43 protein-coding genes, 1 tRNA gene and 4 pseudogenes (2 of these 48 cut by a window edge) are annotated in these 57,671 nt (G+C 60.1%); 13 read left to right on the forward strand and 35 right to left on the reverse strand.

From position 1 onward, the window contains the following. A protein-coding gene (locus tag NKH06_RS16310) for an AraC family transcriptional regulator (RefSeq protein ID WP_352676227.1) crosses the window boundary here: on the forward strand, positions 1 to 270 show its 3' portion. The gene continues 606 nt to the left of window position 1, outside the view; only the last 270 of its 876 coding nucleotides appear in the window; its start codon lies off the left edge, out of view; it ends in the stop codon at positions 268 to 270. Between the two features lie 27 nt (positions 271 to 297). Here the strand turns inward: NKH06_RS16310 and NKH06_RS16315 are convergent, their stop codons facing one another. From NKH06_RS16315 to NKH06_RS16335, 5 genes are all read right to left on the reverse strand, one after another. Further along, a complete protein-coding gene (locus NKH06_RS16315; protein WP_352676224.1) occupies positions 298 to 2,325 on the reverse strand; it encodes an aldo/keto reductase in 2,028 nt (675 codons plus the stop codon). A gap of 35 nt (positions 2,326 to 2,360) precedes the next feature. Beyond that, positions 2,361 to 3,455 (reverse strand): ABC transporter ATP-binding protein, encoded by a 1,095-nt coding sequence (locus tag NKH06_RS16320; protein WP_023809270.1) that lies wholly within the window; start codon positions 3,453 to 3,455, stop codon positions 2,361 to 2,363. A gap of 8 nt (positions 3,456 to 3,463) precedes the next feature. Continuing rightward, entirely contained in the window at positions 3,464 to 4,300 is an 837-nt protein-coding gene (locus tag NKH06_RS16325; protein WP_352553766.1) for a carbohydrate ABC transporter permease, read from the reverse strand. Next, entirely contained in the window at positions 4,297 to 5,157 is an 861-nt protein-coding gene (locus tag NKH06_RS16330) for a carbohydrate ABC transporter permease (RefSeq protein ID WP_352441091.1), read from the reverse strand. Before NKH06_RS16330 ends, NKH06_RS16325 begins: the two co-directional genes overlap by 4 nt. Before the next feature lie 150 nt (positions 5,158 to 5,307). Continuing rightward, positions 5,308 to 6,579 carry an extracellular solute-binding protein gene (locus NKH06_RS16335; RefSeq protein ID WP_023809274.1) on the reverse strand — a complete coding sequence of 424 codons (1,272 nt, stop codon included), beginning with the start codon at positions 6,577 to 6,579 and terminating at the stop codon, positions 5,308 to 5,310. A gap of 105 nt (positions 6,580 to 6,684) precedes the next feature. Here NKH06_RS16335 and NKH06_RS16340 point away from each other — a divergent pair. The 3 genes and pseudogenes from NKH06_RS16340 (at position 6,685) to NKH06_RS16350 (ending at position 9,478) form a co-directional block, all read left to right on the forward strand. Continuing rightward, positions 6,685 to 7,558: pseudogene (locus NKH06_RS16340) on the forward strand (helix-turn-helix domain-containing protein). A gap of 321 nt (positions 7,559 to 7,879) precedes the next feature. Beyond that, positions 7,880 to 7,955: transfer RNA gene (locus tag NKH06_RS16345), tRNA-Phe, on the forward strand. Between the two features lie 212 nt (positions 7,956 to 8,167). Further along, positions 8,168 to 9,478 carry a tyrosine-type recombinase/integrase gene (locus tag NKH06_RS16350; protein WP_352809070.1) on the forward strand — a complete coding sequence of 437 codons (1,311 nt, stop codon included), beginning with the start codon at positions 8,168 to 8,170 and terminating at the stop codon, positions 9,476 to 9,478. Between the two features lie 263 nt (positions 9,479 to 9,741). Here the strand turns inward: NKH06_RS16350 and NKH06_RS16355 are convergent, their stop codons facing one another. The 7 genes and pseudogenes from NKH06_RS16355 to NKH06_RS16390 form a co-directional block, all read right to left on the reverse strand. Then, on the reverse strand, positions 9,742 to 11,052 hold the full coding sequence (locus NKH06_RS16355) for a type II toxin-antitoxin system HipA family toxin (RefSeq protein WP_352794735.1): 1,311 nt from the start codon (positions 11,050 to 11,052) through the stop codon (positions 9,742 to 9,744). 12 nt (positions 11,053 to 11,064) lie between these two features. Continuing rightward, positions 11,065 to 11,361 (reverse strand): helix-turn-helix domain-containing protein, encoded by a 297-nt coding sequence (locus NKH06_RS16360; RefSeq protein ID WP_352576291.1) that lies wholly within the window; start codon positions 11,359 to 11,361, stop codon positions 11,065 to 11,067. A gap of 306 nt (positions 11,362 to 11,667) precedes the next feature. After that, positions 11,668 to 12,129: a very short patch repair endonuclease gene (locus NKH06_RS16365; protein WP_352794734.1), complete on the reverse strand. Its 462-nt coding sequence runs from the start codon at positions 12,127 to 12,129 to the stop codon at positions 11,668 to 11,670. Positions 12,130 to 12,356: 227 nt separating this feature from the next. Beyond that, complete coding sequence (locus NKH06_RS16370; protein WP_352809066.1) at positions 12,357 to 14,021, reverse strand: response regulator receiver domain; 1,665 nt, start codon at positions 14,019 to 14,021, stop codon at positions 12,357 to 12,359. Continuing rightward, positions 14,018 to 16,978 (reverse strand): ATP-binding protein, encoded by a 2,961-nt coding sequence (locus NKH06_RS16375; protein ID WP_352794732.1) that lies wholly within the window; start codon positions 16,976 to 16,978, stop codon positions 14,018 to 14,020. Before NKH06_RS16375 ends, NKH06_RS16370 begins: the two co-directional genes overlap by 4 nt. A 59-nt stretch (positions 16,979 to 17,037) precedes the next feature. Then, positions 17,038 to 17,568: pseudogene (locus tag NKH06_RS32035) on the reverse strand (tyrosine-type recombinase/integrase); the annotation flags it as partial. A gap of 248 nt (positions 17,569 to 17,816) precedes the next feature. Next, positions 17,817 to 18,614 carry an ATP-binding protein gene (locus NKH06_RS16390; RefSeq protein ID WP_352893425.1) on the reverse strand — a complete coding sequence of 266 codons (798 nt, stop codon included), beginning with the start codon at positions 18,612 to 18,614 and terminating at the stop codon, positions 17,817 to 17,819. A 218-nt stretch (positions 18,615 to 18,832) separates the two neighbouring features. Between NKH06_RS16390 and NKH06_RS16395 the strand changes: the two are divergent. After that, positions 18,833 to 18,943: pseudogene (locus tag NKH06_RS16395) on the forward strand (MucR family transcriptional regulator); the annotation flags it as partial. 105 nt (positions 18,944 to 19,048) lie between these two features. Here NKH06_RS16395 and NKH06_RS16400 read toward each other — a convergent pair. The 16 genes from NKH06_RS16400 to NKH06_RS16475 all read right to left on the reverse strand — a co-directional run bounded on the left by NKH06_RS16400 (position 19,049) and on the right by NKH06_RS16475 (position 34,119). Beyond that, entirely contained in the window at positions 19,049 to 19,327 is a 279-nt protein-coding gene (locus NKH06_RS16400; protein WP_352794729.1) for a DUF2274 domain-containing protein, read from the reverse strand. A gap of 13 nt (positions 19,328 to 19,340) precedes the next feature. Further along, positions 19,341 to 20,558 (reverse strand): TraB/TrbI/VirB10 family type IV secretion system protein, encoded by a 1,218-nt coding sequence (locus NKH06_RS16405; RefSeq protein WP_352794728.1) that lies wholly within the window; start codon positions 20,556 to 20,558, stop codon positions 19,341 to 19,343. A 10-nt stretch (positions 20,559 to 20,568) separates the two neighbouring features. Next, positions 20,569 to 21,597 carry a P-type conjugative transfer protein TrbG gene (gene trbG / locus NKH06_RS16410; protein ID WP_352893426.1) on the reverse strand — a complete coding sequence of 343 codons (1,029 nt, stop codon included), beginning with the start codon at positions 21,595 to 21,597 and terminating at the stop codon, positions 20,569 to 20,571. After that, positions 21,587 to 22,318 carry a conjugal transfer protein TrbF gene (gene trbF / locus NKH06_RS16415; protein WP_023772758.1) on the reverse strand — a complete coding sequence of 244 codons (732 nt, stop codon included), beginning with the start codon at positions 22,316 to 22,318 and terminating at the stop codon, positions 21,587 to 21,589. The genes trbG and trbF overlap by 11 nt, the downstream gene beginning before the upstream one ends. Next, positions 22,319 to 23,641 carry a P-type conjugative transfer protein TrbL gene (gene trbL / locus NKH06_RS16420; RefSeq protein ID WP_352794726.1) on the reverse strand — a complete coding sequence of 441 codons (1,323 nt, stop codon included), beginning with the start codon at positions 23,639 to 23,641 and terminating at the stop codon, positions 22,319 to 22,321. Positions 23,642 to 23,677: 36 nt separating this feature from the next. Continuing rightward, a complete protein-coding gene (trbJ, locus tag NKH06_RS16425; RefSeq protein WP_023669263.1) occupies positions 23,678 to 24,403 on the reverse strand; it encodes a P-type conjugative transfer protein TrbJ in 726 nt (241 codons plus the stop codon). After that, positions 24,400 to 26,850, reverse strand: coding sequence for a conjugal transfer protein TrbE (trbE, locus tag NKH06_RS16430; RefSeq protein WP_352809057.1), 2,451 nt, complete (start codon positions 26,848 to 26,850; stop codon positions 24,400 to 24,402). The genes trbJ and trbE overlap by 4 nt, the downstream gene beginning before the upstream one ends. Next, on the reverse strand, positions 26,844 to 27,116 hold the full coding sequence (locus tag NKH06_RS16435; protein WP_023735761.1) for a VirB3 family type IV secretion system protein: 273 nt from the start codon (positions 27,114 to 27,116) through the stop codon (positions 26,844 to 26,846). Before NKH06_RS16435 ends, trbE begins: the two co-directional genes overlap by 7 nt. Beyond that, the gene (locus tag NKH06_RS16440; protein WP_352809054.1) at positions 27,116 to 27,424 is read right to left on the reverse strand and encodes a TrbC/VirB2 family type IV secretion system protein; all 309 of its coding nucleotides are present in this window, start codon (positions 27,422 to 27,424) and stop codon (positions 27,116 to 27,118) included. The genes NKH06_RS16435 and NKH06_RS16440 overlap by 1 nt, the downstream gene beginning before the upstream one ends. An 11-nt stretch (positions 27,425 to 27,435) precedes the next feature. After that, entirely contained in the window at positions 27,436 to 28,404 is a 969-nt protein-coding gene (trbB, locus tag NKH06_RS16445; protein WP_352609757.1) for a P-type conjugative transfer ATPase TrbB, read from the reverse strand. Further along, positions 28,401 to 28,814: a hypothetical protein gene (locus tag NKH06_RS16450; protein ID WP_023711820.1), complete on the reverse strand. Its 414-nt coding sequence runs from the start codon at positions 28,812 to 28,814 to the stop codon at positions 28,401 to 28,403. The genes trbB and NKH06_RS16450 overlap by 4 nt, the downstream gene beginning before the upstream one ends. A 119-nt stretch (positions 28,815 to 28,933) precedes the next feature. After that, positions 28,934 to 30,964, reverse strand: a complete 2,031-nt coding sequence (locus tag NKH06_RS16455; RefSeq protein WP_352794724.1) for a conjugal transfer protein TraG — start codon at positions 30,962 to 30,964, stop codon at positions 28,934 to 28,936. Between the two features lie 223 nt (positions 30,965 to 31,187). Beyond that, positions 31,188 to 31,838 (reverse strand): Thoeris type III anti-phage system protein ThcA, encoded by a 651-nt coding sequence (thcA, locus tag NKH06_RS16460; RefSeq protein WP_352809048.1) that lies wholly within the window; start codon positions 31,836 to 31,838, stop codon positions 31,188 to 31,190. Further along, the gene (gene thcB4, locus NKH06_RS16465) at positions 31,838 to 32,998 is read right to left on the reverse strand and encodes a Thoeris type III anti-phage system protein ThcB4 (RefSeq protein ID WP_352809046.1); all 1,161 of its coding nucleotides are present in this window, start codon (positions 32,996 to 32,998) and stop codon (positions 31,838 to 31,840) included. The genes thcA and thcB4 overlap by 1 nt, the downstream gene beginning before the upstream one ends. Continuing rightward, positions 32,995 to 33,594, reverse strand: a complete 600-nt coding sequence (locus NKH06_RS16470) for a TIR domain-containing protein (RefSeq protein ID WP_352893428.1) — start codon at positions 33,592 to 33,594, stop codon at positions 32,995 to 32,997. Before NKH06_RS16470 ends, thcB4 begins: the two co-directional genes overlap by 4 nt. Before the next feature lie 15 nt (positions 33,595 to 33,609). Next, positions 33,610 to 34,119, reverse strand: a complete 510-nt coding sequence (locus tag NKH06_RS16475) for a toll/interleukin-1 receptor domain-containing protein (protein WP_352809040.1) — start codon at positions 34,117 to 34,119, stop codon at positions 33,610 to 33,612. A gap of 431 nt (positions 34,120 to 34,550) precedes the next feature. Between NKH06_RS16475 and NKH06_RS16480 the strand changes: the two are divergent. Continuing rightward, a pseudogene (locus NKH06_RS16480) lies at positions 34,551 to 35,497 on the forward strand (IS630 family transposase). Positions 35,498 to 36,145: 648 nt separating this feature from the next. Here the strand turns inward: NKH06_RS16480 and NKH06_RS16485 are convergent. Further along, positions 36,146 to 36,523, reverse strand: coding sequence for a TIR domain-containing protein (locus NKH06_RS16485; RefSeq protein ID WP_352893430.1), 378 nt, complete (start codon positions 36,521 to 36,523; stop codon positions 36,146 to 36,148). A gap of 262 nt (positions 36,524 to 36,785) precedes the next feature. On the opposite strand from NKH06_RS16485, the gene NKH06_RS16490 reads away from it, so the two are divergent. From NKH06_RS16490 to NKH06_RS16500, 3 genes are all read left to right on the forward strand, one after another. Continuing rightward, positions 36,786 to 37,466: a TIR domain-containing protein gene (locus NKH06_RS16490; protein ID WP_352893431.1), complete on the forward strand. Its 681-nt coding sequence runs from the start codon at positions 36,786 to 36,788 to the stop codon at positions 37,464 to 37,466. 2 nt (positions 37,467 to 37,468) lie between these two features. Next, a complete protein-coding gene (locus tag NKH06_RS16495) occupies positions 37,469 to 39,358 on the forward strand; it encodes a KGGVGR-motif variant AAA ATPase (RefSeq protein WP_352809031.1) in 1,890 nt (629 codons plus the stop codon). Between the two features lie 874 nt (positions 39,359 to 40,232). Further along, positions 40,233 to 44,717: an NACHT domain-containing protein gene (locus tag NKH06_RS16500; protein ID WP_352893433.1), complete on the forward strand. Its 4,485-nt coding sequence runs from the start codon at positions 40,233 to 40,235 to the stop codon at positions 44,715 to 44,717. A gap of 110 nt (positions 44,718 to 44,827) precedes the next feature. Here the strand turns inward: NKH06_RS16500 and NKH06_RS16505 are convergent, their stop codons facing one another. Continuing rightward, positions 44,828 to 45,553: a hypothetical protein gene (locus tag NKH06_RS16505; RefSeq protein WP_352553803.1), complete on the reverse strand. Its 726-nt coding sequence runs from the start codon at positions 45,551 to 45,553 to the stop codon at positions 44,828 to 44,830. A 462-nt stretch (positions 45,554 to 46,015) separates the two neighbouring features. Between NKH06_RS16505 and NKH06_RS16510 the strand changes: the two genes are divergently transcribed. Continuing rightward, a complete protein-coding gene (locus NKH06_RS16510) occupies positions 46,016 to 46,333 on the forward strand; it encodes a hypothetical protein (RefSeq protein ID WP_352809022.1) in 318 nt (105 codons plus the stop codon). A 349-nt stretch (positions 46,334 to 46,682) separates the two neighbouring features. Here NKH06_RS16510 and NKH06_RS16515 read toward each other — a convergent pair whose 3' ends face one another. Then, the gene (locus NKH06_RS16515; protein ID WP_352809083.1) at positions 46,683 to 48,098 is read right to left on the reverse strand and encodes a mannose-1-phosphate guanylyltransferase/mannose-6-phosphate isomerase; all 1,416 of its coding nucleotides are present in this window, start codon (positions 48,096 to 48,098) and stop codon (positions 46,683 to 46,685) included. Positions 48,099 to 48,337: 239 nt separating this feature from the next. Next, positions 48,338 to 49,324, reverse strand: coding sequence for a nodulation protein NodZ (locus tag NKH06_RS16520; protein ID WP_352809019.1), 987 nt, complete (start codon positions 49,322 to 49,324; stop codon positions 48,338 to 48,340). 974 nt (positions 49,325 to 50,298) lie between these two features. On the opposite strand from NKH06_RS16520, the gene gmd reads away from it, so the two are divergent. The 3 genes from gmd to NKH06_RS16535 all read left to right on the forward strand — a co-directional run bounded on the left by gmd (position 50,299) and on the right by NKH06_RS16535 (position 54,087). After that, positions 50,299 to 51,369 (forward strand): GDP-mannose 4,6-dehydratase, encoded by a 1,071-nt coding sequence (gmd, locus tag NKH06_RS16525; RefSeq protein WP_352809016.1) that lies wholly within the window; start codon positions 50,299 to 50,301, stop codon positions 51,367 to 51,369. Next, positions 51,369 to 52,313: a GDP-L-fucose synthase gene (fcl, locus tag NKH06_RS16530; protein ID WP_023689384.1), complete on the forward strand. Its 945-nt coding sequence runs from the start codon at positions 51,369 to 51,371 to the stop codon at positions 52,311 to 52,313. The genes gmd and fcl overlap by 1 nt, the downstream gene beginning before the upstream one ends. Positions 52,314 to 52,665: 352 nt before the next feature. Then, entirely contained in the window at positions 52,666 to 54,087 is a 1,422-nt protein-coding gene (locus NKH06_RS16535; protein ID WP_023766633.1) for a phosphomannomutase, read from the forward strand. 169 nt (positions 54,088 to 54,256) lie between these two features. Here the strand turns inward: NKH06_RS16535 and NKH06_RS16540 are convergent, their stop codons facing one another. The 3 genes in view from NKH06_RS16540 to NKH06_RS16550 are tightly spaced (at most 51 nt apart) and all read right to left on the reverse strand, a layout consistent with a single transcriptional unit that may run on beyond the window. Next, positions 54,257 to 56,653, reverse strand: coding sequence for a transketolase (locus NKH06_RS16540; protein ID WP_352893435.1), 2,397 nt, complete (start codon positions 56,651 to 56,653; stop codon positions 54,257 to 54,259). Between the two features lie 51 nt (positions 56,654 to 56,704). Then, positions 56,705 to 57,655, reverse strand: coding sequence for a PDR/VanB family oxidoreductase (locus NKH06_RS16545; protein ID WP_352809013.1), 951 nt, complete (start codon positions 57,653 to 57,655; stop codon positions 56,705 to 56,707). 6 nt (positions 57,656 to 57,661) lie between these two features. Then, positions 57,662 to 57,671 carry the end of an MOSC domain-containing protein gene (locus NKH06_RS16550; RefSeq protein WP_023758446.1) on the reverse strand. Its footprint extends 482 nt past the window's final position, so the window shows 10 of its 492 coding nt (coding positions 483-492); its start codon lies beyond the right edge, outside the window — the gene reads right to left on this strand; its stop codon occupies positions 57,662 to 57,664.

Genomic DNA, 57,671 nt, shown 5'->3' on the forward strand with positions numbered 1-57,671 from the left:
CGCTGTTTTGCTGAAAGCGAAGGCTTGCCGCCTGCCGAGTTCGTGCTGCAGCAGCGTCTGCAACGCGCGGCGAAGCTGCTGACCAAGGCGGATTTTCTGCCGGTGAAGGAGGTCGCCATCCTGTGCGGCTTCGAGGACGCGAACTATTTTTCGAAGGTCTTCCGCCGCTGCTACGGCATCACGCCGAGCCAATTCCGCACCACAGGCATGTACGCCAATTTGCGGACTCCGGCCAGGCGTGGCGTCAGGGCGCCTGATGACGAGACCTGACGCCGCGACCGTTAAGCCGGCAGCCAGCTAGGCAGCGCGCAGACTGCCGCCATCCAGCCATTCGAGATCGGCTTGCGAAAGCGTGATGTCGAGAGCGCGCAGGCTGTCGTCCAACTCATCCAGCGTGCGTGGCCCGATCAGCGGGATGGATGGGAAGGGCTGAGCGAGCACATAGGCCAGCGCAATATGGATCGGGCTCTTGCCCAGTCTCGCGGCAAGTTCGATCGCCCGGTCGCGGCGGCCGAAATTCCGCTCGGAGTACCAGACCCGCACCAGCTCCTCATTGTCTTGCTTGTCCCGACCTGCGCGATCGGTGAAGAAGCCGCGCCCCTGGCTCGACCAGGCGAAATTCGGCATCTGCCTGGATGTCAGCCAGGCCTTCCATGCATCCGTGGAGGACGTGACGCAGCCTGCCCAGATCGGCTCCAGCATTTCAGCCAGCGAGAAATTGTTGGACAGCGCGCCGGGCTTTTGCTTGCCGGTGCGTTCGGCATAGGCAATCGCCTCATCCATGCGTTCCATCGTCCAGTTCGAGCCGCCGAACGGGCCGCGGATGCGGCTTGCCTTCACCTCACGATCCATCGCATCGACGAATTCGCCGACCGGCACATCCGGATTGTCGCGGTGCATGAAGTAGACATCGACATGGTCGGTCTGCAGGCGTTCGAGCGACTGGTCGAGCTGCTTGCCGATCACATCGGGATAGCACAGCGGCGAGTGCGCGCCCTTGGCGATGACCACCGATTGCGCGCGTACGCCACGGTTTTTCAACCACTCGCCAAGCAGCTTCTCGGTATAGCCGCCGCCATAGACATAGCCGGTATCGAAAAGATTGCCGCCGGCCTCGAAAAAGGCATCGAGCAGGATCGAGCCTGAGGAAAAGGTACGGAAATCCTCGAAGCCGAGCGCCACCACCGATGCCGGCTTCGACAGGCCAGGAATGGTGCGCTTGGCGATCGCCGTGCCGCCGGACCGCAAAGGCCGGCCGGAGATGGTATTGATGCGTTGCTGGGCCTTCTCGATCCCGTATTCGAGGCCGGCGGCCGCCCGCCATTTGTCCAGTACACGCAAGGTGCCGAGGCTTTCCGCCCATGCCATGCCGGGCCAGGCGAATTCTTGGCCGCCGGCGCGGATGGCCTCACCGGCTGCGTCGACCTCGAAGGAATAGACATGACGCTTCTCGTTGACGCTGATGGTCTCGCGCGTGCCATCGGATGCGATGACGTCGATCCGGCCGAGACCAACGTCGCGGTTGCCGCCGGCGAACCAGAAGTCCGGCACCTCGATGCGGCCTTTGGTGCCGAGGATGCGCAGAACATTGTCCTGGTTAAGCGAGATGCTGCAGGAGACTTCGGCGACAATGCCACCCGGGAAATGCAGCAGCGCCGAGGCCCATTCGTCGACGCCGGACTGGCCAAGATGGGCAGTACCGACCACCTTGTCAGGCTCGGCGAAGGGTTTTCCGGCCGCGGCGCCGGCAATCAACCGCACCATCGAGACGGGATAGCCGCCGACGTCAAGAATGCCGCCGCCGGCGAGATCGTTGGCGTAGAGCCGGTGCTCCGGCATGAAGCGCGGCATCGCAAAACCAAAGCTCGACTTGATCATTCTGATCTCGCCGATGACGCCCGATCTGATCAGTTCCACCAGCTTCAGCGTCTGCGGATGCAGCCGGTACATGAAGGCTTCGCCGAGAAACGTGCCGGCCTTGCGCGCGGCATGCATCATGGCGTCGGCCTCGAAGGCGGTCAGCGCCAGCGGCTTTTCGCACAGCACATGCTTTCCTGCCTCGGCCGCCTTGATCGCCCATTGCGCATGGCCGGGATGCGGTATCGAAATGTAGACGGCATCGATTTCGGGATCAGCAAGCAGCGCATCGTAGCCATCGACGATGCGGGCGCCGGGGAAACTCTCGGCGAGGCCGGGCTTGGCGGGATTGCGGGCACCGATGGCGACCAGCTTTCCGGTGCGCGAATCGGCCACGCCACCGGCAAAGGACTGGGCGATGCTGCCCGGTCCGAGGATGCCCCAGCGAATGGGCGTGGTTGCGGTCATTGTCATTCTCCTTGAAGGCTGGAAACGGCGGCCGGTCAGCGCAGCCGCAGTCCTTTTTCGTCGAACAGGTAGGATTTGCGGATGGAAACGGTGATCTCTGATGTGTCGGGGACCTTTGTCGCGTCGCGCTGGATCACCACGTCGTCACCATTGGCCGTTCTTGCGTAGAGGAAACTTGTGCCGCCCAGGTGCTCGACCACGTCGATGGCAACCACAAGGTCGGCGTCGCCCTCTCCGGCATTGCCGAAATGTTCGGGCCGCACGCCGACAATGACCTTGCTGCCGATTTTTGGGCTGCCCATTTCGGGTGCAGCGCCGGTCAGCGGTTGCGTGATGCGGGTCTTCTCCTGACCCGCCAGATCGACCACCACGCCACCCGCATCGTGCCCGACAACCCGGCCCTTGATGAAGTTCATCTTCGGCGACCCGACAAAGCCCGCAACGAACTGATTGTCGGGGTTGTCATAGAGATCGAGCGGCCGGCCGATCTGCTCGATATGGCCGGCGCGCATCACGACGATCCTGTCGGCGAGCGTCATCGCCTCGGTCTGGTCGTGCGTGACATAGATCATTGTCGTGCCGAGTTCCTTGTGCAGCCGGGAGATCTCGACGCGCATCTGGACGCGCAATTCGGCGTCGAGGTTGGAGAGCGGCTCGTCGAACAGGAACACCTGCGGTTCGCGCACGATGGCGCGGCCGATGGCGACGCGCTGGCGCTGTCCGCCGGAGAGTTTTTTCGGGCGCCTGTCCATCAATTCGCTGATGCGCAGGATCTCGGCCGCCCGCTTCACCCGCCGTTCGGTGTCGGCCTTTGGATTGCCGGTCATGCGCAAGCCGAAAGAGAGGTTCTGTTCGACGCTCATATGCGGATAGAGCGCGTAGGACTGGAAGACCATGGCGATGCCGCGGTCGGCCGGCTCGACATCGTTGACCACCTTGCCGCCGATGGCGATCTCGCCGCCGCTAATGTCCTCGAGCCCGGCGATCATCCTGAGCAGCGTCGATTTTCCGCAGCCGGAGGGGCCGACGAAGACGACGAACTCGCCGTCCTTGATGTCGATGCTCGCGCCATGGACGACCTCGAAGACGCCGAAGCGCTTGACGACACTGTTAAGCGTGACCGTTGCCATGCTGCCCCTTACTTGACCGCGCCGGCGGCGATGCCGGCGATGAAATGGCGCTGCAGCAGCACGAAGACGACGAGCATCGGCACCGTCAGCATCACCGCACCCGCCATGATGCCGCCCCATGACACCTTGGTGAGGCCGATCAGCGTGCCGAGCGCTACGGGTGCTGTCATCGAACCCGGCTGGCTGTTGATCAAAAGCGGCCACAGATAATTGTTCCAGGAGGCGAGGAACAGGATGATGGCGAGTGCGGCCAGCATCGGCCGCGCCAAAGGCAGCGCGACGAAGAGGAAGATGCGCCATTCCTTGACGCCCTCGACGCGCGCCGCATCGAAGAGATCGTCCGGCATCATCGAAAAACTCTGCCGCATGAACAGCACGCCGAGCGAATTGAACAGCGGCGGGACGATCAGCGCCACCCAGGTGTTGGCGAGCTTGAAGTCGCGCGCCACCATGATGAATTGCGGGATCAGCACGACCGCATAGGGCAGCGTTATGGTGCCGAGGATGATGGCGACAACCACGCCCTTGCCGAAGAACTGGTAGCGGGCCAGCGCCCAGCCGGCCATCGACGTCAGCAGCACCGACAGGAATGTGTAGGTCACCGCCACCGAGACCGAAATGCCTATGGCGCCGACGAAGTTCGTGTCACGCTGCAGATTGTTGAAATTGTCGATGAAATTGCCGTGCGGCAAAAGCTCGATGCCGGGGCTGAAGATGCCGTTGTCCGGCATGGTCGAGAACACGACCATCATCCACAGCGGAAACAGCCAGATCAGCGCCAGCGGCGTCAGGAACAGATGCAGAGCGATGCTGCGTCCCAATCTGGCTGCGGAGCGCGAACTCATTTCGGTTCCCTCGTCAGCCACAGCTGCGCCAGCGTGATGGCGATCGCCAGCCCGGCCATGGTGTAGGCGACGGCCGAGGCGTAGCCGAAATTGAGCGACCGAAAGCCCTGGCGGTAAAGCAGCAGGCCAAGCGTCTCGGTGCCGCCGCCCGGCCCGCCGCGCTCGGTGATCAGGAAGGGCTCGGTGAACAGCTGCATGGTGCCGATGATCGACAGCACGAGGCAGAACACGATGACCGGCTTGAGCAACGGCAGGGTGATGTAGAAGAACTGCTTGAGCTTGCTGACGCGGTCGAGCGTCGCCGCCTCGTAGACATCTTCGGGAATGGACTGCATGCCGGCGAGCAGGATGATGGCGTTGTAACCGGCCCAGCGCCAGGTCACCGCGATCATGATCAGCGCCATCGCCGGAGTGACGTTGGAAAACCAGTCGACCTTGGGCAGGCCGATGCTGTTCAGGAGCTTGTTGATGATGCCGAAATCGAGGTTGAACATCAGCCGGAACACCGCCGAATAGGCAACTTCGCCGACCACCACGGGGGCGAAGAAGGCAAAGCGGTAGAGGCCGCGCGCCTTCAAGAGCGGCGAGTTCAAAAGCACCGCCATGACGAGCGCCAGCGAGATCATCACCGGCACCTGGATGACCAGGATGAGCAGCGTGTTCTTCAGGGCGTTGAAGAAGGCCGGATCGCCGATCAACCGGCCCCAGTTGAAGCCGGGCGCGAACCGCCACGGCACGGTACGCGTCGCCTGGAAGGAAATCATGAAGGAGCTGATGATCGGCCATACCCAGAAGATCGCGAAGATCAGCAGATAGGGCGTGAGGAAGCGATAGGCCGTGGCGTTGCGATTGCGCATCTTCCTCCTCCTTCATTTCGTTGCCGCTTCGGCCATGGCCCGCAGCAGCGGAGCCGGTTTGCCAGCAAATACAGGTCCCGTGGGAGAACCCCACAGGCCGCGACCAGGTCCGGGCGGCGCAAACGCCTGTCCCGGACCCGGCTTGGGAGGTTATGACTTGACGGGCAGTCCGGTTGCCGCCGCGATCTGGCTTGCGGCATCGTCGAGTGCCGTCTTGGCGTCGGGGTAGCCGCCGGCCAGATACTTGGTCTGCACGGCGCGGACGATGATTTCGGCGTCGCTCTGGAACTGCGTGCCGCGGCTCGGAACAACCTTCGGCAAGGTGCCGAGAATGTCCTTCCACACCGCCTGGCCGCCCCAATAAGGCAGGCCTTGCGCGACATAGGGATCGTCAAGCGCCGAGATCAGGGACGGCACCAGGCCGAACTCCTTCAGCATCGTGATCTGGCCTTCATTGGTTCCGAGCGTGTATTTCAGATAGGCGTAGGCGGCCTCCTTGTTCTTCGACGCCGAGGTGATAGCCAGTGAGGAACCGCCGAGATTGGCGGCGCGCGGCCCGTCGGCGGTGAGGCTCGGCATCAGATAGACGCCCCATTTGCCGTTTTCACCGGCAGATTCGGTGCGAATGGTGCCCTCATACCAGCCGCCATAGATCTGGGTGGCGACGGTGCCGGCGGTGTTGTTGGTGATCTTGGTGCCCCAGTCGGCCGACGAGATGATGCCGGCGTCCTTCATCTCCTTGACCTTGGTCATGGCATCGACGCATTTGGGCTGGTTGACCGTGATCGATTGTCCGTCCTCGGAGAAATAGGCGCAGCCCTGTTCGTTGGAGATCATGCGGAAGAATTCCGAGTCACCGTTGAAATCGGCATTGGTCATCGAGACGCCTGGGTTGGCGGCCTGGATTTTCTTGCCGGCGGCGATGAAATCATCCCAGGTCTTGATCGAAGTCGGATCGACGCCGGCCTTTTCGTAGAAGTCGCGGCGATAAAAGGCGGCCACCGGGCCGGAATCCCACGGCATTGCGTAGGCCTTGTCGCCCACTTCCAGCTCGGTGCGCTTGAAATCGGGGAACTTTTTCTGGTCGTCGGCTGTGTAGCCCAGCGTATGCAGGTCGACGAAGCAGTCGGGGAACTGGCTCCAGTAATTCTCGGCCTCACCGTTCTCGACGGTGACGATGTCGGGCAGGCCTACGCCGCCGGCGGCGCAGCCGGCGATCGACTTGTCGTAGGTTGGCTGGTTGCCGAGATCCTGGACCGTGACCTTGACGTCGGGAAATTGCTTGTTAAAGCCGGCAATGGTCGCCTTCAGCGATGAAGCCGCGACATTCCAGCTCCAGATGGTGATTTCGCCGGATTGCGCGAAGGCCGGGGCTGAGCCCAGGGCAAGCGCGAGCGCGGCGCAGGTCATTGTGATGCGCATTGAAATCCTCCCATTCATTTGCTCTCTCACTGTGAGCGTGGCTAGACTATGCAGTGGGCAAGGCCTGTCGCCGTCAAAGGGAATATGAAATTGGCGGAAAGTAAGATGCCTGAACGGCCGTTCTACCAGCCTGGGGCCAGCAGCGTGGAAGGCCTGCCGCTGCTCCTGCAGATGTTTCAACACCAATCCGCTGGTGATGCTCAAGCCGCACTGGCACGCCCAGGTCGAGGTTAATTTCATCGTGCGCGGCAGCGTGCATTACCTCATGAACGACCACGAGATTTCGCTTTCGGCCGGCGAGATGTGCCTGTTCTGGGGTGGCCTGCCGCACCAGATGGACGATTTGTCCGACGACGCCATCTATGCCGGGGCGCATCTGCCACTGGTGCACTTCTTCCGGCTGCACCTGCCCACCGATATAAGGCACCGGCTGATGACCGGCGCGACACTGGTGACATCAGCCACCGACCAGTCCGACAACCATAATTTCGAGCGCTGGAACCGCTACGCCCGGTCCGGCGACCAGGCCAAGGCCGAACATGCCGTCAACGAATTGCTGCTGCGGCTGGAGCGGGTGCGGTTCGAGCCCTACCGGCTGGTATCCGCAACTCCGACCGACCAGGAAACAGGCAGCCCCTTCGACCAGCAATCGTCGCGCAATGTCGGACGCATGTGCGATTTCATCGCCGAAAACTTCCTCTACGACATCGATTGCGTGAACATCGCGGCGGCCGCCGACATCCATCCCAAATATGCCATGAGCCTGTTCAAGAAATCCACCGGCATGACGCTCAACGAGTATGTGAATCTGTTGCGGCTGAGCTATGCGCAGGCGCTTTTGATGCATCAGGACGCCAATGTGCTGCGCGTCGCCATGGATTCAGGCTTCGGCTCGCTCAGCGCCTTCAACAAGTCGTTCCGCAAGCTCGCCGGCATGTCGCCCTCCGATTTTCGCCGCGGCGTGACCGGCGTCAGATAGGCGGCGGCGACCAGTGGCGCGTCTGAGCCGCAAATGCATTGGTGCGCCTCGATCGCCGGCTAAAGGCAGTGCCACGGCATGTCAGCCGGCAATAGCGGCACGGACAGGGATGGCGAAGGCCGCATCGTGCCATGCCGTGCCCGATTCCGGCCTGCAAGCGGCATGGAAACCGGGGCACCGCACGGCATCGCTTTTCCTGCCCGAAATCGCCCACTAGGCGCTGGACAGGCCGAATTCCCGTGCTATAACCCACGCGCTTTCAAGGGGCGCCCACGGCGCCTCGATGAAATCCGGTCAACGCGTTTTCGTTTGCCGGAACAGGCCCAGATAGCTCAGTTGGTAGAGCAGCGGACTGAAAATCCGCGTGTCGGTGGTTCGAATCCGCCTCTGGGCACCATCCCCTCTTCTCCCGACACTCCCTTTCGCCGAACCTTCTACGCTGCAATTTCTGCAAGCGACTGGAATTGTTGATCTTTTGCGGTCGCCTTGCGCAATTTAGCGGGACAGGGAGCGCTTCGGGCGCATTTGGTCCAACGAGGCGGGGGGATGGTATTTCCGTTGGTATTCGACATCCTGATGGTATCTAAACAGCCAAGGGAGACCTGACGAATGCCCCTCTCCGACGTGAAATGTCGAAACGCCCGCCCTGCTTCCAAACTCGTGAAATTATCTGACGGAGGCGGGCTGCAGCTATGGGTACAGCCCACGGGCTCTCGCCTCTGGCGGGTCGCCTACCGCTTTGAGGGCAAGCAGAAACTGCTCGCGCTGGGCAGCTATCCCCTTATCTCTCTCGCCGAGGCACGGGAGGCGCGCGATGATGCTAAAAGGCTCCTGCTAGCTGGCGTCGACCCTGGAAAGGAACGCAGCTTGCGGAAGGCCGATTCGGCTAAGGACTCCTTTCGCTCAATCGCGGACGAATATGTCGACAAGCTAAAGAAGGAGGGACGTGCCGACCGGACGATCAGCAAGGTCAAATGGCTGCTCGACTTTGCCTATCCGATTATCGGCGATAAGTGCATTCGGGAGATCGATACGGCCACCATCCTTGCCGCCCTCCGTCGCGTTGAGGTTCGCGGTCGATACGAGTCGGCCAGGCGACTGCGCTCCACCATCGGCAGCGTGTTTCGATACGCAATCGCCACCGCACGCGCCGAGACAGATCCGACCTTCGCCCTCAGAGGCGCACTCATCAGTCCGACGGTAACGCCTCGCGCCGCGATTACCGATCAGAAGGCCTTGGGCGGTTTGCTGAGGGCGATCCATGCATTTGACGGACAGCCTACAACCCGAGCCGGTCTGAAGTTGATGGCTCTGATGTTTCCCCGCCCCGGCGAGCTTCGCTCCGCTGAATGGGAAGAGTTCGATTTTGAAAGCTCGGTATGGACCATCCCTGAAGCACGCATGAAAATGCGACGTCCGCACCGCACACCCCTGTCAAAGCAGGCGATCAGCGTCCTGACTTCACTGAGAGAAATCTCTGGTGATGGATCGCTGCTGTTTCCTAGTGTTCGATCGGCTTCGCGTCCGATTTCCGACAATACCCTTAACGCCGCACTGCGTCGTATGGGTTACAGCAAGGAAGAAGCTACCGCGCATGGTTTTCGAGCAACGGCATCAACTCTGCTGAACGAATGCGGCAAGTGGCATCCGGACGCGATAGAGCGGCAGCTGGCCCACATCGAGAACAACGACGTTCGGCGCGCCTACGCCCGGGCAGAGCACTGGGACGAGCGCGTCGAGATGATGCAGTGGTGGGCCGATTATCTGGATGAACTCAAGAGCAAAAACCTGCGGGTGATCTCAATCGAGGGACGCCGCAAGCCTGCTGTCCACACACCAACGCGACCATCCACTTTGAACCCAACAGCCGCCGTTCATCAAACGCCGATACAAACCTCCAACCGGCGGAAATCATACTGACCGTCGAAAAACGCCACAACTCGACGCCAAATCGTAGGCCCGCATTGTCAGATTTTCCGGAGAGAAAGTTGACAGCGTTCGGCGGGAAGCTGCCGTTCTGCAGCCGACCCCATTTCCGTCATTCAAGCTGCCGATGGCCGGTTCCGAAACCGGCCATCTACCCGGCCCGGGGCCGCGCGCTATTAGAGCGAGAATCCCGTGGGCAGTGTGCGGTCCGTCCATTTCGCCGGCATAGTCCGTGGATCCGCTATCCCCGCCCGACTTTAACCTCCACAACCTTCCTCTCCATAGATCCGGGACAAGCCCTTGATGCGCGTCGCGATCGCGTCGACGAGGCGACAAACGATCTCATGGATGATCCCCTCCTGGCGAAGCTCTTGGGCGCACTCCGATGCCATATCGGGCATCACCGCGAGCTGATGGCGGATGGTCCGCACCGTGTACTCGCCGCCAACCTTTGCTGAGGACGCACAGCGCCCCCAGTGGCGCGGCATGATCTCCTCGATGGGATAGACTCTGTCGATCTTCATCGCCAGTTTAAGGTCGCGCATCTCAGATTGGATCTCTCCCCCGAGGTGCGGCAGAATGGAGGAGATGTCGTAGAGCGGAGCTAGGCGGGCCTCGCCCTGGGCACCGAGCAGTATCGAGTAGTTCTTTGCATGCGCGTCCGTGCCGACGATGATCCAGTTGAAGACGTTCGCGGCCATGAAGATCTGACGGTCTTGGACGGGGTCGAGGGAGGCCGACAGCACCCTTCTGGAGATCGTCGTGATACCTGGCCCACCCTGGTTCTCGTACTTGAGCGTCGGCATCACCGACAGGGCCTGGCACATGTCCTCCTGATGGATGCGGATGGTCTTGCCCTCGATGTTGCGGCGGTCGTAGCGCTCGATAACGATCGCCTTTTCGCCTGCGAAGTCGAGAACCTGGCTATGTGCAGCGTCCATGCCGAGCTTGGATGCAAGCTGCAGGCAGAAATGCTCGTTCTCGGTATGCCCGTGCAAGTGCGGCAAAGGCGGCTTGAAGATGTGTGTCGTGGGTGTGTCGCCTAGAGGGATCCCCCAGCGATTGCTGCCCTTGTCGAAATGGAACGCCGTCTTTGCCTGCGCACCAGCGAGACTGAACTGACCAGGATCGCCAATTCGCCGGGTCGCTGCACCATCCTTGCGCAGGTCGCGCAGGCGGTCGCCGATCTGCGCCTCGGTGAGCAACTCCACGTTCTCGCCGCGGGAAACCTGGTCGCCACGAGGAAGGAACTGGACGGCGCCGGCGCAGTCGCGGCCGACATTCTTGAGCAGGGCAAACGGGTTTCGCGCGGAGACCTGGAACCTCTGCGCCCATCTGGCGAGGGTCTGCTCATTATCCGGCAGCAGACCCCAGAGGAATGCCTCGACGACCTTGCCCTCGTATGTCCTGGTGATCGTCGGCATGGACAGGGAGAGCGGGATCGCCACCCGGCCCTCCATCCATGCCTCGTGATAGGAGAACGAAAGCTTGCCGCCCTGCAGGTGGTGGAGCCACCCAACCAGTCTGCCAGCGATATAGACGTCGAGGGTGTCGATGGGGTTCACCATGATCATCGTCACCTAGAGCTTGTAGGGAATCTCGTCGTCGTCATCGTCGACATGCCGTTCATCGGCATTATGATGATGATCAGCAGCCGACGTCGGCGCCGGCGGGATCTGAAAGTCCAGCTCCACACCAAGCGTGGTCAGCGCCAGCAGCACGTTGCCGATCTCGGCGCTGGGCTTGCCGTTCTCGATCCACGACACCCACGTCTGCGTGGTGTTGATCATCTTGGCCAAGGCAGCCTGGGACAGGCCGCGCCGGGTGCGGGCCTCCTTGATCAGGATACCAATGTCGCGAGCTGTTCTGATCTTCATGGCCTATATGATTTTTCTGCCTGAGCTAGCCCGATATAGGACCCTATATGACGGGTGTCAATATACGCTGGTATATCAATTTACCGCTATATATAGGTTGCCATATCGGCAGTCCCCATATACGAGCCGATATAAACTGCGCCATGCAAACATTTTCGGCATGTGCGATCAAACCTTTCGACACGGTACCATCGAGAATGACCGCGCGCTGGTCGAGAACTGGAACGACGTTGTTGGGCCGGGAGCGGACCGTCCCCATTTGGAGGAGATCGCAACAAGCTGTCGTTAGGCGGCAGCTGACTCTGATCAGAGGCGAGCGCTTTCACTACCAATCTCGAGCAGGTCTTCACAATCATGTAGCCAAGCTGACAATGTCGCGACAGAAACTTCAACATCTGCAGCTGTCCTGAGGGCGCACTCCCAGACGATGGCGACCCGCCACTCCATTTCCCGGAGCACGGTGACCGCTGCAGCATCACGACGCACATTTTTGGCAAATTTCTCCTGCCAGAATTCGGGACGTGTCGCGGGCATGGTCGCATAACGGCATCCGGGGTGGCGATGCCAGAAGCAGCCATGAACAAAGATGGCGGCGCGAAAGCGAGGCAGGACGACGTCTGGATTGCCCGGCAATTCCTTCGCGTGGATTCGGAATCGCAGCCCTCGTGCATGCAGCGCGGCACGCAGGCGACGCTCCGGCCGCGTGTTCCTGCCGCCGATTCCCGCCATCATGCGCGACCTTGTATCGTTGTCGACGATATCGATCATTTGACGCCTGGATTTATTGAGGCCGCCTACCGGGCTTGGGACAACTTCACAAAGCAGCCCTAAACCATTACCTCAAGGGCTGCAGAATGGGCCTGCACCGGTCCCCAACTGGAGCCGGTGGCCATTGCGGAGTGCCCTGCCTGCCTGCTGACCCCTGTTTCGCACTAGCGCCGGCATTGATCAAGCAAATGCGTGGCCTTCTCACGTAGGACGCTCGATCGCCGCCGTCAGTCTTGTCGATCGGCCTTCAACCTGAGCCATTCCGCCTCGATGACGCCCACTCGCGCGAACGATGTGCCGATGTCCTGAGCGATACGCTGGGCATGAGCCGGTTTGAGCTGCGCGATCCACTGCGGGTCCCTACTCTTTCCGGTAAAAGCGAAATCCTTGCCGCCACCGGCGGTCACCATGCGCTGGTCACCGGCCTGAAAATCATCAAGCCATAGCTGATCACGTGGCTTCCCCAGGCTGAACAGTTCGACGAAGCCCTCTTTTGCCGGCAATTCGACCACGATGCCCTTGCCCTGACCTTTGCCGACACTAGGTCGAAGGTCCCAGAACGGGAACTGGTACCAAGCGCCGGGCTTCAGCCGGACACAGTCACAGAGTGGCATCAGACATATCGCATACCGTATCTCATCGGGCTTGCCTTCCACCGGCTTGGCGTACCGCACGATAGTCCCGAAATCGAGGTATCGATCCTTACCGTATTGGGTCCGAGAGGCGTAGAGGGCGGCCAATCGTTGCGCCGCGAAGGCTTTCCCAGGGTCGAGCTCGTCGTGGAGATCCTTCAGCTGCTTCGGGTTCAGCTCAATTTCCTTGCGAACGTCAACCGGCCCCTCCTTCAGAAGCTTAATAGGGTACTCACCCGGCTTGGTCGCCGCCTTGGCCTTGGTCACCCAGGCAGTTCTGATCGTCATGGCGTCGATCGCGTCCTCGGCAATCTTGGTAGCATCGGTCAGACTGATGCTGGTGTCGATCATGACAGCGAGCGCTTCCTCGGCCAGGAGCTCTGGAATCTGCTCGAAGGCATCGTCACCGGGATAGATGAGGCCACGGTGGGTGAGGAATGCGCCGTCCATATCCTTGCGGAACTTGTCCAGGATCTTCTTGGTATTGGTCCGGACGCTCGCCAGCCCGTGCAGGGCCATGGAGGGTAGGATACCCTCGTGCATACGCGCGAATTCGGTGATAATGCGGTCTGCTAGGTCGACTTCCTTCACCTCGGCCTTATTCTGATCAGCCGGGCGTCCGGTGGTCGACGGTTTGCCGAGAACGATGATGCGCGACGACCCGGCATTCAGGTCGAAAGGACCGTCAGTCTTGATGTCGAGCCCTTGCTGTTTGAGTGTGTCATACAGCTGAGAGGCGACATGTTGAAGGTTGGGGGTGGAGGTGTAGACGGCGCATAGTCTCACGTGATGCGGCACCGTAGTCTGAGCCGCCGTCATGAGGTGGCCAAGCAATTCGATGACCTTCTTGCCGGGCTCGCCGTGAAAATCCCAATCTAGGATCACAGCATCGGCGCGCTCGCATAGCTTAAAAATCTCCGATTCCGGGTCGGTATCGAAATTCCTCGACGGCTCGTAAAGGGCGCAGACCATACGCTGCCTGGCAAAGCTCTCCACCAACTGCTTCGGATGGTACAGGCCGCCCGCCGGATCGACTGTCTTGACCGCCTTCTCGTCATCCGCTGGCCGTGCCGCATGATCCGCCGGTTCGGAAGGCTGCATCACCTTGGCGTAAACCTGCATACGCCGGGGGCCGATATCGCCGACTTTGACGTCTTCTGTCGCCTCGCGCACGGGCACATATATCTCGTCATCAACGAACACCACGCTTTGCAAGTATTTGCGCGCGGCGGTCAGAGCGAATTCCTGTGCTGACGTCACTTACGGGCCTCGATGTTCTTAATGCTGATGGCGAAGGTGATGGCGTAGTCCGCCCGCGGCGGTTCGCTCAGAGCCAGGGACAACCCTTCGGCTTCGAGGGCTTTGGCGGAGATGAACAGGCCGAGACCCCGACCGCCGGTCTTGCGACTGAAACCCCGCTCGAAGATGCGCTGGCCGTCAACCGGCTCGATCGCTGGCCCGTTGTTCGAAATATAAATCCCATTCGCATCCGCATGGAGCTCGATCCGTCTGTCCGAGGATACCGAGTTCAACCAGTGGAGGGCGTTGTCGACTATGTTGATGACCGCCGGATACAGCGTCGAAGGGTAGCACTCGACAACGGCATCGACGAACGCGTCCGTGGGGATCAATTCTACCTTGTGGCGTTCGAGCCGGTTGGCGAATAGGTCGTTGCAGTAGTTCAGAATTTCGCGCCCGTCGATCCTTACCGCCGCTCGTTGCAAGCGGCGTTGCAACGGAGTGAACAAATTCAGATGTCCGTCGAGGTGCTCGAAATTGGATCTGATCGACTCGTAAAGCGGCCGCAAGCCGTCGCTTCGGCGTGAAATCTGGCCCAGTTCCTGAATGCTTCTCCGGACGCGTTTAATCGAGGCGGCGAATTCGTGGTTGATGATGGCGACGGCCAGGCCTAGCTGAACCATCTCGAAATCCTCGTCGGCCTGCTCTTCGAGCGCCAACATCCGCTCTTCCATTGCCTGCATGACCTGCGCCGGTTCCTCACCGTCGGAGGCCCGCAGGTTTTCGGCCAAGGAAGCCAGCATATCGCGCGCAGCCATCAATGCATCGCGATGGCGCCCTTCAATTTCCGTCAGTTGGTCTTCCCAACGGCGTCTCATTTCGTCGATGCGCTCGGGGTCCATACCCGCGAGATCAGTTCGATTGAGGTCCGCCTCGATGGCACGAACGGTTTCATCGAGGGCCAGGCGGGCTCGCTCGGTAATCGTCAAAACGGTCTGTCGTGTATCGGCCGCTGTGGCGTTGGCCTGACGGCTCGCTTCGGCCAGGTCTTTCTTGCGTTCGTTGGCGAGCGACTTGATTCGCTCCTCGAGCCGCTTGCGCTGGTCGACATAGACCCGTGCCTGTTCGGCTACCGCGCCGAGCGTTCTGGCGACCTGCTGCTCGAACGGAGCGAACACTTCGGCCTCAAGGCGTTGCCTCTCAAGGGCATAGCCATCCCAATCACGCTGCAGTTCCTTACCTAGAGCCACGCCGGCGGGTCGTTTCTTGGTGTATTTCTGCCTCAGCTCGGAGATCGACTTGATAGCTTCCTGCTCTGCGCGGATAAGCGCAGTTGCGGCTTTATCCTGATCGGGAAGTTTGGCAGCTGCGTCCATGCGCGATTGGGTCAGGTGCATTAGGTTCGCGACTTCCGACGTCGGCAGGCCTGAACGAAGGTCCTCCGAAAAGGCGTCCAGGGAGTTGGCGAAGTTCCGCCTCTTCGTTGCCGACCGTTTCTGCTGGCGCTCAAGGGCGGCGGAACGCTTACGGATTTCGCCTTGGGCCGTTTCGAATGCTTCGGCATTGGCACCCGATTTTCTGAAGAACTCGGCGGCCAAGTAGATCAGTAGGTTGATCAGGATGTCACGGATCTGCCGGTAGGCTTCATTCTGCTGGAACCCCTCACGTCCGGCCTTTTCTTGCAGTTCGTAGTTATCGGCGCGGGTCAGCTGAACCGCACCGAACATGCGCCTTGCCGAAAAGAAATAGTAGCCCGCGCCCTTGTTCCGGCGCTTCTCCGTATCGATCCAGTCGAACGAATAGTCGCCGTAAGGCAGAATTCTCACGCCGTCCCGATAGACGTAGAGACCGCCCATATGGTCCAGCTTGTCGTTGAGCGGATGATAAATCTCGGGTGGAAGCAAGGATTCCGTCGGTCGTCCCATGAGGTAGCCGAAATTGATTGCGAAGGGGCCGCACTTCGTCATCCGCCCGTTGGCGGCGCCCCATGGAATGACAAGATCATAATCCTTGTCGTAGACCCGCAGCATTCCCTTAAACTGGCCGAACGCATCGACCCTGCCGTCCAATAGGTGATCGGACAGTTCGAGAAGCTCGTGCCGAGAGAAAAAAGTTTTGGGGTCGAGAAGTTCTTCGCCTGCCGTGTCGCCTCCGCGCCAGCGCCGGAATGAAGTGGTCAGGCGAGGCGAGCTGTCTTCCGCGAACACCGCGTCGGAGAATCCGAGGAGTTGCTTGCGGAACCCGTAATCGTCCTCACGCTCTTCGTTGGCTAGATCCAGCTTGATGACGGGATTGCTCGGGGCAATCAGAAAATGTGTGCCGAGCCCGCCCGCATCCAATGTGAGATGGTCGTCCTCAGTCTCTTTTAGATAACTGTACACGCTGCCGAGATCTGGTTGGAAGCCCTCGATATCTGAGATGATCCGATCGACATCCGCATCTGGATGGTCAGCATGAATTCTACGCGCGCAGTCAATGAGTTGCCTGCGCATGCATTCGAGCACGTCTACACTCGGCAAGCCGCCGCCGACAACCGTTTCGACGGGCACCTCGATCTCCTCGAGGTTGAGGCCGGGAATCTCAAATAATCCCCAGTGCAAGAGGCCCGCAACCAGGTCATGCGTACCATCGGCACGTACGGCCCGGGTGAGGACGAGGGTCTGTTCGCCGAGCAAGGCGATGGCCAGTCGCCCGATGCCTTTCTCGCCGGTGATCGGTCTGGGCCACGCATCCGTTGGCCGATAGGGTGGGGTGCTCGCGATCGCCTTGCTCTCCGTCCCGAGGACCAACCACTTGTTGACGAAATCGGCCTCTGTCATTCCGATGCCGTTGTCGCGCACGATCAGGAAGCCTTCACCGTTCGCGCCGAAATCCTCGAAGAAATCGACGGCGATCCGTTCGGCGTAGGCGTCATGGGCATTCTTGAACAGTTCGACCAAAGCGTTTTGTACGCCGGCAATCTGTTGCCTGCCTAACATGTCGACCGCACGTGCGCGCGTCTGGATCCTAGCCATTGCGGACCGAAATCAGGTGCTCGCAGTTGCGGCGACAGCATGGCGTGGCGGTCCTTGCCCCCTTGCCCTGCTCGACGCGGATCAGCATGCGCGTCGAGTCGATATCGGTCACCTTGAGCGCCACGATCTCCGAGACCCGCAACCCGGCGCCGTAGGCGGTGCCGAGGGCGGCCTTGTACTTCGGACCCGGTGCGGCTTCGAGCAGCCGCGCCACCTCCTCGACGCTCAGCACCAGCGGCAGCTTGCGCGGCTCGTGGATGATCGTGAGACGGCGGGAAAGATCGGGCCGGTCGAGCGTCACGGTGAAGAAGAAGCGCAGCGCCGAGACCGAGCTGTTGATGCCGGGCGTGCATGCCGGCTTGCGTCTGGTGCAGTTGGAAACGGCGAAGATCCTCAGTCGTTGCCGTGTCGGGCGAGCGCCCGATGAAGGCTGCAAACGCCTTCACGCAACGGATATAGTCACGGCGCGTATCCTCGGTGAGGCCGCGCATGGACATGTCTTCGATCATGCGCTCGCGAAGCGCGCTGCTGGATGGATGCGTAGGGACGGTCATCGGATGCTCCTCTCAAGCTGAAGGTTGACACTTCATGCTCGGAGGCCGATGGCCGTCCGTCACCCCTGATCGATCAAAGCCTCACCGACGCTGCCGACGAAGCACACACCCCAAAGCCCGCGCCCCTCCCGCGAGCGGGTTCGTTCTCTGGCGCAAAGCGGACGCGAAGGCCGGCGCTTGGAATGTCGATTAGACTAGCTAAGGTAAAACATCGAACGGCACGGTATGTCAGCAACGCAAGTATAATCTCATCCGAGATTATGAATCGCTACGCCAGGCACAACAGTCTTGGCGATCTCGCACAGGTGCTGATGATGCGTGAGGTAGATTACCTGACCGGCACTCGCCATCTCTCCAAACAACCGGAAAACCTCCTCTGACCGGAAATGGTCGAAGGTTTCCATGATGTCGTCGGCAATGAAGGGCACGGAGGGCCGAAACTGTGCGAACTCGTAATATCCTGCAAGCCGCAGGGCCAGATAAAGCTGAAAACGCGCGCCCTTCGACAGCCCGTCCGCGACCTTGGACTGCCCGTCGCGCTGTAATGCGATGAGCACTTCGCCACCCTTGACCGGTTGGGTTGTCAGGCCTGAGTACTGGCCACGCGTCATAAGCGCGAAAGCGTCGGATGCCCGCGCCATCATTCCGGATCGATGGCGCTCCCGATAGACGCGCAGAGCGTTCCCGGCGGCCATGACGCCCAATTTCAGCTCGATGTAGCGGATGGCCTTTTCTTGGATCTCCAGAAGGACTGTGCGTCGTTCGGCATCTATGCGGGCAACAGCGCTGTCGCCGCCGATATCGTCCAGCTTGTCGGCCGCTCGCGTCTGCCGAATGAGTTGTTGCTGTATCGCTTCGACAAGATCCCGAAGCCGTTGCTCGCCTTCAGCCTTCTCGATGGCCAGGCTATTCAGATCGAGAACATCCAATATCGAACGCGCCTGCTCGAACCCTTCCACCGCGAGCTCGGCCGACACCTGTTCCTCGAGTTCGGCGACCGTAGCGCGCAGACGATCCCTGTCGCGCAGGAGTTCGTCTCGTTGCACGACTTCGGATAAGGTGGATACGCCAAAGACGCTCAGGACCTCGTTCTTGCTGCGCTCATGGCCGAAATTTCAGCATCGAGGATCTCGCGACTATCCTGCAATCGCTTCAGGTCGTTGGCGAGGTTTGCTTTCGCCTCGCGCGTACGATCGGCACGCTCCAGGCGCTCGGCAAGCCGGATTGGCCTGCTGCCGGTTTCGTGGACACCGAGATAAGGTGCCTGGCGAAGGACTATCCCATGGTCGCTCCGAACTATTCGGCCGCCCGATCAGCGCTGGCAAAATCGTTAGATTTGGGAAGGAAGGCTGCTCCGGCCAAGAAACCTTCCTAAAGCGTAAAGCGAAAGCCTGATCTCAAATTGTGCGAAACGCTCGCTGGGACCGGCGGCAACGCGGTCAGGATCAAGAACCTAGCTGCTCCAAAACGACACCAAGCGCTAACCTTTGTCCAGTGTGGAAGATGATTGCCTTCCTGGTTTCTCAGACGCGCCGGCGCCCGGCAGACCTTCCTTTCTGGCCTTGGCAAACGCCCGGTCGCCTTCCAGGAACCCGACCAGCATAAAGGGGATCAGTTCCGCCACCGTTTCGGACTCGCCATAGGTCTCACGGTAAAGTGCGGCATAGTCGTTGAGTGCTTGGCTCAAGTCGGCGGCAACGGTGATGGTGATCTTCGAAGGTGTCCGGTCCGGAAGTTTTCCGAGTTTCAGGTTAGCCATGAAGTCCTCCTGTTCACCCCGTGTATGGCCGCAACACGAGGTCCTTGTGCACGATGACGCGCAACGGCCAACCAGGGCGGACGGTGATCGTGGGTTGGACGTTCAGGTTCTTTTCAGTGATCCGTTGGCCGGCTTGACTGACGTTCTGCTGGGTGGATTCACGAATCGCCTTGACCAAGTCGCTTTCGTTTTCCCCAAAGGTCAACTCGGTACCAACCCCCAGCAATGTGGCCACGGCGATGCCCTTGATCAGCTGCCAAGTATGGAAATCCACCTTGTCCTCGAGCCCGGCATAGCCGGCCGCGTCGGTCACGGGCAGATTGTCGATTTCGATCGATGAGCCGTCCGGCATCACAATGCGTTGCCACACCAACAGAGCGCGCCTTTGGCCAAAGGCTACAACGCTATCGTAGGTGCCGATCAGCCGTGAGCCCTGCGGGATGAGCAGGATGCTGCCGGTGACGCTGTCGCGCACATTCTCGGTAACCTGCGCGACGACGAGGCCGGGCAAGTCGGAATTGATGCCGGTGATCAGGCTTGCCGCAATCACGCTGCCGGCCATGATCTGATAGGGCGAGGCCGGCGTCTGCCGCGCATGCGGATTGTAGATCCCGCTGGTGTTCCGTTGATCGATAAAATCGAGCTTGCGCTGTTGGTTGTTCTGGTCGCCCTCGGCCGGGGCGACGGAAGCTCGCGTGCCTTCGGTATCTGGCTGCTGAGGCGCCGTCTCGAAAGGTGAACGTCCGCCCCGCCCATTGCCAAAAGCTTCCGTCTGCTGGGGCCGGTTTTCGATGCGGAAGAGGACTTGCGACTCGCGCGCTTCAATGGCTTGTTGTGCAAGCCGCTGCGCCTCGGCGGAAACGTCTTGCCCGGGCGCGATGCCAAGCTGGCGCTGGTGCTCGAGAATAGGACGGCCGAGATCCCCGGGCAGCGGCGGTCCAAGCACCGGAGCCTTTGGCTTAATCCCGGAATAGTCCTTGGGCAGCGATTCAAGTCCCTCGGCGGTCGGCTTGCGGTCGGTGCTGTAAAGCTCTTCGGCCTGCTGCTTCAGGCGCAACGCAGGCCCCTGCAGCGCCATCATCGTGACGCCAAAAACGGCGCCGGAACCAACAGCAGCGATCGCGACGATTATGCCGCGCCTGAACCGCACCGCTCGGCGGGGCGAGGCTCGCAGCTGCAGCTGTTCGGGATTGAGCTTCGGCGGAGCATTCGGATGGGAAGTATCGGTCATGAGCCTCCCCTCACCTGCCAAAACGCGAAAACAGCGAAACCCGCCGCGGAGGTTGCCGACCGTCGGTTCTCGTAATGCGCACCACCTGCTGCTGTTTGGTGCCCAGCCTTAGCTCGGCCGCAGCAAAGAGGCGATCGACGATGTAGTAGTTGCCGTGCATCCGATAGTTGACGAGCTGGTTGTCCCCGTCAGCACCGACGATGAAGAGCGGTGGCGCCTCGCCCTGATCGATGCGCTTCGGGAACTCTATGTAGACCTTGCTGCCATCATCGAAGGCGCGGGGCGGTCTCCACGGCGGCGTGTCGCCGGTGATCGAATAGCGGAAGCGGATGTTTTCGAGTGCTACGTTCGAGGCCGCGGGCATTTCAGCCTCGGCCTGAGCGTTGCGCCGCCGAAGCGCCACGAGTTGGTCTTCGCTGTAAATCCAGGAGAGCGCCGCCATGGCAGTTTTCTCAGTGCTTTGAAGCTGCAGGTGATAGGATCGCCTGTCCGTCGTGATGACCAGATTGGTGGCAAGCCCCGGCGCGAATGGCTTCACCAGCACATGAGTGCGCTGGTCATCGCCTGAGCCACTAACGGTGTCACCGATCACCCAACGGACCGTATCGCCGGCTGAGACCGAGGTCAGCTTCTCGCCCCGCTGCAATGAGATATCTGTGACGCGCTCCGGCGCGGCGTAGAGCTGGTAGAGCGCGCCGTCGGCAAAGGGGTAAACCTGCACCGCATTGACATAGCCAAACTTGGTGGGTTGTTGCGTCGCCGCCTTGTTGGCATCGGCGACCTGTTCTTCCGGCGAGCGCTTATCTGGGGCGGGCTTGCCGGGTGCGGGCATCAACTGACCAGGCAACGGTAACGGTTTCGGCACTTCCACGACCTTGACCGGCTTCTCCGGCGCCTTCTCGATCGCGGCTGGTTTGAAGTCCTCGTGGTCATAGGAAATCTGAGGCGGCGGCACTGGCTTCGAGGCACAGGCCGAAAGAACCGCAGCAGACGCCGACAGGATCAAGGCAGCACGAAGCAATGGGGGTCTATTTGTCATTGGCGGGCTCCTTAGGGGAAAGGGGGGTTGGCGCGGCGCTGTCGAGCTCGCGCGACCAGTCGATGGCGTTGATGAAGACGCCGAGCGGGTTCTTGCGCAGCTGCTCGGTTGTCCTAGGCGGGCGGATGAGGATGGTGAGAATCCCAATCCAGCGCGTCGTGCTGGCGAGGCTGCCGCGCTCGAACACCTGCTCGGTCCATTTGACCTGGAACGAGCTGTCGGAAGCCCTGACCACGCTGGTCACCTGCACTGATACGCTGCGCGTGCCGATTTGGCCGAAAGGGTCGTTCGCCTTGGCATATTCGTTGAGGAAGAGCGCCGCTCGGTCGGTGGCAAAGTCGTAGGCCGACAGCCAATTCTGCCGCACCAGAACCGCATCGGTGGAAACCGAACGAACATTCTGGATGAAGCGGCTGAGATGCCAGGCGATCTGGGCATCGTCGGGCTGGTAGTTTTGGACTGCCGGCGCGACCGCGTGCGCCTCGCCAAAGCGGTCGACCTCGACGACATAAGGCACGACGCGGCCCTGCATCGACTGCCACAGAAGCCCACCGGAAAGCCCCGTCGTCAGAGCCAGGCAGCCAAAGGCCATGAAGCGCCAGTTCTTGGCCTGCACGCGCGCCGCGCCGATGCGCTCATCCCAGAGTTGGCTGGCCTTCTGGTAGGGTGTTACGGGTTCGGGCGTCTTTCCATAGCGCTGAACGGGTCGCTTGAAGAGCATCTAGTCTTCCTTGTCATTGAGGGAGGGATTGGCGCCGCTTCCGCCCCGATCTCCATCGCGCACCGCCTGCGTGGCAGCATTGCGATGGGCGCGTGCGGTCTGTTCGGAACGCAGACGCCTTGCCCAGGCAGGCGCGGCCGCGGGAGCTATAACTGGAGAGCTTCCGCTCATCGAGCTGGTCGGCATGCCGCCGGTCGCGGTCCAGCCGGCATCGCGACCGGCGTCGGCACTACGGCGGAATGGTTCTGCTGCGGATCGCATTCCCCGCATCGCGGCGCCGCTAGCGGCACTCGCAACCCCCTGCAGCCCAGCAGCTACCCCGGACAGCCCGGACTCGGGCGATGTCGCGCGCCCCGTCTGCCAAGCGACGGTGGCAGCGGACCCCACGGCGGCGCCGGCACGGACTGCGGCGAGGCCGCCGCCTGTTGCCATGCGCGCGCCGGCAAACGCAGCGCCTCCGGAAACGAGCGTTGATCCAGCTGCGGCCGCCGTTGTTCCAAGTGCCGCGCCGGCGCCAAGCTGCGGCGCGCCGGAAACAATGCCCGAGGCAATCCCGGGGCCGAAAATGCCGAGCCCAAGCAGCGCCAGCGCACCCAGCACCTGAGACATGGCCGCCGCCAGGTCCGGCTCCTGGCCCTGCAGGGCGGAAGCGAACTCGCCAAAGAGCGTGGAGCCGATGCCGACGATGACGGCAAGCACCATCACCTTGATGCCCGACGAAATCACATTGCCGAGCACGCGCTCGGCCAGAAACGCCGAGCGGTTCCAGAGCGCGAAGGGCACCAGGACGAAGCCGGCCAGCGTGGTGAGCTTGAACTCGAGGATGGTGATGAAGAGCTGGATGGAAAGAATGAAGAATGCGATGAGGACCAGGAACCAGGCCAGAAGCAGCACGAAGATGGTGAGCGCGTTACCGAAGATCTCGGGGAAGCCTACAAGCTGGCTCGCTTGATTGAGGAGCGGCCAGGCGCCCTCGAAGCCGGCCGCGGCAATGCGGCCTGGCCGCAGGAGACTGTCGGCGGACAGGTTGCCGGCCGATGCGTTGATGCCGAGACCGGCAAAGGAGCGGTAAATTATGTCGGCGAGGTTCTTGAAATTGTTCAGGACGAAGGCGAAGGCGCCGACATAGAGCACTTTGCGAACAAGCCGGCCAAGTATGTTGGGCTCGCCGCCGAACGCCCAGACCAAGCCCGCGAGCGTGATGTCAATGCCGATCAGAATGGTGCTGAGAAAGGCGACGTCGCCCGAAAGCAGACCGAACCCACTGTCAATGTAGCGGGTAAAGGTCTCCATGAAGCGATCGATGACTCCGAGGTCGTTCATGTCGCCGCCTTCCTCGTTGTCTTGAAGAACTGCCGCTCAGTTGCCGGGATAAGCCGTGCCGGTGCCCAGGAAACGCTTCGTCGTCTCGCGAGCGGCTTCCTCAGACTGCGCCTTGCGCGCCGCATCCTCGGCCTCGGCCCGGAACTGGGTCGCAAGCAGCGTCTGGATCTGCATCTGCTGCTTGGTCGAAAGCGCGATCAGCTGATTGGTAGCCTGGCTTGCCTCGAGGGCACCTGCCGCGCCCTGACTGCGATTGACGAGATCGGTAAGCAGGTCGCCATCGGCCTGCACGTTCTCGACGATCTGCGACTGCGCGCTCATGGTCTGGCGGAACGCCTGCATGGCGCTCTGCCAGCGCTCGCGCGCGGCGCTCGCCACATCGCTGACCTTGATGGTGGCGTCGTAGCTTTCCGGATATTGCTGGCGCCACTGGTCCTGCAGCTTGTCGAGATCGAAGCTCAGGCCGCTCGCCTGGGTCATCAGCCCGTCAATCCGTTGGAGCGAGCCGGTAAGCTGGCCCACGGAAGAGAAATCCAGGCGCTGAAGGTTGCGCGCCATGTTCTGCAGCATGGTCGCCTGGTTCTGAAGCGACTGGATTTGGTTGTTGATCTGCTCCAATGCGCGTGCTGCCGACAGCACATTCTGCGTATAGTTGGACGGGTCAAACACGATTAGCGCATAGGCCGGCTGGACGTAGTCAGCCATCGGTTTGGCGATCAGGGAAACGGTGACCAGGCTAGTAAAAAGGCGGCGTCCGATCATGACGATTGCTCCTTGTTAGGTTGAGGAAATTGCTGGAGAAGCTCGGCAGCCCAATCCAGGTCGCGCGCACTGAAGAAACGGGCGGCAAAGCTGCCCTGCCCTTCTTCGGAAAGAATATTGTCGATCAGGTTCTGGGCGGCCGGGTCGGAGGCGCCGCAAAGCGCAAGAGCGATCGGGCCTAGGCCGAGCTCGAAGAGGCGATTGCCGCGGCGCGACTGCAGATAGTAGTGGCGCTTCGGCGTGGCGCGGGCGACCAATTCGATCTGTCGCTCATTAAGACCGAAGCGCTCATAGGCTGCCCGTGCCTGCGGCTCCACCGCACGATCATTGGGGAGAAAAATGCGCTGCGGGCAGCTCTCGACGATTGCGGGTGCGATAGAAGAGCCGGCGATGTCGGCAAGCGACTGCGTCGCGAAGATGACGGAGACGTTTTTCTTACGCAGCACCTTAAGCCATTCGCGGATGCGGGCGGCAAAGAGCGGGTTGTCGAGATAGACCCAGGCCTCGTCGAGCATGAGCAGCGTCGGCCGCCCGTCAAACCGGTCCTCAAGACGATGGAACAGATAGGTAAGCACAGGCAGCACAGCGCCTTGGCTGTGCATCAGCTCCTGGGTTTCGAAACACTGCACATCCGAGATGGCCAGCCGGTCGTCATCGGCATCGAGCAGGCGGCCGAATGGACCGTCGAGCGTGTAGGGCATCAACGCCGATTTGAGCGCATTGGACTGAAGCAGGACCGACAGGCCAGTCAGCGTGCGTTCCTGCGCCGGCGCGGTGGCGAGGCTGGTGAGCGCCGACCAGATTGCCTCCTTCACCTCCGGGGTGACGGTGACATTCTCGTGGGCAATGAGGCCGGCGATCCATTCGGCCGCCCAGCTCTGTGTGGCCGGGTCGTCGATGTGGCGCAGCGGCTGGAAAGCAAGCCCACCATTCGCACCCAACGCATGGTGGTCGCCGCCCATGGCAAGCGCGGCGGCGCGGGCCGAATTGCCTTTGTCGAAGACATAGATTTGCGCGCCAACGTAGCGCCGGAACTGCAAAGCGATCAGGGCAAGCAGAACCGACTTGCCGGCACCGGTCGGCCCGACAATCAGCATGTGGCCGACATCGCCGATATGGGTCGAAAGCCGAAACGGCGTCGAGCCGCTGGTTTCGGCGAAAAGAAGCGGCGGAGCGTAATCGCCGGTGACCTCGGCAAGGTGCTCGTTCTCCGCTGGACCTGCCCACACGGACGACAGCGGCATGAGATGGGCAAGGTTAAGCGTGTGAACGAGCGGCTGGCGAACGTTGGCGTAGACATGACCCGGCAATGAACCAAGCCACGCTTCGACGGCATTGATGCTTTCGCGAATGGTGGTGAAGCCGAGCCCGTTGACGATCCGCTCGACGGCGCGAAGCTTTTCCGCGGCGGCTTTACGGTTCTGATCCCACACCGTCACCGTTGTGGTGAGATAGCCGAAGCCGACATGATCGCCGCCCAATGCCTGCAGTGCTGCATCGGCATCGAGCGCCTTGTTGTCGGCGTCGCTGTCGACGAGAGGCACCGGTTCGTTGGTCACCACCTCGCGCAGAATAGCCGCGATCGATTTGCGCTTGGCAAACCACTGCCGGCGGAGCCGAGTCAGCGTCTTCGTGGCTTCCGCCTTGTCGAGTGGAATGAAGCGCGTCACCCAGCGATAGGCGAAATCCTGGTTATTGAGCGCATCAAGGATTCCTGGCCGGGTGACGTTCGGAAAGCCGAGAACTGTCAGCGTGCGCAGATGCTGTTCGCCCAGCATCGGCTCTAGGCCGCCGGTCAGCGGCGCGTCAACCAGGACGCCGTCGAGATACATTGGCGTTTCAGGCACGGCAACGGGATGACGGCGGGTCGAGATCGTGCCGTGCAGGTACGTCAGGGTCTCGGCATCGTCGAGCGCGCGCACCTCGGGCACGAAGCCCGAAAGAAGATCGAGAACGCGGTCAGTCTCGTCTCGGAACCGGGCAAGCTCCTGGCGCCAGTCTCTTTCCCCTCCCAAGTGATGCGAGTCGACGAGAGCACTTTCCGCGCGCGCTTGGCCATCGGGCCCTGGCATGAAGACCAAGGTCAGATGATAGATGCTCTCGAAATGCGCGACCTTGCCCTCGAAGGCCGCGCGCCGTTCCTCATCGATCAGCCATGAGGCAGCATCGGGAAGGGCCGAGCTCGGATAGCCCAGCGCTTCGATGCGCTCGGCCTCGAAGAACAGCGCCCAGCCAGAGCCGAGCCTTCTCAGCGCATTGTTTGCCCGCGCGCATATGCCGATAAGTTCGGCCTCCGTCGCGCTTTCAAGGTCGGGGCCACGAAACCGCAATGTCCGTTGGAAGCTGCCATCCTTGTTGAGCACGATGCCGGGCGCGACGAGTGCTGCCCAGGGCAGATGGTCGGCAAGCCGGTCGGCTTTGCCGCGGTATTCGGAAAGCTTCAGCATGCAAGCCAGCCCTTCTGACGAAGATGACGGACAAGTACGCTGGCAAAGTCCGGGTCGCGCCGTGCGGCAAAGACCGCGAGCGTGTGGCCGGCGATCCAGAGCACTAGACCGCCAATCCACTGCTGCAGGCCAAGGCCGATTGCGGCGGCCGCGGTGCCGTTAAGGATCGCCACCGCCCGCGGCGCGCCACCGAGCAGGATCGGCTCAGTCAGCGCCCGGTGGACGGGCACCTCGAAGCCTTGGATATGCTTCTCTCCCATGGCCATCAGACGAGCGCCCCGCCACCAAAGGAGAAGAAGGAGAGAAAGAAGCTCGAGGCCGCGAAGGCAATCGACAGGCCAAAGACGATCTGGATCAGCCGGCGGAAACCGCCGGCCGTGTCGCCGAACGCAAGGGTAAGGCCAGTGGTTATGATGATGATCACGGCAACGATCTTGGCCACCGGCCCCTGCACCGATTCCAGGATCTGCTGAAGCGGCTGTTCCCAGGGCATGCCGGAGCCGGCAGCGTGAGCCTGGGCCGTGAGAAGAAGCGCGACGGCGGCGGACGAAAGAAAGCAAGTTTTCTTGCGCATGAGATGACCTTTCAAAGCTGCTGGAGTTGCGGAAGAGTGAGCTGGCCAACGGCGTAGTCGCCACTGCCGTCGAGGCCTGTGACCTCGGCAATCGCGTCTATGCGGCGCGACGATCCGCGTCCGGCGATGAAGACAATCAGGTTGACAGCATCGGCGATCAGCCGGCGGGGAACGGTGACGACCGCTTCCTGGGCGAGCTGCTCGATCCGGTAGAGGGCCGAGCGCGCCGAACTGGCGTGGACCGTGGTGATGCCGCCGGGGTGACCGGTGTTCCACGCCTTCAGCATGTCGAGCGCTTCCGCGCCTCTGACTTCGCCGACGATGATGCGGTCGGGCCTCAGCCGTAGGGTCGAGCGTACGAGATCGGCAAGTGTGACGGAGCCCCGCCTCGTCCTCAGCGCAACACAGTCCTTGGCCGCGCATTGCAGCTCGCGGGTGTCCTCAATGAGGATCACCCGCTCATCGCATTCGGCGACTTCTGCCAGAAGAGCATTGGCAAGGGTCGTTTTGCCCGATGATGTGCCGCCGGCGACCAGGATGTTGCGCCGCTCGCGTACCGCCTTCCTCAGGGCATCAGCCTGCAGCGGGAGCATGATGCGATCGGCGACATAGTTGGCCAGCGTGTAGAGTTTAGCTGCCGGCTTGCGGATCGCAAAGCATGGCGCCAAGACGATTGGCGGCAACAGGCCCTCGAAACGCTCGCCTGAGGGTAGTTCGGCACTGACGATTGGGTTGTCCGCATGCGCCTCGGCGCGCACGTGAGAGGCAACGAGGCGGACGATGCGTTCGGCCTCGGAAGGATGCATATGCACGCCGGTATCGACCCGGCCTTCTCCCAACCGGTCGAGCCGCAGCGCGCCGTCGGGGTTGACCATCACCTCGATGACGGTCGGATCGGCAAGGGCCTCGGTGATCGCGTGGCCCATGGCTGTGCGCAGCATGGCGCGGCGGCGGTGGTCGGCTGCGGGATGAGAGCTCATCCTTCGCCTCCATTGCCATTGCCGTTGCCAAGCGAGCGCTTCCCGGAGGCGATCTGGCGACCGACCTGCTCGACGAATTTGTCAAAGCGCTCTTGGGCAATCGCCTGTGTCGCCCGATCCGGGACCGGCGTGTGGGAATGAAGCGTAATCGAAAAGCGTATGAAGAGTGCGAGGCTCTCCAGGATCACCTCGACATCGGTTCGGATATGGTCGAGGTCGCGGGAAAGACGGTCGAGACGCCTGCCATAACGATTGTCGAGTTCGTTCTCGCCACGCCGCTCGATGAAGGCCTCGACCGCTTTCGCAACGATCGCCGATTTTGTGGTCGACGGGTTGCGGCTGAGCGTTTCCAGCTTCTCGCTTAACGCGGGTTCGAGCAGAAACTGGTGGCGAATGCGATGGGGCTTCATGGGGCTCGTTCCGACTGGCCGGCGCTGATGCGCCGGCGGCGGGAACGAACATCGCCGATATCTGAAAAATCGCTTATGGGCGTTATCTACGCTGAGATACGCCTGAGCTGCGAAAGCGCTTAGAAGCCGGGGATGATGTCCTTTTCGTCGCCCCTTCCCTCGTTGATACCGTAGGCGCTGGCTGCGGTGGAAACCCGGTCCATGACGCGCTTGTCTGCGAGTGCCTCGGCGTCATCGTCCGCCAGATTGAAGAGGTCGTCTTGATCAGGCTCCTGAGAGACGACGACGTGGTCTTCAGGCAGGCCGGGATGACGCTGCTGTTGCACGCCGCCGTCTTCTTCGATTGCCGCGCCGGCGTTTTCGTCATCTGCAGCGAGACGGCGGTCAACACTGCGGACTAGTCCGCTCCAATCGTCGGGGCGCGACGCAGGACAGTCCGCGTACAGACCGTCGCGCAACACCGGCGCCGGCAGCACCCGTTCGGTGAAATTCTGGTCCTCGTAGTAGCGGAGCTTGTTCGCACGGATCGGCGGCAATCCTGATATCAGCACCAGCTCGTCCGAAGGCGGCAATTGCATCACCTCGCCTGGTGTCAACAGCGGTCGCGCAGTTTCCTGGCGGCTCACCATGACGTGCGAAAGCCAGGGTGCCAGCCGATGGCCGGCATAGTTACGCATGGTTCTGAGTTCCGTCGCTGTACCGAGCGCGTCCGAGATGCGTTTGGCCGTGCGCTCGTCATTGGAAGAAAAGGAAATCCGCACATGGCAATTGTCGAGAATGGCGTTGTTCTCGCCATAGGCCTTGGAGATCTGGTTCAAGGATTGAGCGATCAGATAGGCGCGGATGCCGTAGCCTGCCATGAAGGCAAGCGCGGTCTCGAAGAAATCGAGGCGTCCGAGCGCCGGGAATTCGTCGAGCATCATGAGGAGTTGATGCCTGCGGCTCTTCTTCGGGTCACCCTCCAGGCGCTCAGTCAGCCTGCGGCCGATTTGATTGAGCACCAGTCTCACCAGCGGCTTGGTGCGCGAGATGTCCGACGGCGGCACGACCAGATAGAGCGACATCGGCCGCTCGGCATCCATCAGGTCCGCAATGCGCCAGTCGCAGGTCGATGTTGCCGCGGCCACTGTCGGATCACGATAGAGCCCGAGAAACGACATCGCGGTCGAGAGCACGCCAGAACGCTCATTTTCCGACTTGTTCAGCACCTCGCGCGCTGCGGAGGCCACGACCGGATGGACCTGGGGCTTGTCCGCCGTGCCGAGGTGATTGGTCGTCATCATCCGCTGCAGCGTCGCGACAAAGGAGCGTTGCGGATCCGACAGGAAGGTGGCGACGCGGGCGAGCGTCTTTTCCTCTTCGGCATAGAGCACGTGCAAGATGGCGCCGACCAAGAGTGAGTGACTGGTCTTCTCCCAATGATTGCGCCGCTCGAGCGCACCTTCCGGATCCACCAAGACATCAGCGATGTTCTGGACATCGCGGACCTCGTTCACGTCTTTGCGCACCTCAAGTAGCGGGTTGTAGCGTGCTGACCTCGGATCGGTCGGATTGAACAAAAAACAGTACGAGAACTTCGACCGCCAGCCGGCGGTCAGCTGCCAGTTCTCGCCTTTGATGTCGTGAATGACGGCCGAGCCGGTCCAGGAAAGAAGCGTCGGAACAACCAGTCCAACACCCTTGCCCGAGCGCGTGGGAGCAAAGGCCATTACGTGCTCCGGCCCGTCATGGCGAAGATAGCGGTCCTTCAGCTTGCCAAGGAAAACACCGGCTGGTCGAAACAGCCCTGCCTTCTCGATCTCCCAAGACACGGCCCATCGCGACGAGCCATAAGTGGTGACTAGGCCGCGCTGCCGCGCACGCCAGAGGGAGCCAGCGATGGCGGCCGCGCAGCCCATGAAGCCTGTGGTGGCCGCAAGCATCCCGGCCGTGTCGAAGACCTCGGGCGCGTATGCGTCGAAATGGAACCACCACTCGAACAGTTGCCACGGCTTGTAGATCGGCCATCCGGCTGCGACAAACCATGGGAGCCCGAGTTGCGGCTGATAATCTAAAGTTTGGGCGCACCATTGAGTCGCTGTCCATACGCCGAGAATGACGATGGCGAACACAATGACTATCTGACCGACAAGGAGCTTCGTCGGTGTCATGGGCGCAGCCTCCGAGTTTTGTTAAACGGAAGCAGGATGGCGTGACGTTTCAGAATATTGAAGATACCCAATATACGCGCCCGTGCGATGCAGTGAACGTAGCAGCTTGGAAGATTGGGGGCGCCAAGAAATGTCATCGCGAAGGCACGAGCGAATGACTTGTATTGGCCGAGAGCGGTGTGGCAGCTTTTCGATCATGGTTGGCGTAAGCGGCCATTCACATCTAGTTCGTAGGTCGCCAGAACCGCTCCTCGACGACCGCCGGTTGATCTCCAGGAACTCTGAAGCGCTCCTCTCTCACGGAAATGTCGAGGTGCTCGTGGAACAGCGCGACGTAATCGCGTTGGTCCTGGAAGTCAGACGGCACCTTGCCTAGCCTGGCGGCTACGTCGAGGGATGCTCCTCCGGTAGAGGTCACCGGGATGACTTTCGCATGCGGCTGAAGTTGCCTGAACATCTCGTATTCCGCGACGATTCCGCCCATGCCACCGATGAAGACCGCCGCGCTGAACTCGTGCTCCTCGAACATGCGTTGCCGCATGAGCCTCAAACTCGCCTCACGATCATCATTGAGCCTCTCCGTGAAAACGACATTCCGGAAGCGCTTGTTGTCTTCAGGGAACTCGTCCTTGAAAAACTCGGACTGATAAAGCGTCACCCACTCCGCGTAGTTGATGCTCATCCCCTCGGACATGACAAAGATCATTGGAGTAATCGCCGGATGGCCGCCCCAGATAAGGCGCCTGCGCCCCAGCGCCACGTATGCGAGAGCGGACACCGCGGCGGTTATGGCAACGGTATCTGCTGTCGCCGCGAATTCTGGGCCACGCCGCGGATCGGGAACCCCCGCCGATAAGAAGATCGCGTCAGCCATTAGTCGTCCATACCTGCCAAGGCCCATCCTGCCTCGGACACCCGTATCGTCTTCACTGCCTTAATCTGGTCGTCCAACCACGCGAGATGCGCAATCCAACTATCGCGAATTCCGATGTGATCGTAAACAAGTACGGGCACCCCACCCTGTTCGGCCTTCTTTGCCTTCGTGGCGACGTCGTTCAAGGTCTCGGCCGATGGGATACCAACGATCGGATAAGCCCAGATAAGGCGATCGTTCAGCAGCCGCACAGCAATTGCCCGGTGGGCGCCCACAGCTTCGACCGCGCCGCCGATTTTCTCGACGTCCGCCCTGAGCTTGCCTGTGATAGACATGTACCGCGCGGCGATGCTCATGCTTCGGAGTCGCTCCACGCGGAGCACGATCGAATCTGCCGTTGTATCTACGATCGGTCCATCAGGACCGAGGAGTTCTTCAGGATCGAGATATACCGTCTCAGCCATATCCATCAGACGACTCGGCGTATGTTCCGGCCAGATCACACGAATAACTTGGATCTCCTTGGCCCGAGCACGACCAATCTCCTGCCGCGTCCATCGGCTCGCGAAGTAGCTGGGAGTATCAAGCATAACGACAACGTCGGAGTCGACCAGCCGATGCCACAGCACATCCTGAAAAGGTTCACCAGGACGTATATCATGCGTGTCGAGGAAGACGTCGAACCCTCGAGAGTTGAGGAGGTCATGAAGCTGCAACGCCGCAGCTCGGGACTCCGTTCGTCTGTAGCTGACAAATACCCGGCGCTGCGCGCGCAGAAGGCCGACGCATTCCAAGGCAGCTCCTGAAAGCTCCGTCAGAGCCGGATCGTCGGACCGGCGCCTTAGCCCGTTCGCGAACTGCAGCGAGGGCGGGATTGTGGCACCAAAATCGCCCAAGTGATCGACCGTAGGGATGATCGGTAAGCTTGCGTCTTTGAGTTCGTTTGCAACATCGACATCGAACTCTTTGGCACCGCCGAAATAAACGGCCGCAAAAGCGTTCCGCGAATCTCGCTTCCGAACGGATTGGCCGTCGTGAAGCAGAACTTCCGTCCCGACCGATAAGCCAAAATCGGCGATCATTTCTCCTATCGTGGCCGCGAGCACGATGCGTTCTTTCTCGGTCGGCGATCCAAGTATTGCTAGCTCGTAGAAACTCATCGACCTGCGAGCCCCGCTGCGGTTTCAATCCATCCGCCTATGTTCTGATGTCCGCGCTGCTGCGTGTAGTCATAGGCCATACAGTGAATCGAGATCTGGACGACGCCGTCCGTCTTGGGAGCAGCGAACCACAAGTCACTCTCTGGGATGGCACGTCTATAGTCAGAATAAGACACCCACTTTCCGCCTTTCCACTCGGCGAGATAGATGGAACCACCGCTCCGGTAGACACCCATCTGCGCGAGTGGATCGTACCCCTTGGTAGATGTGTATCCGCTCCTGTCCTTGACGCCATGGATGTAGACCGTCAGCAAGCCGTTGCCCTTGATGATGCTGCGTGCGATCTCATAGCGCACCCAGCGCCTCCGCCAAGTCTCCGCTCCAGTTAGGACGCAAGTCACCGATGTATTCTCGAGTCCCCTACGGAGAAAGGCCTTAAGCGTGTCGTCATTTTCGCGTTTGGAGGCCTCGAACACGCTTTTATCGAAAAATCCGACGTCGATATGGTCAGGCTTCGCCACCCATGAATTGCGAACATTCCACGCACGCCAGACGTCGGATAAATAGTGGTAGGAAAAGAACGTTCTACGCGACACTGGCTATTTTCCTACTCAGAGCGTCTGATTGCCGTAAAGGTGGATCCCCTTCCCCGCCGCGTCGAAGCTCCCAATCCCGCCAGTCGAGGCTTCATCGAGATGTCGGTAGAGCTCCAGATACTCATTGCCGTGCGTAACGCCGCGACCGTCGCGTGTGGGAATGACAAGGATGCGATTCAGACTTTTGACCCCGTCCGCATACCCGATCTCCCACGGACACCAACGGCTTCCCATGGAATTCTGGGTCGCGAGGAAGAAGAACATCTCCAGGTCGCGGATCTTCGCCTGGATTTTTTCCGCTGTTCGGCGATCCGGTCGCTCCGGCATCGTCCCGTCTTCCCAGTCGATGTAGACCTCCCATCCATTTCTGTGGAGGAAGCCCTGCAATCCTTTGGCGAGTTCGGCGTCAAGGTGGCTGTGACACAAAAACGCCGTACGTTTGTTTTGCGCCCGCCCTTCGCTCGCTGATTTCCTTACCGTCGAGTAGCTCGCCGAGTTACGAATGTCGTTTTGGTCAATGGCCATGTAATTCCCTCGCTCGAGCGCGGATTCTTGTCTGATTCGGAAGCCTCAGGCGAGTTCCCTGCCTCGATCTTAAAGTGAAATTATTCCCTGCGACCCCAAAAGCAAATCAAGTAAAACAGTCAGAATCACAGTGTTATTCAATGCAGAATCAGGTTTGAATTCATGAAGATTTTTTGGCTAAATATCTCTGCGCTTATTTTTGGGATCTGACACAATCGACTGTGCAATTTGCATCGAATAGCACGATTGAGCAAAAATCGGCTTGGCTGAGAGCCGTTCAACAGCCTGTTACGGAGGGGCTCTAATTCCAAGCCGCGAACGTATGCCTCGAGACAAGCTAGAGCATAATCTGACCTGATGGAATCGCGAGGGATTCCCATCGGGGAGAATATCTGATTCATCATGTCGGCTGGGTATGGAGGCCAGCAGGCATGGTTAGAGCCATATCGGAGGATTTGCGTTCGCGAGTGATCGCAGCGGTTGAGAGTGGCCTGTCGCGGCGGGCTGCGGCGGATCGTTTCGGTGTTGCCGCGGCAAGCGCGGTCCGCTGGGTCCGCGAATGGCGAGAGAGCGGCGCGACGCGGGCAAAGCCCCAAGGCGGAGACAAGCGCTCCCAGCGGATCGAAGCCTACCGGGATACGATCCTAGCGGTGATCGAAGGTCAGGACGACATCACACTGGTCGAGTTGGCTGAATTTCTCAGGGCGGAGCATGCGGTCGTGTTCGCGCCGAGCACGATCTGGCGCTTTCTCGACCGTCACTCGATGACCTTCAAAAAAAACAGCGCACGCCAGCGAGCAGGATCGGCCCGACGTGCTCGCGCGGCGACGCGCCTGGTTCAAGGCCCAGCCTGATCTCGATCCCGAACGGTTGGTCTTTATCGACGAGACCGGCGCATCGACGAAGATGGCTCGCCTGCGTGGACGGACAAAGCGGGGCATGCGGTGCCGATCTCCGATCCCGCACGGGCACTGGAAAACGACTACTTTTACAGGCGCATTGCGCCTGGACGGGCATGACTGCGCCGATGGTCCTCGACGGACCGATGACGGGTGAATGGTTCGCCGCTTATGCCGAGCATGTATTGGCGCCTACGCTTCGAGTTGGTGACATCGTCATCCTCGACAACCTGCCCGCTCACAAAGTCGCCGCCGCCCGCCAAGCGATCGAAGCGGCCGGCGCGCGAATGCTCTTCCCGCCTTACAGCCCCGACTTTAACCCGATCGAGAATGCCTTCTCCAAGCTGAAGTCGATCCTCAGGAAAGCCGCCGCACGCAACATCCCCGAGCTTTGGGACGCAATCCGCGACGCCTTGCCACGCTTCACCGCCGAGGAGTGCTCAAACTACTTCTGCGCCGCAGGATACGAGCCTGAGTGATCAGATTCTGCTCTAGCCGATTGTTAAAGGTCCGGGATTGGGCCATTGCTGCCTGGCAGCCCTGGGGCCGAAACTGGGCTGTCGGTTGTTGGCGGCAGTCACGCAGATAGCTGCCGTTCTACAGCCGACCCATTTTTAGCCGTTCGGCTCCCGAGTCCAAAGTCCTTGCGGCCACTCGTGGTGAGCAGGCGTGACACGCTGCCGTGCATTCTGCATGTATCCCAAGAAATTCTACGTTTTGTGCTCGCTCTGGCACCAAGCTTCACGTGAAAAACCGCTTCTTAAACGCACCTCGCACATGGTGTGCGCCACGTGGAAACCAAGCGCTGGCAGAACTGGGCATCGTGCCATACGCCTTCCGCTTGGACAGTGCCAGAGCGATCTTCTTCCGGCTAGAAGGCATAACCCAAACACCCAGGTGTTGCCCGTTCCAACAACCGGAACAGGTGCAGCGATCGAGTAAATTGAGGGCGACTACCCGCCGCATTTGGCGAACGAAATCTCGTTCGCCAGCCTTTCCGTCACAGCCTGCTACCTAAGCCCTTAGACGAATAGCTTCCTCTACCCAGGATTCAATGTTGTTTTTGATCGTATCATACACACCCTTACTGTCTATCCCGCCTGGATCGTAGGTTTTGGCCCAATTGGTCAAGGGCTTTTCGTCGGCACCGACCGTAAATGTGCTGAATGGATTGGCGCCTTTGCACTTGCATCGCCATTTCTATCCAGCAGACGATGAACGTGGATGCCCACTAGCGCCTTGCCATTATCGAACGCATACTTAATTTCGTGCCTTACCCACTTCCGCGACGCTGTGTTGGCGCCGATGAGGACAATGACGGTGCTCCGACCGACCATGTTCCCGGCTATCCAATCCGCCACGGCCTTGTCGCCCTTGCGCTTGATTTCCTCAAACTCATTGGCGGACACCAGCGCCTGCCCCTCAATTGCGCCGATGTTCTTGACCGTGCTAACCCGCCAATTGTCTTCGTCGTAGTAGAAACTGTAGAAGCATTTCCTTGCCATGAATTCACCCTCGCAAATCAAAGAGTAAGCCAGAAATCTGCCGATACGACAACCGAAATCATTTCGTCCGGAACATTTTAACCGATGGTTGTTATTGCACGTTGCGATGGCTCCGGCGCGCGCTCTGGCTGATCAAAGGCCTGCCTTCAAGCCCTGATAAGCAAATCCCGACAGGCAGGGAGCCATGGCTGGCGGACCGGGTCACAAGTCAATTTGCAAGTCCCTGGAGCGAAGTCCGTGCCCCTGGATGGCTAACACGCGGATGTCCACAAGCCTGCTTGGCGAGTTGTCGGCTTGCTCATGGCTTCGGTCGGCTGATAAGTTGAGTCGCCCGAAGGTGCTATATAGGGAGCGCGCTGACTTGGCTTACGAGTGGGACGTCTTCATCAGCTATCCCCGCCACGGTCAGGTTGGAACATGGGTTAGCAATCACTTCGCTCCTGTACTGCGGGAATGCTTAGACTCAGTGCTCCCTCAGCAACCACGGGTGTTCATCGACAACGGAATTGAGACCGGCGTCATCTGGTCCGACGTGCTAAAGCAGGCCTTGCTCCGCAGCCGTCTGCTGGTTGCCATCTGGACCCCGCCGTTTTTCCGCTCACACTGGTGCATGTCCGAATGGGAAAGCATGCTTGCGCGCGAGGCCTTTCTAGCCGGCGGGCGGCCACCGCGCGGACTTGTCTACCCCGTGGTTTACTCCGATGGGAATCACTTCGCGCAGAAGGCAAAGCAGACCCAGTTCAGGCGCGACCTGACAGCGTTCACCTACCCCTATCCCGGCTTTAGAGACTCGGCCGCCTACCTCGCTTTTCACGACGCGATGATGGCCATTGCGGCGGATATCGAGACGCATCTCCAGACGGTCCCGCCTTGGCAGGCGGATTGGCCAATAGTAGAGCCCCCGGTTGAGGCATCACCCCCCGTTGCGTTACTGGAGCTTTGACCTTGGCTGGTAGCGTCGTAACGTTCTACTCATATAAGGGCGGCGTCGGCAGATCTTTCGCCCTCGCTAATGTCGGCGTGCTGCTGTCCCGGTGGGGCTTCCGGGTTCTCTGTATTGACTTCGACCTTGAGGCACCAGGCCTCTCGCACTTCTTCGGCTCTGTGGCACAGGACGACCAGACGCGCGACTGGCTTGGCGAGGGGCCCGGTCTGGTTGAGCTCGTTGCCCGCTACAGAAGACACCCCGGGGCACCGCTTGCTTGGCGTGACCACGTCCACCGCTTAAGCTCCCCGTCGCTTGGGGGAATCTCGCTGATGAAAGCGGGCCAAGCCGATCGGACATATTCCCAGCGCCTGCGCCGTCTGAATTGGAAGAGCCTTTACCGCTCGGGTCTCGGGGGCGCGTTGGAGCGGATGTTCGGCGAGTTGCGGGATGAGTTCGACTACGTCCTGATTGACGCTCGCACGGGCGTCACAGACTTTTCTGGCATTATTGCTGCGCAACTCCCCGACGTGCTCGCATTTCTGTTCACCGCAAATGAGCAGAGCCTCGAGGGCTCGATCGAGGTCGCACGGCGTGCGGCCAAAGCCCGCAACGGTCTCGCCCTGGACCGTTCGCGGCTCCTGCTCCTTCCGATACCTGCGCGCTTCGAAACCCAGTTCGAGCATCGGATCTCGATGGCGTGGCGGGACCGGTTTGCGACCGAGCTTGCTGAGTTCTATCGGGGTTGGGCCGGACCCACGGACTCGACCGCTCGGCTTATCCAAGCCACCACCATCCCTTACGTGCCGTATTGGACCTTTGGGGAACGGCTGTCCGTCGTCGAGGACGAGACCGCGGACCCCCTCGGCATCAACTACAGCCTTGAGACCCTTGCCGCGTTGTTCGCTCACAGGCTGGGCCAGACGAGCCTTATGCTGGAGAGCCGCGACGATTACGTAGCCGCAGCGAGGCGCATCGCTGCCGGCAGTAGGCGTTCTAGGTCAGACGTGTTCCTGAGCTACGACCATGTTAACACGTTCGCGGCCGAAGAAATGCGGGAGGCGCTTTCGAAGCGGGGGCTTTCGGTCTTCATGGACCGTTATGAGCTTCAAGCCGGAGAGCCGTCTGAGGCGGCGCTGCGATCCGCCATTGAGGCGTCGGACCACATGCTAGTATTGGTAGGGGACGGCACGCGCGAGCGTCGTTGGCAGGAATTCGAGATTCGCGCTTTCCAACGGCAAGCCGCGACCGACGGGCACTCTAGATTCATCGTGCCGGTCTTGCTGGATGGCACGCCCACCTCGGCAATACCCGACCTTCTGCGCCACATGCAGTATGTCGCCGTTAGCCTCGACTTCGATTCCGCTGCGAGAAAAATCGTAAAGATGCTTAGGCCAGCGCAACTGGAGCCTGGGCCCCGTCCCGGTCGGAAGTGCTACATCAGCTTCGACGCCGTGCATGACATGTGGCGGGTTCAGCAGATCCGAAACATGGGTCGAATAGAAACGCAGCCGATACTGGATCGGGAGGCCTGGGACAAGGTTCTCAGGCGTGGCGACAAGGCCATCACTGCCTGGGTTGACGACAACATGCGTGGGAAAGAGTGTCTGATCGTGTTGGTCGGTGCCCAGACCGCTGACCGAAAGTGGGTGAGGTACGAGATAGAAAGGGCATGGCGCAACGGCCTCGGCATCCTCGCGATCGACGTTCACAATCTCAAGGACCGGGACGGGCGGTCCTCAGAAAAGGGGGCGAGCCCCTTCGATGCGCTTTTGATTGAAGGCACTGCCATGGACGCCCAGACCTATGACCCCCCGTTTACCGACAGCGTAGCCGTTTATGAATACATCCGGGATAATCTCAGGCACTGGATATCTCATGCCGTGGACGCGCGACGACACCGAAGTTGACGCGCAAGGACGCAACGTTGAGAAAGGTGGCCAGTTCAACTTTCCTTTTCCATCACAGCAAGAAATAGGAATTGGTTGCGGACGCGACCCGGGGCGATTGAGAGCAAAGATTTTTTCGATAAGAACGATCTGAAATTCCTCATGAGAGTGAGGCGACGACAGCTCCTTTCCCGCGATCCGCCTCGGCAATTCGGCTTAGCCCATGCCGAAGAGCGCAGTAGGCCAGTCGAAACAATTGACTGGGTATACAATCTGCGCGCCGCGCATCCGATATCGCGCGCTAATACAAGGCAGCAGCAGCTAATATGATCGACATTACGAGCTTTGAACGTCCGACCTTAAGACGCGTTGGCTGACGTTCGTGGACAGGGCCCGCGAACATCCGCTTCTGGGAGAAAGCAAGTTTTGTCTGAACGTCTCAGATTGGGCGCGTTCCCGCCTGGCAGCTTTGGGGCCGACTGCCGACGGTCCGCTATCGAAAGAAGCCAGCGAATAGCTGCCGTTTGGCCACTCAAGTGCGTCGCCCACGACGCGGAGCTGACTTATTGGTGGCCTAAAGCGTTTTGGTCCCTTGGCCGGCTAACCCGAATGCAACAACCTCTTGGAATAGCCCGTCGAGGCGACCATCACAGTTGTTGTAGCCGTGGCAGCTCTGCGGGACTGCACGTCGTTGAAGATCGAAAAGCAATCCAAGTATGCCACTGAAACCCCTTGAAGGATCACCACGCGAGGTAACCCCATTCCTTGTGAACTGCTCTCAGAGGTCGGCCGCTGAGCAACCTTCCCTCCCCGCGCCTATGCAGGCGCCTTATTATACCGAGCATTTCGCGGCGACCGCTTTTTCCAGTATCCTCGTCACATGCCCCACACGCCTATGACGCCCGAGACCGCTTCGCCGATAGACGGCATCAGGCCTGCCGCCGCAGCACGCCGGCGCGACGACTTCAAGCCCATCGTCAAGATCCAGCTCGCCCAGCGTGTCGGCTACCTGTGTTCCAACCCAAAGTGCCAGCGGCTGACCGTCGGGCCACGCAAAGGCGAAGAAGGTGCGAACAACATAGGCGTGGCCGCCCACATCAAAGCCGCGTCACCCGGAGGGCCCCGCTACGATTCCAGTCAGAACCCGACCGAACGCGCGAGTGCGGATAACGGAATCTGGCTCTGCGCCGACCATGCCCACCTCATTGACCACAACGCCAAGGAGTTCACGGTCGAGAAACTGGAGAAGTGGAAGCAGGAGGCCGAAGAGCGCGCGTTCCAGCAACTTGCCAGTGGCAAGGGTCCAGCGATCATCGCCCAACTCTCGGACGAACTTATCCAGCAGTTGGCGCCATACATTTCACGGCTCGGTCTGCCGCACGATGCCGATCTTGCGACTGTAAAGGCGCAGGTACGCGCGGCGTCGCTGGCGGATATTGAAACCTATGAGCGGCGACGGAGCTGGCCAAGGCATTCCGTGGAACTTGAACTCGGGGTGGAGGACGTCGAGGATGTTCAAGACGTCCGCAACCTAGACCAAGGCCACTTCGCTCAGGTTCTCGCTACGGCGCAGCATATCGTCCTGCTGTCGGCCCCCGGCACCGGCAAGACCACGACCCTCATCCAGATCGCCCGCAAGATGATCGAGGCAGGTCCCGTGCCAGTGTTCGTGCCTCTTGGCGCATGGGCCGAATCCGGTAGAGACCTCTTTGACTGGGCATCCCGACGGAGAGTTTACGAGGCGCTCTCCAGTGCGCACCTCAAGTTCTTGGCAGACCATGGCGAGCTCGCCCTGATCCTGGACGGCTGGAACGAAGTCCCCGACACAGCACGCCGCCGTCTCATCAAGGAGATAGAAGAACTTGAAACACTGTTCCCGCTGCTGAACGTGGTTATGAGCAGTCGCCGGACCGCCGTGGACGTCCCGCTTGCAGGGCGCCGTATCTCTGTCCTCCCCCTGTCGGACGAGCAGCAACGCGAAGTCGCGAAGGGCATGAGGGGGCAGGACGGCGTCAGCGTGCTCGATGCCGCTTGGCGTACCGTCGGTCTGCGCGACCTCGTAACGATACCTCTATATCTGCACGCCTTGATGGAAGCGACCACCTCGGGAAAGCTACCCGAGACGAAGGAAGAAGTACTTCGCCGCATGGTCGAAGCCCACGAGGCCATTCCCGCCAACAAGGAGCTATTTCACCGGGAACTGCATGACGCCCAGCATACCTACCTCACGACCATCGCGGCGACCGCCCAACTGTCGGGTACGCCGACAATTCACGATCGCGATGCGCGTTCGGCAGTATCGAGCGCAAGCGAAAACCTCCTGTCTGACGGGCAGATTTCCACCGCACCAAACCCGCCTCACGTCCTCGACGTCCTTGTGGGCAGTCATTTGCTGATCAGGCATGACAGCCAGCTCTACTCGTTACAGCACCACGCGCTACAGGAGTGGTTTGCATCCCTTGACCTGGAGGCGGGGCTCGTAATGGCAGGGGATGACCTCAGCCTAGAGCATCCGCTTACGACAGTTGCGCTCAACGACCGCAGCTGGACCGAGGTGGTCCTTTTTGCATGCGAGCGAATGTCGCGGAAAGACGAGGCGGGTGCCAAGGTTGTTGCGAAGGTTGTGGATTTGTTGCTGGGTATCGACCCAATCTTCGCCGCGCATGTTGTCGCGCGATCGGGGCCGACTGTTTGGCAGATCATTGGAGACAGGGTCGTAAGGTTCGGGCGTGCCTGGCATACGCAAGGCCGGTTAGACCGCGCGGTCGGTTTCATGATCGAGACTAAAAGGCCCGAGTTTGCGGATATCGTGTGGCCTTTCGTTTCCGGCGACAACGGTCAGAAGCAGATGAGCGCGATGAGGATCGTGCGTCGCTTCAATCCGTTCGTCCTCGGAGATCGTCTCGCGCGGGACTTCGCGGGACTGCCTGATCAGGCACGCGAGACATTAGCCACCGAATTGGCGTTTCATGGCGATCGGGACGCCCTCGATGCGGTCCTCGCATTGGCGCTGAATGAACACAATCTGGAAATCCGGCTTCGCATCTTTGAAGGCCTCTCTTTCCGTGTCGCCACGCGGCAAATGGAGGAGCTTCTGCGAGCCTCTGGTGACGAGTTGGCGCAAGCAGTCGCACGAAAGAACCAATTCGACGGGGTTCGGGATCCAGAACTACTGGCTGACCTCTTGGAAAGGCGAAAAGCCCTAGTTACAGCCGATGCATCGCCAGAGGTCCGTTTGGCGAGGGCCCTCGACTCCCTTTCGGACGAAGAAGCAGCGGTGACGGTTGAGCGCGAACTGAAAGATCTCGCATTCTCGTTCAAGGACCGCGGACATCACATCACGCACGAAGCCTGGAACCGCTTTCCGCGCCACGTCGCCGTGGCGCTCAGGTGGCGAGTGGAGAATGGTCTCGACCTACCCTATCAGCCGCTGCAGTATTTGGAAGGCGCCGAGCCCACCGACGACGACCCTGTAGCCACGCTGACGTTGCAGGACGACAAGAGCGATCGAGCAAGCGTGGCGTGTTTTCTAGCCGGGGAGCGTACCGTTCGGGAATTGACCGTTCGCTACCTTGATACCAGACGCAAGTTGCGAGCGGACGGCGAGCGGACAGAGGCTGCCTACGGACCCTCCCACAAGCTTGCAGACAAGCTGGAAAGCACGCGCGCAAGCGTGCTGATCGACGTCTTGCAGGAGTTCGCAGAAGGGCTAACTTCAGATGAAATCAACGACCTCGCCGATGTTCTCAGCCGGCACGGTCGCGGAGGGGATATCGAACACTTGCAGATGCCCCCTGCCAGCAGACCAGCTGCCGTCAAACTTATAGAAGGATGGGGGCAGCAGCTCCTCGGCAAGTCAGCTTCACGGCATCACATGGCCCAACTCACGTGGGCGATGCGCCGCGTTCCTGATGCTTGTCAGGTACCCATATTGAACAGGATGGTCGAAGCAGACCTCGCGGGTCTTGCCGCGGCAAGGGCGGCGTATGCGGTCAACAGGTCCAACGAGAATGCCTTGAACGAAATGCGATGGTCTCACGTTCACGAGTACCGCATCATGCTGACAACTATCGGCAACGACGAGGCCGAAGCGGTGCTGAAGCGTTATCTTCTCGACGCGGACTTCGGTCCGGAAGCGGCTGTCGGGCTCCAAGTCATCTGGCAGCAGCGAAACGAACCAGCGCCTGACGACAAAGATCGCAAGTTCAGCCAATGGCCCGACTTCGCCCGTGCCGTCGCAAATCGGTCAAGGGACCGCACCCAGAGCTGCGACACAGCGGATCTGCTTTTCAAGGTCGCAGAGACCTGGGGTAAGGCCGGATCCATGAAAGAACTTGGACGTGCGGCGCGATTTGCCGGCTGCGCCGTGCTGCTTCCGCATGGCAACCGCACGGCATTCCTGATCGACTTCCTGCAGGCCGAGTTACCACACCGGCTGCGGCTAGAACTTGCGCAACGCATGACGGTCGGCGGTCTTGTCGTGCCCGCTGGCATCATCATGAAGGGGCTGTCGGATGCGATGGCCGAGCACGGCGATCGTAAATGGATACAGGACAATGACCTATACACATTGTTTGACTGGCTGGAACTGCTACCGGTCTCGGATCAGCCGTTCGCGTTGTTTGACGGACTCGATGCGATGGCCGCAAAATTCCAGTTCGGCGAATGGCGTATCCGGGATCTGTTGAACAGTGTGCGACATCTGGAAGAAGGTCTTCGGATCGAACTTTTGCGTGGGCTCGTATACCGCTACCCGAAGTTGACTGACCAATACGAGCTGTTTCTTGCGCTCAAGAATCCGGGGCAGGCAACGCTGGACTTCCTACTGGAAATGGCGGCCGGGAAATACGGCAATGGACCGATCGAGCGCGGTACACGCTTTGACTACCCCGACGAATTGTTTCTGACGCTCTCGCCAGAGGCGCGGGAGAACTTACCGGCGCGATATGACGCGGTAAATGATGAGCGACAGAAGGCGCTGCTCGCGGGCATCCTTCTCGCTGGAGCAGATCACGCCACCGTCCTGAAGCTTGCACAAGACAAGACCGGACGCCATGTCATCGGTCAATTTGGCTGGAATACGCGCTCCAAGATTCTGTATTTCCACCAGCCGACTGGCAACGGTTCGTCGTCTTACTCTCTCATCCCACGCGATCTGTCCGAACTCCGTAAAGGACTGTACGGTCTGACCCAGTCTTCTGATCCCGAAACGGCCAAATTCGCTGCCGACTATCTGGTGCAGATTGACGCCGAGCGTGATGAGGAAGGTGGGATTGATGCTGGTCCCCGCCATCCGGATATCTCCTCAGGTCGGCCGTGGCCCGTCGTGAAAGAGGTGGGCAACGCAGGGTTGCCAGATGCATCTCCTACTTCCGCCTAGAATGGTCTATCGGCAAGCTGAGCCGGGGCGCAGGCGCTGCAAGGGCGCCTATTTTGAATGCCAGTGGCCGTGCATCCACAGGTATGACGCTAAGGGCAATATTGGAGCAGCTAAGAGCCCGTCTTGCCAAACGATTTGCCGATAAATTTAGCTAAACCGTCTTTCTCTCCCTTCTCAACACGGGCGTGTCGTTGGGCGTTCGGCAGCAGTGTCATTGTTTCCGGAGACATCCTTTGAAAGAGAGAGTCTACCCACTCTATCTTGCTCAACTCCGGAAGCGGTTGGATTGGAAGGCCATAGACGTAGTGCGCGCCGTCGGCAATGAACCCAATCACCCTGCCACCGCCGCGCCGATTAAGCGACACGATCTGCGGCACGCCGCCAGAAAGTGGATCGCTTTTCTTCTCCAACGCGTCACAAAACGATGAAAAAATCGACCGGGCGGTGCCGCCCTGTGGGCTCGCGTTCCAAGCGTTGATTTCGCGATCCAGCGCGTGGTCGCCGCTTCCAAGTTTAACCAACACGGCGCTTTTCAATGGAACGCCAACTTCGATCTTCTGGTCCGTCCAGGTCCGCCGCCCAGCTTGATAACTGGTTTTCCAAAGGTAAAACGACCCTCTTAGCCCCTCACCATCTCGTGCACCGTGCAAGATGATGAAGTCGTAATCTGGAGCATTATGCCGCCGTTCAAATGACCGTTTCAGATACTCAACAATCTTGTCGTGCCGCATTTCAGCGGTTGCCTGTTGGTCCCAAAGCAGGCTTTGCCCGGCTAAATCTCCGAGTTGACCGAGCACTAAGGTTGGGTACAGAACGTCGCCGCAATAGCCGAACACTTCCGCCGACCGGGACGCAAATACCTTGCGGCCGCTGTCCCACCGGTGAGATTCTGAGCCCCATGTGATCCGGCTATCTCCCACAATGTAAATGCTGCTCGGCCCTCTCGAATCGACCGAAACCCAGGATAATAGTGTTGTCACTTGACTAAGCGCCCCGTTTATCTCCAAAGGATATACTGAATTCGGGAGGCAACTCCCAGACGTTCCACCACTTTTGAGTCCAAGCGTTCGCGATCCATCGGGGCAGAGCACCTTGGACAGCTAGCTAGACGGTCGGCGGCGGTGTCAAGCGCCACACCCACTCGGTCGAATACCCAGTCGCCCCGGCGCGCAACATATTAGCAAGATCTAGGCATCTCGCGGCATGGTTTCGATGACGGCCAGGCTTGCCTTTGCTGCATGTAAATGCCGACCGGGAAATCCAAGGACGAACACCAACCGGTCGCGGAGGAACTCGGAATGCCGGAAGCACACGATGAGGTAAAAACGCTCCTGCAGACCAATACCGGAGTCCCCAATGAGTTCGTAGCTCGGGTGGCTACGGCGATGGCTGTGCCGTCTGAGCCGCTCGCCGCGTTTGTTGGCCAGCCCCTCCGTTCCTTTTATCAGCAGGCTATCTGCGGCGGTCTGGTGTTCCAGCTTAGCGATGGAAGTCGTCTCGTTCGAACCGTGGTTCCGATGGCCTTTCAATCAGTGCTTGCCGGGATCATGCTTGCCGCAGAGCTGGTCAAGCATAGTGCGGGTTTTCCGATAGTCCGACAACCAGCACTCGCGTGATTCTACTGCGCCCCCTTGGTTCTCACCTCCATGATCCGAAAGCCAAAGATTCCAGCGGCCGCTGCATCTGCAGCGATGAGGATTTCATTTCCGCCTACAGGCTGAAATACGGCTGTGCCGTTGAACAGCTGAGCAACGGGTCCGCCTAAAAAGATCTGAAGTCTTCGTTACCGCGGACGGCGCGCTGTCAAGCGCTCACCGATGTTTTCGACCACGATCGAGTGCCTGATGAGAGTGCGGGGCGGATACTGTGACACGCTCGGCCCGCTGCTTGTCAATGTGAGGCCCAGAACCCACGACAGAGATCCTTGAGCGACGGCTCGCCGTTTAACGTTTTTTGTACTGTTATCTACGTTCGACCATATTCGTCGTCGAAGCGAACGATATCATCCTCGGCGAGATAATCGCCGCTCTGCACTTCAATGATCACCAGGTCAATTCTGCCTGGGTTCTCGAGCCGATGCTTATGGCCGCAGGGGATGTAAGTAGATTCGTTTGTCCTCAGGAACAACTCCTGCTCGCCATTGACGATCTTGGCGGAGCCGCTGACCACGACCCAGTGCTCCGAGCGATGATAGTGCATCTGCAGGCTCAACTGGCGACCGGGCTTCACCTCGATGCGTTTGATCTTGAAGCGCTCGCCTTCCTCCAGAACCGTATAGGAACCCCAGGGCCGGTGTACCGTGCTATGGACCAGATGAGCTTCATGTCCCGAAGCCTTGAGGCCCTCGAAGAGCTTCTTAACGTCCTGAACGCGGTCGCGGGATGTGACAAGCAAAGCGTCCGGGGAATCCACGATCACCAGATCGCTTACGCCCACCGTGCCGATGACGCGCTTGTCGGAGCTCACATAGGTGCCGGTCGTGTCGACCATGTGCACATCGCCGCGTATCCTGTTCCCGCTTTCGTCGGGGGCGATCAAATCGGCCATTGCGTTCCAAGATCCGATGTCGTTCCAATCCATGTCGCAGGGAATCACGGCAAGTCTGTTAGTCTTCTCCATGACAGCGTGGTCGAGCGAGATTCGCGGCGCGGAACCGAAATGCTCAGGCGCGAGTTCGATTTTGGCAAAGCCTTGGCATTGACTGGCGCGGCCGTTCTCGTAGCTGTCGGCGACGGCCTGGAGCACCTCGGGACAATGCAAAACCATCTCGTCGAGCATGGTTTGCGCACTGAAGCAGAAGATGCCGGCGTTCCAGAAGAAGCGTTGAGACGCGACATAGGCTTTGGCTGTATCCAGATCCGGTTTTTCAACGAAACGGACGACGTTCTCACCATCTGCTTCGATGTAGCCGAATGCTGTGTCCGGTCTGGTTGGGGTGATGCCCAATGTGGCGATCCGCCCGAGCTTCGCATGTTCCATGGCCAGGCCCATGACGTCTAGAAACGCAGGCAGGTTGCCAATCAGGTGATCGGCCGGGAAGACGCACAGGATCGCGTCAGGGCCTTGCGTTGCCCTCGCATGGATCGCGGCTGCAGCCACGGCGGCGGCCGTATCCCGAGGTTCGGGCTCGAGCAGAAAGGTGCGTGGCAGGACCACGGAATCCAGTTCGTCAAATTCGTCCTTGGTCAGGAAGAGGTGTTCCGCGGATGTCACAGCGACGAGTTCCACGACACCTTCTATCGAAGCGACGCGCAGCACAGTGTGCTGAATGAGAGAATATCCATCCGCTACTTTGAGGAAAGGTTTGGGGTGCGATTGCCTTGAGGCGGGCCATAGCCGCGATCCGGCTCCGCCGCTGATGATCACGGGAATGACTTTCATAACCAACCTCAATCTCGTCTCTGGAGTGATCGCCCGCGTTGTTTCGAGCGTCAGCGTCACGATCGCCGTCGCTCTGGCTTGTCTGCGGCCCCGCGTAACAGCGAAGTTCTGGTACGTTGCAGGCGGCGTCAGATGACGACGCTATCGGTAATGTACGACGCCTCCACTGGCGTCGGTGAGAAATGCGCATTCAACTATGCCTGTTGGTTGCCTCTGCCGAATTGCGCAGGTGGCGGGTCCTAACTGAGATCAGAGACTTGGCTGTCTTCTATCAAAGTCAAACGACTTGGCTCCTTCAGATCGAATTCAATTACCCGTGGTGCGAATAGACGTGCATATCGTGTAAAGGCGCTCGTCGGGGGAAACCGAATTACGGTATCGCAGCGCCCGAGAAGATACATCTCAACGAGGGCGGAAATTCCGCCGTCAATCCCGAGTGCTGCAGTGTGTAAGGGGCCACCTTGATTGGATCCGAAGTGCTTCGGGACAGTGAGCAGATCGGGAAACCTGGCCGACAGAAGATCCAGTATCCGCGCGCTGTCCGTGCATAAGAACAGCCGCACAGGCCTGGGGTGCGGTAACGCCTTAGCCTTGTCAATTGCAGCGCACACTTGCCGAACGGCGAGCTCCGGATCGGCCCAGTAGGGCGCATGCTCCATGATGTCTTCACCGTTACCGTGCCGAACATGAATCCCGATGATGCTGTGCCCCTCAAAACATTCCTGATAAATGGCATCTATGCGGGCTTGAATTTCTGGCCGAGGCTGGACACTCTGGAACACCTGCCGCTCTGCATCCTCATCGCACCGCCACATCAGACAAGCGTCACACACTACTGTGTTCGCTTCGACATCGTGTTCGGCCTGAAAGAGCTCGCCCAACTCATCGCGCTCTTGGAAAATCTGCTCATCTGGCCGGTAAAGGCACTCGATCGCCGGCCTGTTCCACCACTCCGGGAAGAATGGACCAGGGAAGGAAACGTCGTTGATCCGGTCGTCGGAAATAGCCGGCACGCCAGCGATGTCATTGATCGGCTGGAAGAACACCGGAAACGCATTTGTGAAGGGTTGGTCGAGGTAGCAGGCCCCCCGCCAGTCGATGACTAGAGTTCGTCCCGACCGCTGCGCGTAGCGCCAAGCGGCCGCCAACGACCACAGACAATCACCGAACCCCGTACGCCTCCGAGAGACGACGAACCGGCGCTTTTCCACTCCACTAACATGCATTTTCGGAAATCTCGTTCAGAGAGGAGGTTGCATCCGGTTTGGAATCCTTAGTCGACAGGTAGACCCTGACGCCGGGCGCTTGGCAGAGGCCGGGCCATAGGGCAGAAGAGCTCACTCAGCACTGCCCACTAATCCCGTGACGCTCGCACAGCTTGAAGCCGATGCCCTCGCTTCCGGTTCAGCCTTCTCTACTGGGCCTCCGCCGCATATGTAAAATCTATTGAATGGATGCCGGCCATCCATGCGTTGGATGCCATGATGAAAGGGCTCGGCTGACGCGGGCCCGGCCAATAGAGCCGAAACAGCCGGGGAACGCTGCGACACTGCCTGCCGGAGCAAATCGTTCCGTCGACGCCATACGCCAAGGGTGCAAGGCTGCATACAGCAACCGTACCGGGCGAGATGAGGTCGACAGCTCGACGCGCCTGGAACCAGCTGATCGACAGAATCTGCAGTCTGCTCCCAAAGTTCTGCACGACCTGTGCCGGATGCTGTGGTGAGGGCTCGCGGCCACGAACTTTGTCCTCGCCCCGAACGGAAGCTCGCGCCTACGACTCCGGGCCGGCGAGGCGCCCCCGCTGCTCGGTCCGACCATCCATTCTGTGGATGCACTTTATCCAAACAATCGATTTCACTGATCCAAACAATTCCCATTAGAAGACGCTGAAGCAAGAAAGAAAGGCGTCCTCACTCGCTGATGGATGAGCAAATCAGCTGCAAGGTGCTGGGAGTACATGTCGCTCACGGCGTGAGCTGAGCGGCACTCAGACCGCATGTACGAAGCCGACGGTTAGCGGCGCAACTCTATTTTGCTGTGACTCCAAGCAAGAGGTGTGCTCGGCTGGCGGACTGTCAATTGACGAGCTTCGCGCCGCATCTGTCGAAGTGCTCCATAGCGCACGGGGCTGGCCGCACATTGTGTCGGCGTGGCGAGCCGGAGCCGAAACTTTAAACTTTAATAGAGCAGGAATAGAATGGGCGATAGCAGGAAAGTTGCTCTTATTACGGGCATAACTGGACAGGATGGTGCCTATCTTGCCCGTCTTCTTCTCAAAAAAGGCTACATCGTTCATGGGATTAAGCGACGTTCCTCTTCCTTCAACACAGGTCGTATCGAAGACCTCTACCAAGACCCGCACGAATCCGATCCGCGCCTGATCTTGCATTACGGTGACCTCACTGATTCGACTAACCTCATCCGCGTGGTTCAGGAATCTCAGCCAGACGAAATTTACAACTTGGCTGCTCAGAGCCATGTGCAGGTGTCGTTCGAAACACCTGAGTACACAGCAAACGCGGACGGTATCGGTACATTGCGACTTCTTGAGGCGATTCGCCTCCTCGGTCTGACGGACAAGACCCGCTTCTATCAAGCCTCGACTTCGGAGCTATACGGCCTCGTGCAGTCCGTACCGCAGAACGAAACGACGCCCTTTTATCCGCGCAGCCCTTACGCCGCCGCCAAGCTCTACGCCTACTGGATGGTCGTCAATTATCGCGAGGGCTATGGTATGCACGCTTCCAACGGCATTCTTTTTAATCACGAAAGCCCCCTTCGTGGCGAAACTTTTGTGACGCGCAAGATCAGCCGCGCTGCCGCTGCTATCTACCTGGGCAAGCAGGACAAGCTTTATCTCGGCAATCTCGATGCTCAACGCGATTGGGGCCATGCGCGTGAGTACGTGCGAGGTATGTGGATGATGATGCAGCAGGATCAACCGGATGATTACGTGCTGGCTACGGGCAAAACGACTCCTGTCCGCCAATTCGTCGAGTGGGCTTTCGAAGATATCGGCGTCGAGATCGAATGGCGTGGCAAGGGTGTCGGCGAAAAGGGCTATGATGTAGCGAGCGGCAGATGCCTAGTCCAAGTGGACCCACGCTACTTCCGCCCCACGGAAGTCGATCTTCTCCTGGGTGACGCTACCAAGGCGAAGGAGAAGCTCGGCTGGGTGCATGAGACATCCGTGCGCGAGCTTGCTGCGGAAATGGTACGCGAAGACCTGAAGGTCATGCAGACATCTGTAGTCATGAAGGAAGCGTAATGTATGATCTGAACGGAAAAACCGTGTGGGTCGCTGGCCACAAAGGTATGGTGGGCAGCGCTGTTGTACGCCGACTCGCGTCTGAAGACTGCAAAGTTGTGGCCGCCCCTCGGGGAGAGCTAGACCTCAAGCGACAGACCGAGGTTGAAAACTTCGTGGCAGTGATGAAACCGGACGCTATCATTATGGCGGCGGCAAAGGTAGGTGGTATTCTCGCGAACGCCACCTATCCGGTCGACTTTCTTTACGACAATCTGATGATCGAGGCCAATATCTTCGCGGCAGCCCACGAAAACAATGTCGACCGCGTCCTCTTCCTCGGCTCGTCTTGCATCTATCCGAAGATGGCACCACAGCCCATTCCTGAAAGCGCGCTTTTGACCGGGCCACTAGAGCGCACCAACGAATGCTACGCCGTCGCCAAGATCACCGGCATCAAAATGGCTCAAGCCTATCGCCAGCAATATGGCCGCGACTACATCTCCGCTATGCCGACGAATCTCTACGGGCCAGGCGACAATTATGACTTGCAGTCAAGCCACGTCATCCCAGCGCTGATCCGGAAAGCGCATGAAGCTAAGCTCATAAGTGATAAGCAAATCACCATCTGGGGCACGGGCACACCACGTCGGGAATTCATGCACGTCGACGACTGCGCCGACGCATTAGTCTTCCTTCTGAAGAACTACTCTGACCATGATCACGTCAATCTCGGCTGCGGACAGGACATCACGATCCTAGAGCTGACTAGAATGATCTGCCGTGTAGTCGGATTTACTGGGGAGATCGCGCATGATCACTCTAGACCTGACGGTACACCGCGAAAGCTGATGAGCGTCGACAAGCTGCGCACTTTGGGATGGGCAGCAAAGATCACTCTCATGGAAGGCATCGAGAGTGTCTATCATGCATTTCTGAACGGGAGCTACACCGAACGGCGATAGATAAGAGGATTTGCTGCGTCTCAGGCCTGTACGCGCTTTCGGGACCCAGAGCTAATGTAGACTGAGACAATCACTCGATGGCGATAGCGCTCATGTGAGCCAGCCGCGAGGAGCCCTGCCGGACCCGGACCCCATCCGCTCCAACCTCGTCGCCGTGAAGGTCACGGTGCGCTGCCCACGCCGACGCCGACTGCGTCAATCCTCACAAGGGTAACCGTCGATAACCGAACGCGTCTACGGTAACCGAATGTACTTCTTGTTCTCGTCCGAGGGATCTGTCGATGGGCATTCCGGACGAGCCAAAGTTTGAGCATGTTACCTTCAAAACCCGGTTAGCAACGTCGGATTTGGTATGAAATTCGGAACAAGTGGATTACGGGGCCTGGCGACAGAATTGGCAGGAGCCGCCTCTGCCCTATATGCAACGGCATTCGCGACATTCCTGCTGGAATCCGGCCTGGCCAGAATTGGCGACGAGATACTCATAGGGCGCGACTTTCGCGCCTCGAGTCCGGCCATCGCCGCCGTCTGTGCGGCGGCACTGTCCGCGCTCGGCTTCATCGTAGTCGATTGCGGCGCAGTCCCCACCCCTGCCCTGGCACTGTATGCTCAGGCGCGTAAGAGTGGTTGTTTGATGATCACAGGCTCGCACATTCCGGCCGACCGTAATGGAATAAAATTCTATCGACCCGACGGTGAGATCGACAAGGGTGATGAGCGGGAGATAACGCGCATCGCCTTGCAGTTGGAGAAGCGCGGATACGTCCTTGAAGGTGCTGTTGCACGTCGGCAGCACCGGGAGGCCGAATGCAAGGCCTTTTTCATGGCGCGCAATCGAAAGCTTATGGAGATTAATGCTCTAAAGGGCTTAACGGTGGGCGTATATCAGCACAGCACAGTCGCGCGCGATCTCTTGGTTGACATTCTCTCATATCACTGTGCGACGGTCGTAACCCTGGGACGTTCGGAAGGTTTCATTCCTGTCGACACTGAAGCGGTCTCTGACGAGACTGCTCAACAGTTCAAGCTCTGGGCCAAAGAGCATCGGCTTGATGCGGTCGTCTCGGCAGATGGCGATGGTGACCGCCCACTGGTAGCTGACGACCACGGAGACCCCCTTCGCGGTGATTTGTTAGGCCTGATTACGGCGAACTTCCTGCAAGCGAAGGCAGTCGTCACGCCGGTCACATCAAACTCTGGTATCGAGACCGCAGGTTCTTTTAAAGTCGTGCGTACCAAGGTTGGATCGCCATTTGTTATCGCTGCCATGCTCGATTTGGTTGCGTCGGGTCACGAGCGCGTGGTTGGTTTCGAAGCAAACGGTGGTTTGTTGACCGGCACGGACTTTGACCCGAACGGAACTAAACTGCCAGCGCTACCTACACGCGACAGTTTTCTCCCCATCCTTGCGGCACTTTCCCTTGTTAGTACAAGTGGGCAGCCACTGTCGGAGATTGGCAGTTCCTTTCAATTGCCGGCAGCGGCGGCGGATCGCTTGGAAAATTTTTCCGTCGAAAGCAGCACTCGCCTCATGACATACCTTCGTACAGCGGAAACTAACATCGCCGCCTTCGTCGGGTCGATTGGGGTGGTAAGCAAGGTTAGCGATGTTGACGGACTTCGTATCACTCTCGCGGATAAGCGTGTCTTGCATTTGCGTCCATCCGGAAATGCCCCGGAAATGCGGTGCTACGTCGAAGCCGAAAATCGGGAGGACGCGGAGCTTTTGCTCCGGACTGGATTGGATCGAATTCGTAATTGGACGCAAGGCTAAATAAAAGCCGCCTCCCTGCGTATTCCAGGTGACCCTGGGGGTCGCACAAGCTACTCAAGCGCGATCAGAACGTCCACAGTGTCCCTGGCCCTGTCCGCTTTGAAGCGAACCGGAACGCCCGTGGAAACAGCCGATCCGTACCAGCCACGGAGCATCCGGTAGCTCATGGTCAAGGCAGCGCCTTCCGGTAGCGAACAGCCGGTCCCGCACTGACCGCCTGCGCCGCATGTACGATGGCGTTGGTGTCCAGGCCGTGGTGACGGTATAGGTCCGCAATAGTCCCCGTCTGGCCGAACTGCTCGACCCCGAGCGCCTTCACGCGATGCCCGTTAACCCCACCGAGCCACGCGAGCGTCGCCGGGTGGCCGTCGATCACGGTGACGATGCCGCAGTCACGCGATAGCGGCGCGAGCAGCCGCTCGATATGACTCAGGGCGCCAATCGCGCCACGCTGCCGGGCACGTTCCGCCGCCTGCCAGCCCGCATTAAGCCGGTCCGCGGAGGTGATCGCGAGCAGCCCGACATCGCGCCGGTCCTCCGCCAGAAGACCCGTCGCGGCAATCGCCTCCGGCGCGACGACGCCTTGATAAGCAATGACGACACTCGCGTTGGGCCCAGGCGGACGCAGCCAATAGGCGCCATTGACGATGTCCCGCGCGAGCGCCGGGTTCATGTCGCGCAGCGGCTGCTCGAGCGGCCGGGTTGACAGGCGAAGATAGACCGATCCTCCGGTCTGATCACGCAGCCACGTCGTCTCATCCGGATCCCCCTCGCCATTACGTTGCATGTAATCGAAGGCAAAGCGCATGATCACGGACAGTTCGTCGACGAAGGCCGGTTCGAAGGCGCAAAGCCCATCCTGCGCCATGCCGATCAATGGGGTGCCGATCGACTGGTGTGCTCCGCCCTCGGGCGCTAGCGTCACGCCCGAGGGCGTTGCGACCAGCATGAAGCGCGCATCCTGATAGCAGGCGTAGTTTAGCTGGTCGGCCGATCGGTAGATGAAGGGATCATAGACTGTCCCGATCGGCAGCAGGCGCACGCCATTGATCGAGTGCGAGAGACCGAGCGCCCCGAGCATGATCATCAGGTTCGACTCGGCGATCCCGAGCTCGAGGTGCTGCCCCTTCGGCCCAAATTCCCAGGTAAAGGTCGACGGAATGCGTTCGGCCTTGAAGGTGTCCGCCATGGTCTCCCGGGCGAAAAGGCCGCGCCGGTTGACCCAGCCACCGAGATTGGTCGAGACCGTCACATCGGGCGAGGTGGTGACAATGCGGTCGGCAAGCAGACTGCGCTCGCGTGCGATGTCGTTCAGGATCTGGCCGAACCCCATCTGGGTCGAGAGCGGCTTGCCGGGCTGCCCCGGTGACGGAAGGGTTTCAGGCACCGGCACCGACGGCGCAGACAGCCTCCTACGCCCCTCACTGAAGAACGGCGCCTTTGCGAAGAAGGCGTCAAGTTCCGCTTCCGGCAAGGTGGCGGCCGCCCATTTGTCCCACTCCTCACCCCGCTTTACGCCCATTTGCAGGCGGTAGTCTTCCATCTGCGTGGGCGTCATCTGCCCCGCGTGGTTGTCCTTGTGTCCGGCAAGCGGCAGACCGTAGCCCTTGATGGTGTAACAGATGAAGCAGACGGGACGGTCATGCCTGGACGCCGCCTCGAAGGCTTCGAGGAGGCTCGGCATGTCATGCCCGCCAAGGTTCGTCATCAACGCCTGCAACTCGTCGTCGGAGCGGCGTTCGATCAGAGTGGTGACCGGCCCTTGGTCTCCGATCTCGTCGAGCAGCCGCTTGCGCCAGGCAGCACCCCCTTGGAAGGTCAGCGCCGAATAGAGCTGGTTCGGACAGCGCTCTATCCACTCGAGCAGCTTCTCGCCCCCCGGCTCGGCAAAGGCAGCCTCTTGCAGAGCGCCGTGGCGCAGGACCATCACGTCCCAGCCGAAGTTGCGAAAAATCTGCTCGAAACGCTGCCAGAGGCCCTCCCGGATCACGGCGTCGAGCGACTGGCGATTGTAGTCGACCACCCACCAGCAGTTCCTGAGCCCGTGCTTCCAGCCTTCGATCAGGGCCTCGTAGATGTTGCCCTCATCCATCTCGGCGTCGCCGATCAGGCTGACCATTCGGCCCTCGGCACGCTCCTTCATCCAGCCGTGACCCGAGACGTAGTCCTGCACCAGCGACGAGAACAGCGTCTGAGCAACGCCGAGACCCACCGACCCGGTCGAGAAGTCGACATCGTCGACATCCTTCGTCCGCGAAGGGTAGCTCTGCGCGCCCTTGTAGCCGCGGAAGTTCATGAGCTTTTCGTGGGTCTGGTTGCCCGCCAGATACTGAAGTGCATGGAAGATCGGCGCCGCATGGGGTTTGACCGCCACCCGATCCTGCGGGCGCAGGATCGAACCGTAGAGCGCGGTCATGATGGTACTCAGCGACGCGGACGAGGCCTGATGCCCCCCGACCTTGATCTCATCGCCCTCGCGGACGTGGTTGGCGTGGTGGATCGTCCAGGCTGCGAGCCAGGAGACGCAGCGCTCGATCTCGTTCAGATATTCCAGTTTCCTCGTCATTCAGTTTCCCGCAAATCAGCTGCCGGTCTCACAGGACCCCCGCCCAAATGGTCAAAGATCGAGTTTCAACACACCTGTCGCGCGCGACACGCAGGGGATGAAGCGGTGGCCGCGTGCCTCCTTGGACAGGACGGCATCCCGATGGATCGGCTGTCCCGCCAGCATTGCGCATTCGCAGGTCCCGCACACCCCGTTCTCACACGAGGCCATCAACGGCACACCGGCCGCACGCAAGGCGGCCAGTGCCGTGGTCTCAGCCGAAACCTCAACCACCCTGCCCTCAGCCAGTTCTATGACGAATGGTTCCGGTGGCGCGCCATCAAACTCGGGAGGCTGGAAAGTTTCGAAATGAACAGTACCCTCGGGCCAGTGTTGAGCCGCGCGCCCCACAACCGCCATGAAGCCAGGCGGTCCGCAGTAGTATGTCTGCGCGTCGTCCGAACGGTTCGCCAGCAGCGCGGCGATGTCCTGGCGGGTCGCCGGCTCGTCGTCGAAATGGAACCGAACATTGCCGCCAGGAAGATCGTCCTCGATCACGTCCAAGAGTGGCGTGAGCGCCCGGCCGCGGGTGAAATAGTGCAACTCGACGGGCTTGGCCTGCCGGGTGAGCGCGCGCGCCATGGCCAGAATCGGGGTGATCCCGATTCCCCCTGCCAGCAGCAAAGTCGGCCCCTCGCCTGGCTTGAGCGCAAAATGGTTGCGTGGCGCGGAGACAGGCAGTGTGGAGCCGACGGCAATGGTTTCGTGGATCCACGCCGAGCCGCCACGGCCGTCATTCTCGCGCTTCACCGCGATGGTGTAGCGGCCAAGCTCGGTCGGGTCGCCGCAAAGTGAATACTGACGCACCTTCCCTTCAGGCAGATGGACGTCGACGTGAGAACCCGCTTCGAACGCCGGCAGCACAGGTTTGCGTGGGTGTTTCAGGTCGATGACCAGCACGTCGCCCGGCTCCTTGCGGGCGGCGGTCACGGTCAGCTTCATGATGATGCGCGGCGAGGCCATGGCGTTTCACTCGTCG

The sequence above is a fragment of the Mesorhizobium sp. M1342 genome (genome assembly GCF_040317955.1).
GTDB lineage: Bacteria > Pseudomonadota > Alphaproteobacteria > Rhizobiales > Rhizobiaceae > Mesorhizobium.

What these genes read in the sequence shown, in the direction of transcription:
- NKH06_RS16400 (WP_352794729.1), bottom strand. Translation starts at nt 19,327, where the DNA reads ATGGCTAACCTGAAACTCGGAAAACTTCCGGACCGGACACCTTCGAAG.
- NKH06_RS16510 (WP_352809022.1), top strand. Translation starts at nt 46,016, where the DNA reads ATGCCGGAAGCACACGATGAGGTAAAAACGCTCCTGCAGACCAATACC.
- NKH06_RS16405 (WP_352794728.1), bottom strand. Translation starts at nt 20,558, where the DNA reads ATGACCGATACTTCCCATCCGAATGCTCCGCCGAAGCTCAATCCCGAA.
- NKH06_RS16535 (WP_023766633.1), top strand. Translation starts at nt 52,666, where the DNA reads ATGAAATTCGGAACAAGTGGATTACGGGGCCTGGCGACAGAATTGGCA.
- thcA (WP_352809048.1), bottom strand. Translation starts at nt 31,838, where the DNA reads ATGGCTGACGCGATCTTCTTATCGGCGGGGGTTCCCGATCCGCGGCGT.
- NKH06_RS16375 (WP_352794732.1), bottom strand. Translation starts at nt 16,978, where the DNA reads ATGTTAGGCAGGCAACAGATTGCCGGCGTACAAAACGCTTTGGTCGAA.
- NKH06_RS16320 (WP_023809270.1), bottom strand. Translation starts at nt 3,455, where the DNA reads ATGGCAACGGTCACGCTTAACAGTGTCGTCAAGCGCTTCGGCGTCTTC.
- trbG (WP_352893426.1), bottom strand. Translation starts at nt 21,597, where the DNA reads ATGACAAATAGACCCCCATTGCTTCGTGCTGCCTTGATCCTGTCGGCG.
- NKH06_RS16520 (WP_352809019.1), bottom strand. Translation starts at nt 49,324, where the DNA reads ATGCATGTTAGTGGAGTGGAAAAGCGCCGGTTCGTCGTCTCTCGGAGG.
- trbF (WP_023772758.1), bottom strand. Translation starts at nt 22,318, where the DNA reads ATGCTCTTCAAGCGACCCGTTCAGCGCTATGGAAAGACGCCCGAACCC.
- NKH06_RS16330 (WP_352441091.1), bottom strand. Translation starts at nt 5,157, where the DNA reads ATGCGCAATCGCAACGCCACGGCCTATCGCTTCCTCACGCCCTATCTG.
- NKH06_RS16490 (WP_352893431.1), top strand. Translation starts at nt 36,786, where the DNA reads ATGTCCACAAGCCTGCTTGGCGAGTTGTCGGCTTGCTCATGGCTTCGG.
- NKH06_RS16475 (WP_352809040.1), bottom strand. Translation starts at nt 34,119, where the DNA reads ATGGCCATTGACCAAAACGACATTCGTAACTCGGCGAGCTACTCGACG.
- NKH06_RS16355 (WP_352794735.1), bottom strand. Translation starts at nt 11,052, where the DNA reads ATGGTGAACCCCATCGACACCCTCGACGTCTATATCGCTGGCAGACTG.
- NKH06_RS16350 (WP_352809070.1), top strand. Translation starts at nt 8,168, where the DNA reads ATGCCCCTCTCCGACGTGAAATGTCGAAACGCCCGCCCTGCTTCCAAA.
- gmd (WP_352809016.1), top strand. Translation starts at nt 50,299, where the DNA reads ATGGGCGATAGCAGGAAAGTTGCTCTTATTACGGGCATAACTGGACAG.
- thcB4 (WP_352809046.1), bottom strand. Translation starts at nt 32,998, where the DNA reads ATGAGTTTCTACGAGCTAGCAATACTTGGATCGCCGACCGAGAAAGAA.
- NKH06_RS16500 (WP_352893433.1), top strand. Translation starts at nt 40,233, where the DNA reads ATGACGCCCGAGACCGCTTCGCCGATAGACGGCATCAGGCCTGCCGCC.
- NKH06_RS16540 (WP_352893435.1), bottom strand. Translation starts at nt 56,653, where the DNA reads ATGACGAGGAAACTGGAATATCTGAACGAGATCGAGCGCTGCGTCTCC.
- NKH06_RS16515 (WP_352809083.1), bottom strand. Translation starts at nt 48,098, where the DNA reads ATGAAAGTCATTCCCGTGATCATCAGCGGCGGAGCCGGATCGCGGCTA.
- NKH06_RS16325 (WP_352553766.1), bottom strand. Translation starts at nt 4,300, where the DNA reads ATGAGTTCGCGCTCCGCAGCCAGATTGGGACGCAGCATCGCTCTGCAT.
- NKH06_RS16485 (WP_352893430.1), bottom strand. Translation starts at nt 36,523, where the DNA reads ATGGCAAGGAAATGCTTCTACAGTTTCTACTACGACGAAGACAATTGG.
- NKH06_RS16545 (WP_352809013.1), bottom strand. Translation starts at nt 57,655, where the DNA reads ATGGCCTCGCCGCGCATCATCATGAAGCTGACCGTGACCGCCGCCCGC.
- NKH06_RS16335 (WP_023809274.1), bottom strand. Translation starts at nt 6,579, where the DNA reads ATGCGCATCACAATGACCTGCGCCGCGCTCGCGCTTGCCCTGGGCTCA.
- NKH06_RS16360 (WP_352576291.1), bottom strand. Translation starts at nt 11,361, where the DNA reads ATGAAGATCAGAACAGCTCGCGACATTGGTATCCTGATCAAGGAGGCC.
- NKH06_RS16440 (WP_352809054.1), bottom strand. Translation starts at nt 27,424, where the DNA reads ATGCGCAAGAAAACTTGCTTTCTTTCGTCCGCCGCCGTCGCGCTTCTT.
- trbE (WP_352809057.1), bottom strand. Translation starts at nt 26,850, where the DNA reads ATGCTGAAGCTTTCCGAATACCGCGGCAAAGCCGACCGGCTTGCCGAC.
- fcl (WP_023689384.1), top strand. Translation starts at nt 51,369, where the DNA reads ATGTATGATCTGAACGGAAAAACCGTGTGGGTCGCTGGCCACAAAGGT.
- NKH06_RS16315 (WP_352676224.1), bottom strand. Translation starts at nt 2,325, where the DNA reads ATGACCGCAACCACGCCCATTCGCTGGGGCATCCTCGGACCGGGCAGC.
- NKH06_RS16455 (WP_352794724.1), bottom strand. Translation starts at nt 30,964, where the DNA reads ATGACACCGACGAAGCTCCTTGTCGGTCAGATAGTCATTGTGTTCGCC.
- trbB (WP_352609757.1), bottom strand. Translation starts at nt 28,404, where the DNA reads ATGAGCTCTCATCCCGCAGCCGACCACCGCCGCCGCGCCATGCTGCGC.
- NKH06_RS16435 (WP_023735761.1), bottom strand. Translation starts at nt 27,116, where the DNA reads ATGGCCATGGGAGAGAAGCATATCCAAGGCTTCGAGGTGCCCGTCCAC.
- trbJ (WP_023669263.1), bottom strand. Translation starts at nt 24,403, where the DNA reads ATGATCGGACGCCGCCTTTTTACTAGCCTGGTCACCGTTTCCCTGATC.
- NKH06_RS16450 (WP_023711820.1), bottom strand. Translation starts at nt 28,814, where the DNA reads ATGAAGCCCCATCGCATTCGCCACCAGTTTCTGCTCGAACCCGCGTTA.
- NKH06_RS16365 (WP_352794734.1), bottom strand. Translation starts at nt 12,129, where the DNA reads ATGATCGATATCGTCGACAACGATACAAGGTCGCGCATGATGGCGGGA.
- trbL (WP_352794726.1), bottom strand. Translation starts at nt 23,641, where the DNA reads ATGAACGACCTCGGAGTCATCGATCGCTTCATGGAGACCTTTACCCGC.